We start from the raw sequence: 57671 nt of genomic DNA, 5'->3' as shown, positions 1-57671 counted from the left end.
CTCCAGCATGTCGCCGTAGCGATCGGACGCCGCATCGTAGCCGTGCGATCCCTGCCCGGAGAGGACCTGGTGGACGACTGCCTGTGCGTCTGCGCCTGCGTTGGCTGCGATCTGCAGCATCGGCGCGGCCAGGGCGGTATGCACGATACGGGCGCCTGCATGCTGCTCGGTGTTGGGTGCGCTCCATGCGTCGATTGCGGAGCGCGCACGGAGCAATGCAACGCCACCGCCGGGAACGATGCCTTCCTCAACGGCTGCACGGGTGGCGTGAAGGGCATCCTGAAAGCGGTTCTTGCGTTCGTGCAACGCGACTTCGGTTGCCGCGCCTACCTTGATGACAGCCACACCACCACTCAGGCGCGCGATCCGGTGCTGAAGTTGCTCGCGGTCGTAGTCTGTCTTTGCGTCATTGAGTTGAGCCCGCACCTGGCCCACGCGGCGTTCCACCTCGGCCTTTGCCGTATCGCCGGCGATGAGTGTGGTCGAATCCTTGGTGGTTTCCGTTCGGTGTACGCGGCCGAGCTGGTCAAGCGTCGCGTGCTCGAGCGAAACGCCGGTCTGCGATGAGATGACGCTCGCACCGGTCAGCGCAGCAAGATCGGACAGTTGTTCCGTGCGGGACTCGCCAAAGCCGGGCGAGCGTATCGCGCAACTCTTGAGCGTGCCGCGCAGGTTGTTGACCACGAGCGTGGCCAACGCTTCGCCTTCCACTTCGTTGGCAATGACCAGCAGCGGCTTGCCGGTGCCGGACACGGCTTCGAGAACCGGCAGCAATTGGGCAATCGAACTGATCGTGGCATCGCACAATAAGACCCATGGCTCTTCGAGCACGACGGCCCGGCTTTCGGTGGTGGCAAAGAATGGCGATAGAAAGCCCCGGTCAACACGCGCGCCTTTTGCGATCTCCAACTGATCTTCCAGCTTCGAGCCATCTTCCACACTGATGGCGCCGTCCTTGCCGACCTGCTCAACCGCGCGCGCCACCAGCGTGCCCACGGTTTGGTCTCCGCTGGCGGAAATCGTGGCGATCTGCCGCATTTCGTCAACGGTGGTGCAGGGCCGAGCCATGGCGTGGAGCTGCTGCGCAACAACGGCGCCGGCGGCCTCGATACCGCGCCTGAGCTGCATCGGGTCGTGTCCGGCTTCTACGTACTTCACGCCCTCCGCCACGATGGCGTGTGCCAAGGTGGTGGCCGTGGTGGTGCCGTCACCCGCGACCTCGCTGGTGCGCGCCGCTGCCTCGCACAGCAATCGGGCACCCATATCGGCAAAGGGCTCGCGCAATGAAATGGAACGCGCAACAACCACGCCGGAGTTGGCGACCATAGGCGTCATGCCCGGCCGCTCGATGATCACGTTGCGGCCGCCAGGCCCGAGCGTCACCTTGACAGCTCGGGCCAACAGGTCGATTCCGTTGAGCATCATCCTGCGCGCGGTTTGATGGAAGACGAGGGTGCGGGCTGTCATGGTCAACTCACGTTGGATGGAATGTGCCGCGGCGTGCGGTTTCGCTCACAGCAGCAGCGGGTGCCGCCGCCACGAGTGGTATGCGATGGACGTGCTGCTGCTTTTCAGGTTAGCCATGACGTCATATGCCAGTTTGGGCTGGATCAAAGGTTGCGCCATATCAACGCGCTTCGGCACGCATGGACCATTGTGGCTCTAGGGAAGCGAATGAACTCTCAAGGAGTCGGTCATGGTTCGGGTACACAGCCTCTTGTGCGCTGCGCTGGTTGCAGCGTCTCTCTTGTCGACAAACACGGCATTGGCGCAGGCGCCCGCCCCCGAGCAAGTACGCCAGCCGAGCGCCGATTTTTGCGCGCAACTGCGCAATGCTCGGACACCGGCAGAGCGCCGCGCATTGATGCAGCGCATGCGGGATATTCAAGGCGTGAATGAGCCTGATCGGCTGACGGGCCGGGCACGAGGTGGCAGGCATAGTGGGATGACGAACAGGCGCTCGTGGCGTGCCATGTACGAGATGGGCTGCCTGAATGAAGGTGCTTACGCCGCCCGTGCTATTCAACGTGTGCAAGGAGGCGTGGCCTATGTGTCAGGTGGGGTGGGACAAGACGAGGTGGACGCAATGCGTAGCGTTGCGGCGGACTACAACCTGCGCTTGACGTTCGTTGAGCAAGGGGGCGCGTACGTTTCAGATGTCGACACGCGTATTCGTTCTGCCAGCGGCGCGGTGTCCCTGGCTGTCGTATCGGAAGGCCCGCTGCTCTACGTCCGTCTGCCGAGCGGTAAGTATCAAGTCAGCGCGTCTTATAACGGCGTGGTACGGCAGGGCACGCTTGTCGTGCCCGCGCATGGTGCCGCCATGCGCACCATGACCTGGCCCCGCTGAATCACTTGCCGGCGACACGCGGCAGTTAAAGCAACCTTGAGTGGGCGAGGCACGCCGGCCGTCGGCGGACCTTGCCCTGCCGCTTCATTGATACATGCGTGGCGGAGCCGATTCCACTCGCGCCGTAAAGCGCGCGGCAAGTTCGCGGCCGAGCAGAATGCCGGCACTGAATGCGAGATCCCGGGACACATAGCCCTCAGCGTTGGCCGCTGAAACCCAGGACGAGCATTTTCCATTGGATGAAACGAACCTGCATTCGCAATCCCAGCGCTTGTCGCTTCGCCGTTTTGTACGAACGTCCACCCAACCCCGCCCTGCATGAACGGTCAAGCTCATATGCCCCCCTTTGCTTCGATGATTGCAGTCGATTGTTCGTGGACCATTTCGCTTCGCAATACGAACTCGACGTCTTTGAACGCATCGTGAAGTGCGACAAGAGCGTCGTCGCCGGAGGCATGGCCAGAGAGGTGGCGATGGTGGCGCGTCATCACGTCAATGTGAACCCTGACGGACGGGATAGGTAGCTGCTGGCGCGGCAGTTGAATCAACTTGACGCGGCAACGGGCGATCTCCACCTGAACGCTGCCAAGGCGGTTCGCCTGTTTGATGACAGCATCCTCAATCGCTTTGGAGTACGGAAAGTCCCGAAATGAAATGTCCAATGCCAAAGTCACGCTCGAACTCCTTGACCCAATATCGGGCGCCGCCACGTCATCATGGGCAGCCGAGAATTTCAAGGTCAGTTCCTGTCAACCGGACGACGCGGCCGCAGCGTAGCGGCTCGGGACGCCAGTAAAACCAAGGTGGGCGGAGGCGCGAGTCGTGCAACGAGTCGCTATTCGTCCTCCGCTGTTATTGCGGTGCGTCGTCCGTTACATCAGCCCCCGTTGACGGGGATCGTCTTGGGCGTGGCTTGCGCCGCGTCTGTCTTGGGGAGCGTCACCGTCAATACGCCATTCTTGAAGCTGGCCTGGATCTTCTCTGTGTCGACGCCGTCCGGCATACGGAATGACCGCTCGAACGCGCCGAAGTGGCGTTCATGCAGGTAGTAGTCCTTTTGCTTCTCTTCCTTCTCTTCCTGCTTCTCGCCTTTGATCGTCAGGCCGCCGTTGGCCAGCTTGACCTCGACGTCCTTTTCTTCCATGCCGGGCAGATCGGCCTTGATCTCGTAAGCCGTGTCGGTTTCGACAACGTCCACGGCAGGCGCGGACGTCAAAGCCCATTCACGCCGCCAGAACGGCTCGATATCGAGCGCGGCCCGATGAAATGGGAAGAGATGAAATCCGCGGTCGAAATCATCGAACACACGCGCAACCTCTTGCCGAAGGTTGTCAAAAGCGCGCCAGGGTTGCATGGCGCCAGGCTGCTTGTTCGAAGCTTCCGCGCCGGTCTTCACGGCAAGTTTGGTATCGGATTCAGCCATGATGCTTTCTCCTGTGGGGGGTCTGGGAGAAACCATTCTGGACGCCGATGCGGACAGCATCTTGATGGGCGTCAACCGATCGATGCCCGCGATGCGTCGCCACATGGTCTTTGGGCACATCGTGTTCGGCTGGGGATCACGCAAACGCTCCCGTCGTTGCCCGAGCAGGGTTGGCGAGCGTTTTGGTTCTCGCCGTGTTCGTCACAAACAGCGCCGTCACGTTCCTGACCTTGATCATAGAAGCCGGTGCCAAGCGTTGTATGGGAATCCCCCTGCCACCTACCATGAACTAGTAGGTGCGCAGATCCAAGGGATACACAATGATCAAGGTGCTGATAGCGGACGACCATGCCGTCTTTCGTGAGGGATTGGGCCGGATCCTGAGCGATGCCAGCGATATCGAGGTTGTTGGTGAGGCAGTCGATGGTGCATCCACCATCGATCTGGTGCGCCGTACACCTGCCGACGTCATCGTGCTGGATTTGTCGATGCCCGGACGCAGCGGCATTGACCTGATCGCCCAGGTTCATCGGGACGTTCCGCAGCTCAAGATTTTGGTCCTGACCATGCACGCCGAGGACCAGTACGCGCTACGCGCATTCCGAGCCGGTGCCGTCGGCTATCTGACGAAAGAGGGTGCGGTCAAGGAGCTCGAGAAGGCCATCCGCAAGGCCGCATCGGGCGGTACGTACATGACACAGGCCGTGGCAGAGCTGCTGATACACAATCTGGGCGACCCTGCAGACAGACTGCTTCATCAGCGGCTCAGTGACCGCGAGTTCGATATCTTTGTGCGTCTGTCGAAAGGCGATTCACTGGCGACGATTGCGCACGATCTATGCATCAGCAAGAAAACGGTCAGCACGTACAAGGCGCGCATTCTTGAACGAATGAACTTGCCGAATGATGTCGCGTTGGTGCGGTACGCACTCACCCACGGGTTGGTATGAGACTGGCCGCAGCGATGCCGAACTAGATTGCCCTTGGTTGGGCGTCGGGCGCTGGAAGCGGTGCTTCCATAGCTGCAGTCATCGTTTGTGGAATGGTCAGTTCGATCAACGTTCCGGCCTCTGGCGACGATTCGATGCTTAAGCTCCCACGCACGAGGTAGGCACGCTCACGCAAGCCAACAAGCCCGAAAGACAAATCTTTTCTCGGATGCGCAGGGTCGAAGCCGATGCCATCGTCCTGCACCGAGAGCTGAACGGTGGGCACGTCATGGACCAGCCTCACCTGTACGGTTGAGGCACCAGCATGGCGCGCCACGTTGGCCAAACATTCCTGCAGCACGCGATAGACGGTGGATGCAAAGGGCTCGGGAAGCTCAAAGTGCTCGGGCATGATCGTTAGCTCGCACCGAATGCGATGGCGCCGCTGAAACGACTCAACAAGCCATCTGCACGCAGGTACAAGACCGAGATCGTCGAGCATGGAGGGGCGCAAATCAGAGGCGAGCCGCCGTGTCGCACCGATCATGTCATCCACGGCTTGTTCCATTGAACTCAGGCGGTCGGCAACCGGCTTGTTCGTGGCATGAAGCTTCTGCTCCAGCATCTGCATGTCGACCTTAAGCGCCGCCAGCGATTGGGCGAGTTCATCGTGAAGCTCGCGCGAAAGGCGCCGTCGCTCTTCTTCGCGCGCCCGTGAGCTGATCGTTGCCAATTCACGCAACTCCTCTCTCGATCGCTCCAGCGCCTGTTCGGCGCGCTTGCGTTCGGCGATCTCCTGTCGAAGTTCGACGTTCGTGACGCTGAGCTGGGCGGTGCGGTCCTTGACACGCTGTTCGAGGTGCTCGTTCGCCTCGTTCAGTTGCTGCGTTTTGTCCAAGGCGCGTGCGCGCGCTGCGCTTTCGTTATCCAGGGCTTTCACCAGCATGGCGTAAAGCCTGGCATGTTCAATGATCAGCGCGACAAGAACAAAGCCGGAAGCGACGAGGCCGTAGGCGCGGCCTGCGTAAAAGCCGAGATCGAACCGCCCATGATTGAACATGGCAGACAGTGCGACCTCAAATACCGAGGTGACGGCGACAACCGCACACCATAGATTCAGCAGGGAGTGGCCACGGTGCCGCCATAAGATTGCTGCGGCCACCACGTTCAGCATCCACACAATGCCCACTGTCGTAGACATTGCACCGGTATATCCATGCCCGCGCATGATGGCCGGCAAGAGAGAGGGGTGGGTGGCCAGCGCAGTCAGCCCGTAAGTCAGAAGCAGCACAACGCAGGCTGCCCATAGAACGGGAGAGACGGCACGCCGCAACCTGATATGCCGTGTTCGCGTGTTTTCCTGCAAAAGGGCATAGGCGATCAGAGAGATGGGAAACCCGCCGTGCCAGAACATGTAAAGCCACGCTGTCGTTTGCGGGCCCGCATTCAGAAGCCCCGATGCTGAGAACAGCCCCGGAAAGCTGAGCATGTGCACCGCCGCCACCGTGGCGGTAAAGAAGTAGCCGGATGACAGGGCCAGCAATCCTGGAGAGCGGAGCAAGGTGAACTGCCCGACCAGCATCGCGGCGGTGACCAAATCGTTGATGACGACCGCGGATTCATAGACAGGAATGAACCCCCAGACCTGCGCCAGTTGCCACTGAGCGAACGGCAATACGGCCACAAAGACGACGACGGATGCCAGCATCACGGCCATGACCAGCCGCTGCTGATTCGGTCGAGGCTGGACGGTCGACAGGAAGATGCGGGGATTGCCCCCTTGGTCGCTCAAGATCACTCTCCAATCTGGAACCTGTTCGGGCGATACGTGGCCGCTGCTATGTGGGGCTGGACGTCATCTCCGACATGGCACCGAACCTTGTCAGGTTTTCCTGACAAGCGGAGCGCTATCGGGCTGATGTGCATTTCATCCCAGGCTGCTTACTCACGTTGACTCGCCTATGTAGTGTTCAACCTTAGCTTGCAAGCGAGCGTATCAATCTGAGGCAGCGCAGATATTCGGTTGGTGAGCCTCATGCAAGCAGTGAAATCGAGCGCGCGATCGTTGCCTGATCAATCGGGAGATCCACCAGAGCCCCCGGCGATGAGCGCGCTCCTGTGCACGCACCTGCTCGCATATCCCGGCAGCCTATGCAAACACGTCAATGTGTACAGCCACTGGGCGTGATTAGCGTAAGCAGGTATTGCGGTGTTGAGGTAGGTCAAAGCGCGCTACGTAGCGCCCAATAGGCTAATAGATCAGTTCGCTTTGGTGCTGCTTCGCTGTTGAACTTGGTTTTCATTCCGTTTAGATCATGGACACTCGGCGAGTCGAGATTCAATTCCGTCATCTGCCTCCCTCGGATGCCATCAAGGAAGCCGTGAGGCGTTTCTCCACCAGACTCAGTGGTCTTCCATGCAGGGTCGAACGCTGCAGCGTGAGGTTGGCTTCGGAGAGAGCCGAGCCGCTTTGCGGCGGACCCTATTTCGTCCACGTCGAAGTGCAGATGCAGGGGCGGGAGCTTGCAATAGACCAGGCATCGGATGTGGACGTACATGTCGCGCTTCTCAATGCCCTCCGAGACATGCTTGTAATGATCAAGGCGGCAGGATCCAAACGCGGATGTGCAGCATGACTACCGGCTGCCCGCCATAGCCCCTGAGGTGTGCAATGCCGGAAATCGTCACGCTCACGGTCAATCCCGCCATCGATATCGCCACGTCGGTCGAGTGCCTGACGGATACACACAAGATGCGCTGCACCCCGGCCCGCCTTGACCCTGGAGGCGGCGGAGTCAACGTCGCCCGTGTTGTCGATCGCCTGGGCGGTGATTGCGTGGCCATCTACCTTGCCGGCGGCCCGGTGGCTGAACGATTGGGACGTCTTTTGTCGGTAGAGGGCTTACCGTTCGTCGCGCTCGGGATCGAAGGGGAGACGCGTGAGAACTTTTCCGTGACGGAACTCTGCAGCCACCGGGAATTCCGGTTCGTGATGCCGGGGCCGGTCGTTTCGGAATCGGAGTCGCAGCACTGCCTGGATTACCTCGATGCGCTGCAGCCAGCGCCGCGCTACCTCGTCCTAAGCGGAAGCCTGCCGCTCGGGGTGGCCGACGACTTCTACGCGCGGGTCATTGATCAGGCCAAGCTTCATGGCAGCCGTGTCGTGCTGGATGCCTCGGGGCCGGCATTGCGCGCGGCGTTGCCGCATGGGCCATACCTGATCAAGCCAAGCCTGAACGAGCTTCGACAGCTGACCGGGCGCGGGTTGGAAACAGAAGCGGATTGCATGGAGACTGCGCAAGAGATTGTCCGCAATGGGCACGCGCATGCGGTCGCGCTCACACTGGGCGCAGGCGGGGCCATGCTCGTCACGCAGGAAGAAATCGTCCGGGCAGGTGCCGTCGCAACGTCATTCCTCAGCACCATTGGAGCCGGCGACAGCTTCGTGGGGGGGATGGTGTGGGCGCTTAACCGGAATGCAGGCATGCGAGAGGCATTTCGATACGGCATGGCAGCGGCCGCAGCAGCGTTGAGCCATGCCGGTACCGAACTTGGCAGCGCCGCCGAGATCGAGCAGCGCTACGCAGAGGTGTCGTTGTCTTGAAGCGTATCGGCTAACCAACCTGTCGGACAGGCATCTGGGGGCGTTACGGAACGCCCCGGGGTACTACCGGCTCCATTTCACGTGCAGTTCGGTCTCTGCGTTGCCATAGTCAAACGTCAGGTGTCCGTGGAATGCATGGTGGATTGCATGGCCGATATCGCGCGCCAGATGAAAGCCGGTCGTCAGGATGTCAGTGCCGCTGCTCGTGCTTTCGACAGCCATGATGCGCTCCATTGGATGATCGGCGCGCAGATCAGCTTCGCGGTGGCGGGCGAGTGTCAGGATCTCTTCTCGATGGGCCGCCTCAAAGTCTCCAGACAGGTGGATTCGTGCTGCGGGCATTTGGTCGGCGGCACGCTGGCATGCCGAGCAGACCAGGGAAGTGGCCCCAGGTGGCGGGCTGCGCCACAACCAGCGGCCCTTGAGATAGACAGCACCGCAAACTGGGCAGCAGCTTGCAGCCGGTGCCTTGTCGGGTTCCCGATATCGGTTGTGGATCGGCTCGACGGCAAACGGGCTCCAGCGTGCCGGCCGCACTCGTTCGGATTGAGAGCGTTGTTTCATGTTGACTCCTGTGAGGGCGAGTTCCTCCGGCCTGTTGCAGACCAGAACCTGCAACGCAGTCGCGGTGGACACTTCTCAGAGTACCTTCCGCAGCGCGACGCAATTTGGGCTGAATCAAGTCTGCGTGCCGCGGTACTCATCAAATCAGACTTGAGTGGAAATGCGCTCCGATGGCGCGCATGACGGCCAACTTGGCAGGCAGCGTTTCCTGCTGCTTCAGAGTCAGGCGCGCGTTCCATGATGTCGTTATCTTCAGAATTGCCGGGGGTTAGAGCACGGCATCACGGCAATGCGGGGCTCCAGCGCTCGTCGGGGTCATACGCGCGCATGCGCCGCGTGATCTGGGCGGTATGCGGGCCGAGGTTCCTTTGGTATACGACGCCATCCTGGTTGACGATAAACGTCATGACACCCGATGCCCCGAAGGTTGCGGGAAATGCGACCAGTGCGAATCCGCCTGTCATCTGTCCGTCGTCGACATAGCTCCGCGCGCCGCCCGGCGCGTGCTCTCCCTGCCGAGTCAGGATCCGGAAGACGTAGCCATGAAAGGGGATGACCTTGCCCGCGCCTGACGTGTCCTGGCGTCGTGCATCGGCGAGCGCGATGAGCGGTCCCAGCGGGCTCTCTTCATCTCCGGCGGAAGGCACCCAGAACAGGCCATCATGCTTGCCGGGTGAACTGCCTAGGCGCTGTGCAAACACGGCGCGCCCATCTGCGGTGCGGTGCGACGTGCCATAAGCCAGTTGCGCTTCGACATACGCCCGGCAGACGCGGATTGCGTGTGCCTCGTGGTGGCCAATACGTCGATCAATGATCTGCTGTGCGCCGGCTTTCGTGTCAAAGCGCCAGCGCGTGCCCCGCCTTGCCAGCGGGATCGGATAGGGCCATTCGTCTTTGCCCAGGAGGATGACGGCATGGCCCTCAGCGTCTCGTTCGATTCGATGCGCTTCGTCGTATGCGGAGGCCAGCTTGCTTCGGGCGATCTGTTCGCCGATGGGGTCACCCGATTTCACCAGCGTTGCCCCTGCCGGCCCGAACAGGAGGAGCAGGGCATCCGCGTTGCCCGAGCGCCATGCGGATGCCAATGCCTCGGCAGCGTTCTCGGGGGAAGAGAACGCCTGCTGCGCGGGCTTGTCGGCCCAGGATGAAACGGCGGACGCATAGAGAACCAGCATCGCCAGTTGCACGGCAAGGCGGCGCAGGCGCAGCGCTCTAGAGATCTTGTGCATCATCGTCTCCCGTGCCCGCCGCCCGCTGCGCCGTGGGGTGCAAAGCCACCAGAGCGTGGTCCAGTAGGCTGGGGCGGGGCGGGCGACATGCGGCTGGCTTGCCCGCGTTGGGCTTGTCCGCGCACATCGGATCCGCGCCCGAACGACTCGAACGTGGGCGGGTAGCCAGGTGACTGGCGCGGGGAGGAGCGTGCACCGGGAGCGGGCGCCGGCCTGGCCGGCGGCGGCCGGATTGTCGGATGCACAGGCGAAACCGGGGAGGGGCGTATTACGGAGCCCGCTGGCGGGGCCGGGGGCGTTGGGTAACCACGAAACCCGCGCCGCGCGTCCGGCGAGATCGCAGAGCCCGGGCCGAACCGCCCCCGCGATGCTCCCGGATATGGCACGCCATGGCGATGCCCCGGGTCATGGGCCCAGACGCCACTGGGTGGCGGACGATGGCGGTCGATGTTGCCGAAGCGGCCCCGGTCAATATCGATGTGATGGCCGTGCCAGTTCCAATGGCTCCAGCCCCACAACGGAACGACGACCGAAAAACCCACCCACCCGAACCCGAGCCCGCCGACGATCACTCCGCCCCAGATGTCGGGAAAGATGTACGGCGGGTAAGCGGGATAGGGCCACGGCCCATAGACGACGTAAGGGTCATAGACCGGAACGTAGACCACGTTCGGGTTGGTGGGCTCGATGATGATGGCGCCATCCTGCGTTGACACCACAGCTTGTGTGGTCGACCCCAGGGTGCCGTTGGCTTGAGCCCGGCTGCGCAAGCGCTGGATCGAGTCCATGACCGCGCCCTCGTCGGCCAAGAATGCGTTGCCTACGCGTTCCGTCCAACCCAGGTTGTTGTTCATCATGTGCAGGAGCCCGGGAAACGGCACCAGAGATTTCACGCTCGGATCCCACGGCAACGGCGCGAGGGCTTCAGCCAACTGGTCGCCCCCAAGGGCGGCGTGAGCGGGGTCACGCACCCAGCGATCAGCCTGCACCACTTCAAGCGGATATGTGGCTGCCATGAGGATCTGCGCGACCAATGCGTCCGGATACAGCGCGATGGGTGCCAGCATTTGATCGAGCTGCACTGCGGTGGCGGGTTGTAGATCGTTTTCCGATGCATCCGGCTGCGGTATTGCCGGGCTGCCAAACAAGAGCAGGAGAGCCAGGGCAATGGCCAACTGCCTTACCCATTGCGCTTTCATTGGCTGCCTCCGCAAGAATGGCGGCCGCACGCGCGAACCGGGCGGGGCCCCGATTCATATTGGACGATTGGTTTGGATGGCGATTGATGAGCGTCAACGCACGGGCAACATCCGCGCCAGCGTGCGCGAACGGCGGTACGCCCATCGAGGGGCCCGTCGTTTGCGATAGCGCAATCAGCGTGCAGCCGCGCTGTCTAGACTGCAAATACCGCAGCGACATCCCGTGGAGTCGATCGCCCATGTCCACACCGCTCACACCTTTCCTTGGTGTACGTGAAGTGGCCAGCCGCCTCACTGGCAGCGCTGGCGATTACGACCGCCTTGTGGAGATGGCCCGTGCAAAGCGCTACGTTCTCCTGGGCGAGGCGACGCACGGAACACGCGAGTTCTATCAGACACGCGCAGACATGACGCGGCAGTTGATCATGCAAGGCGGCTTTGATGCCGTCGCCATCGAGGGAGATTGGCCGGATGTGTGGCGCATCAATCGCTATGTTCAGGGCGAGGGCACGGACACCGCCGCCCAGGCGCTGGGAGATTTCCAGCGGTTTCCCGAGTGGATGTGGCGCAATCCGGAGATGCTCGACTTCATCAGTTGGCTCCATGAGCACAACGCGGCTCTTGCCGCGCCGGAACGTGTTGGTGTCTATGGGTTGGATCTGTACAGCCTGTACAGGTCAGCCGAGGCTGTCATCGAATACCTGCAGAAGACCGACCCGGAACAGGCGGCGGTGGCGCGGATGCACTACGCAGCGCTGGACCACGTGCGTGAACCCATGACGTACGGCTACGAAGCGGCCGCAGGTTTGAGGTTGCCTGCGCAACGTGAGGTGATCGAGCAACTGCGCCGGCTTCGGGCGGGCGAGGCCAGGCTGATCGAGCAGGACGGCATTGCTGCCATCGACTCGCATTTCTTTGCCGAGCAAAACGCCATCGTCGTCGTCAACGCAGAGGCGTACTACCGTGAATCATTCGGGCACCGCGTCAACACGTGGAACCTGCGCGACGCCCACATGGCACAGACGCTGTTTGGTTTGGCTGCGTATCGGCAGCGCCGTGGCGGTGACGGGCGGATCGTGGTGTGGGCGCACAACTCGCATGTGGGCGACGCACGGGCAACGGAATCCGCCAGCCGGCATGAGTGGAACCTTGGGCAGCTCGTGCGCGAGCAGGTTGGCGGTGCCGCTTTGCTCGTCGGCTTTACGACCTATACCGGCCACGTGTGCGCCGCATCCGAGTGGGGTGGCGAGGCGGAGCGGAAATGGGTGCGGCCAGCGCGGCCAGACAGTTGGGAACACCTGTTCCATAGCACGGGGCTCGATCGCTTCTTCCTCCCGCTTGGCGATACGGCGGCAGATGTGTTCCGCGAACCACTGCTGGAACGGGCAATCGGCGTGCTGTACCTCCCCAAGACCGAGTACGCGTCGCACTACTTCGATGCCGCCATTGGCGCCCAGTTTGACGCGCTGATCCATCTGGACGAAACCTCCGCCATCGAACCATTGACTTCGGCGCTGTTACCTTGAATGCGGCTGTTGCGCGGGCTGTGGTGCCGTGGCGCTGGCGGGAGAACCCGCTTCTGCCTTCGGAGGCGGCATCGGGGTCACGTTGCCAGACAGGATCATGTCCAGGTCGTGGCGGTCAACCACCTCTTTGTCCAGCAACATGCGCGACAGTGCTTCCAGTTTGGCGCGCTGGCCTTCCAGCGTGGCGGTTACGCGCGCGCTGGCATCGGACAGCACCTTGCGCACTTCCGCATCGATCAACTGAGCGGTGTCTTCGCTATATTCCTTGCGCTCGCGCTGCATCAGGCCGGTACCGGCAAGGAGCGGGTTGGGCGTTTGCTCGTAGGTGGCCAGACCAAGCTGCTCGCTCATGCCGAACTGGGTGATCATCTGGCGCGCCATGTCGGTTGCGCGTTGCAAGTCGTTCTGCGCACCAGTCGATACGTCGTGGTACACGATCTGCTCGGCAACGTAACCGCCCAGCAGCACGTCGAGCCTGTCCAGCAATTCGCTGCGCTTGAGCAGATAGCGGTCTTCCGTCGGGGTCTGTTGCGTGTAGCCCAGGGCGGCGATACCTCTTGGAATAATGGAAACCTTCGAAACACGATCAGCCAGCGGGCGGTGCTCGGCCACGATGGCATGGCCTGCTTCGTGGTAGGCGATCGTCTCCTTTTCTTTGGCGTTCATCACGCGGTTCTTCTTCTCAAGGCCACCTACGATGCGATCAAGCGCCTCGTCGAAGTCGACGGTCTGAACGGCGGATTTACCTTCGCGCGCCGCAAGAAGCGCCGCCTCATTGACCAGGTTGGCCAGGTCGGCTCCGGCAAAACCCGGGGTTCGCGCGGCGATCTTTCCCAAGTCAACATCGGCCCCCAGCGTGACGTTCCTGGCGTGGACCTTGAGTATCTGCTCTCGACCCTTGAGGTCGGGCCGGTCCAGGGCAACGTGGCGGTCAAACCGTCCGGGACGAAGCAGGGCAGGGTCGAGTATCTCGGGCCGGTTGGTCGCGGCCATGATGATGACGCCCTTGTTGCTGTCAAAGCCGTCCATCTCGACCAGAAGCTGGTTCAGCGTCTGCTCGCGCTCTTCATTGCCGCCGACGAGGTTGAACGCACGCGTCTTGCCCAAGGCATCGAGTTCATCAATGAAGATGATGCACGGCGCCATGGATTCGGCCTGACTGAACAGATCCCGCACGCGCGCCGCACCGACGCCAACGAACATCTCGACAAACTCCGACCCGCTCATGCTGAAAAATGGCACGGCTGCCTCACCGGCAACTGCCTTGGCAAGCAGCGTCTTTCCCGTGCCTGGCGCACCCACGAGCAACACACCCTTGGGGATCCTGCCGCCCAGGAGCTGATACCGCAACGGCTCTTTCAGAAAGCTGACGATTTCCGACAGTTCCTCCTTGGCTTCGTCGATGCCGGCAACGTCGGCAAAGGTCACGCCGGTTTCTTTTTGCATGTAAACCTTTGCCTTGCTCTTGCCGATCTCCATCAATCCACCGGCCGCAGCGCCGCCCATGCGCCGGATCAGGAAGTTCCAGACAGCGAAGAACAGGAGCGCCGGCACGACCCAAGACAGGAGCGTGCTCAACCATTTGTTGTCCGGCCGACCGACAAAGCGCACCTTGGCGGCCTCCAACTCCTGAACCAGGGCCGGGTCATTCACGCGGAGGGTCTGGAAAGGATGGTCGCCCTTGCCCGTGCGGCGAATGGCATCGATCTGCTGCTGCGTCAACAGCCCCTCGACGCCTTCGGTCGAAAAAGTGCCTGTGATGTCCTGGTCACCAATGGCGACGTCCTTGATCTTGCCCGCATGCAGGAGGACCTTGAAGTCGCTATAGGGGAGGGTGTCGACCTGCTCGGACATGAACAGCGTTTGGAGCGCCAGCATGGTCAACGCGACGATGACGGCGTACCAGAGCGAGAACCTTTGTTGCCGTGGCTGCATACTCTCTTTCACTTCGTCACCCTCGCATGGTCGTGCGCCAACCAAGGTCCGATCGAACCTTGATGTTCGTGCTTGAGCCGGTAGGGCGGTTGATGCGGATCAACCACCGGCCAAGTCCCACCGCCGTGCAGCAGGAAGATTTGCGTTGCGGCTATTGGCGGCGTACGCGCGATGGCGGAAACAGTCTCCAGCAACCGGCCTGGTGACGGAAGAAGACGATGGCAAGTGGGCGGGCGGATGTCGTCAATTCCGCACGCACGCAGCCACAATCAACGCCGGGGCAATGCAGCCGCGTGATTCGCAGATGCGGTGTGTCGCTCTGGCCAAACCACTTGGCAATCAGTTCGTGCAAGGAGGTGTCGGATTGGGGCATGGTGCGCTCCGGCTTCATGCGGCCTGAGCCGGCGGCTGCGCAGTGCGCCATTCGGCGGAAAGTGCCAGCAGCATCAGCTTGAACAGCGTGCGCGCAGCCCGCAGAGGGCTCTTCAGGCACGCCTCCACCTGTGCGCTGCGGCATTCTCCAAACAGACACCACGAACAGAAATGCTCGCAGTTGTTGGTCAGCAGCCGATAGTTGCGCTCGCCCAGGCGTGAACCGGCACGGCGAGCGACTTCTTCGCCGTCGTAGCAGGGGCTGGCGTCGCACTGGATGGTTACCGCAAAACCACATGCAAAGCAGCCAATCGAGATGCGCTCGACCGGCCCGCAGCGCTGGCGGCGGGAGAAGCCGGCGTAGTGAATCACCTGGCCATTGCCGACATAGATGCCGTGGTGTTGGTATCCATCACGGCCCGCTACGAGGTGTGCGCCAACGGGGAGCACAGTATCGAAAGCGGCGAGGTCTTGCGAGTCATTGCATTGGGCGGTGCAATCGATGTTCTGGATCATGGCGCGCTCCGTTGTACTGGCTGGCGTTGTCGGGTTCCGGGGGCGGTTCGGCAAGACGCTGCGTTGCTCGTTGGCGTGTCATCAGTATTGGCAGCGTGCTCGCCGGCGTCATGCAGGCTGTGCTGAGAATGCTGTCGGAGCTGCTGGTGTCCATGTCAGGAAAGCCTGACAAGGCAGCCGGCACCTCTGAAGCGATGTGCGGGGTACGAATCCCACCGCGCCCGTGCGGCGGCCACAGTGCGTCGCCGTTGATCTGCCGCAAGGCGCTCCGGCACCGCCGTGCCACGATGAATTTGTTGGCCCTAATTCCCCCCCGGGCCGAATCATCAGGAGGCAGCCATGAGTCAACTCAAGCGTTATGACCCGTTCGCCATCGAGCCGGTGGGCGATATCTTCCAGGGGCTGTTGCGCTCGTTTCGCGGCAGCATGGATGGCGCGCTGCCATTCAAGGTAGACGTAACCGAGTCGGACAAGGCATACAGCGTTGTCGCTGAAATTCCGGGTGCGAAGAAGGAAGACATCGACGTGACGGTCGATCGCGGCACGGTCATGATCTCGGCCAAGGTAGAGCGCAGTTCCGAGGAGAAGGAAGGCGAACGCATCATCCGCAGTGAACGCTACAGCGGATCGATGCAGCGCATGTTCACGCTCGATGCGGCAGTCGATGAAAGCAAGGTCGATGCGACGTACGAGAACGGACTGCTGCGCGTGACGCTGCCCAAGAAGGAAGCGTCACCGCAGCAGCGCGTGACGATTCGCTGAGCAGCAGGGGCGATCGCATGCGGCTGCAATTTCTCGGCGCCACCGACACGGTGACGGGCTCCAAGTACGTGCTTGAGACCGGCGGGCGCCGCGTCATGGTCGACTGCGGGCTGTTTCAGGGCTACAAGTCATTGCGCCTGCGGAACTGGGACAAGCTCGCCGTCAACCCGCACCACATCGATGCCGTCGTGCTCACGCATGCGCACATCGACCACAGCGGCTACCTGCCGCTGTTGGTCCGCAATGGGTTTCATGGCCCCGTCTATTGCACGAAAGGTACGGCCGAACTGTGCAATATCCTGCTGCCTGACAGCGCTCGGCTTGCGCAGGAGGACGCCCAGTACGCCAACGCCGAGGGGTTCTCGCGCCATCATCCCGCCTTGCCGCTCTACGATGAAAAGGATGCTGCCAGGGCATTGCGCCGTCTGCATCCCGTTGCTTATGGCGAGCGCTTTCCCGTTGCCGAGGGCGTGGAAGCGGAGTTCCACCGTGCAGGACACATCATTGGCGCGGCCACGGCGACATTGTTGGCCGAGGGCCGTCGCATCGTCTTTTCCGGCGATCTGGGGCGGCAGGTCGATCCTGTCATGCGGCCACCCGAGCCCATTGCGGAAGCCGATACCTTGCTGGTGGAATCCACCTATGGGGATCGCGTGCATCCGGCGGGGGATCCGCTCGATGCGTTGCAGCAGGTTGTGCAGCGGACAATCGGGCAGGGCGGCACGCTGCTGATCCCTGCCTTTGCGGTGGGGCGTACGCAAGAGCTGTTGTACTGCCTCTACACGCTGATCCGCGAACATCGGATCCCGCATGTGCCGATCTATCTTGACAGCCCGATGGCCGAACTGGCGACCGGGGTGTTTGCACATCATGTTGACGATCTGCATATCGGGGCTGCCGACTGCCAGGCCGCCTGTGCGTTGGCCATTCCGGTGCAGAGCCCTGAACAGTCGAGGCATTTGGGGAGCGATCGCGCACCTAAGATCATCCTTGCGGCAAGCGGCATGGCAACGGGCGGCCGTGTGCTGCATCACCTCAAGAGCTTTGGCGGCGGCAAGCGCAACGCCATCCTGATGTCAGGGTTCCAGGCGGCCGGCACACGTGGCGCGGCGCTGCTGGCCGGTCAACGGGCATTGCGGGTGCACGGACGTGAGGTCGCCATCCGCGCCTCGGTTGAACAGATTCAGAATCTGTCCGCCCACGCGGATGTCGATGAACTGATGACTTGGCTAAGGGGCTTCACGCGGCCGCCACGGCAGACCTTCATCGTGCATGGAGAGCCCGCCGCCAGCGACGCCTTGCGCCAGCGCATCGAGCACGAACTGCAGTGGTCAGTCCGCATGCCGGAGTATCGCCAGTCCTACGATCTGGAGGGTGCATGACCGCGCCGGTCGTTGGTCTGGACCCGCAGCGCGTGCTGATTGCCATGCCGGGCTGCGAAGCTGCCACCATGCGCCTTGCCACGCCGCTGAGCGCCGAGTTGGGCCATGCGGCCGTGAGCCACTTTCCGGACGGCGAGTCCTACGTTCGGCTTTACACACCCGTGCACGGCGCAGAGGTGGCCATCGTCTGCACGCTCGATCATCCGGACGAGAAGCTGTTACCGCTGCTCTGGCTGGCGATTGCCGCACGCCAGGGCGGGGCGCACCGTGTTGGATTGATCGCGCCGTACTTGGCGTACATGCGGCAGGACGTCATCTTCAAAGCCGGCGAGATTCGCGCAGCAGAGCACTTTGCCGCCTTGCTGAATCCGGTGTTCGACTGGCTTGTCACGGTGGATCCGCATTTGCACCGCATCTCACATTTATCGAATGTCTATCGCATGCCGACCGTGGCCGTGGAAGCCGCGCCTGCCATTGCCGCATGGATCCAGACTCACGTAAAGGCACCGTTCCTGATCGGGCCCGACGACGAAAGCAGGCAGTGGGTCGAGCATGTAGCTGGCCTTTGCCAGGCTCCATGGGCGGCATTGACCAAAACGCGACACAGCGCATGGCACGTGGAAATTGCGGATTTGCCAAACATTCCACCGGGTTGTGCGCCCGTGCTGGTCGACGACATCATCTCAACGGGGCGCACGATGCTCGCCGCAGCAAGCTTGCTGCAGCGTGCGGGCAAACCGCAGCCGGTTTGCGTCGGCGTGCACGCTGTGTTTGCCGCCGACGCGTATAGCCAGCTCTGCGCGGTGAGCGCAGAGATCGTGACGTGCGACACCATCCCGCACCCCTCGAACGAGATTGCCCTCACGGGGCCGCTGGTTGACGCCGTTTCAAGCATGTTCGATTTACCCCTGCCTTCGGGCAAGCAGGTGCTTGTTTGACCAGGGCACGTTCGTATCTGGAGGCCATCATGAAAGAGATCAGGTTCCTGCCTGACGAGCCGACATACTGCGCCGCAGGGCCGCGTCTGCAATGCCGCGCGTCGGTCGATGGCAGTTCCGCAAGCTATGCAATCACGGCGGAGGCTCTTGAAGACCACTTTGGCGCGCTGTCCTGCCGGTCGGACGATCTGCTCAGCGCATTCAAAGCGCACCGCGGCGATATCGAAGACGTCGCGCGCATGCTGTTCGAGCAGACAGGTTCCAAAGAGATCACGCTACACAGCGGGCACTTCCGCTTCGCCAGCTGACGCGCATGTCATGAGCACCCTCTCCGTGCCCACGGCTGACGCACCCGTCGTGCCGCCGGGATGCCTCAGGTTCAAGGCGCTTGGCATCGATACGTGGCAAGAGCACGTTATCTACATGCACCCGGACAGCGCGATCTGCCGGTCGGAAGGCTTTGCCGCACAGGCGCGTGTGGAGGTCGAGATCGGGCAGCGATCGACCATCGCCACGCTCAACCTGGTCGGATCTGGGCTGCTAGAGAGGCATGAAGTGAGTCTCTCAGCCGCTGCGGTCGATGCGTTGATGGCGCGCCCAGGGGATGAGGTCTGCGTCAGGCATGCGCCGTCGCTCGAGTCGCTGCGGGCGCTGCGGGCGAAGATCTACGGGGGGCATCTCGACGCAAAGCAGTTGCAGGAGATCATTGCCGACATCTCGAACGAACGCTATGCGGATGTCCATATCGCAGCTTTCCTGAGCGCTTGTGCAGCGGGCCGCATGACCATCAAGGAGACCATCGACCTCACGCAAGCGATGGTCGACTCCGGCGAGCGGCTGCAGTGGGATCGCGCGGTCGTGGCGGACAAGCACTGCGTAGGCGGTCTTCCCGGCAATCGCACCAGCCCCATTGTCGTGGCCATTTGTGCAGCGGCTGGGCTGCTGTTGCCCAAAACCTCATCACGCGCCATCACGTCGCCGGCAGGCACCGCCGACATGATGGAAACGCTCACCCGCGTGAATCTGACCGCTGCGGAGCTGCGATGCGTTGTGGGGGAGGTTGGGGCATCGCTGGCATGGGGCGGGGCGTTGAGCCTGAGCCCGGCGGACGATGTGCTGATTCGCGTGGAAAGGGCGCTCGATGTCGACAGCGATGCGCAGTTGGTGGCATCCATTCTTTCGAAGAAGATCGCGGCCGGGTCCACCCATGTGTTGATCGACGTGCCTGTGGGGCCGACGGCCAAAGTCCGCTGTGTCGAAGACCTCGAACGCCTTGAAATGCTGCTCAAGCGCGTGGCCCATGCGTTTGGTGTGCAGGTGTTGATGGTGCGCACGGATGGCGCACAGCCCGTTGGACGTGGAATCGGCCCCGCGCTGGAGGCAAGAGACGTTCTGGCCGTGCTGCAGCGTTCCCCTACGGCGCCGTTCGACTTGCGGGAACGGTCGTTGTTGCTCGCCGGCGCATTGCTGGAGTTTTGCGGCGCCGCTGCGGCCGGAACGGGGCTGGACATGGCAACCGGCCTGCTGGATAGCGGAGCCGCATGGCGGAAGTTCGAAGCGATTTGCGAGGCGCAGGGAGGCTTGCGCATCCCCGGGGAAGCCGTCTTCCGCCGCGACGTCGTTGCCGAGCAACATGGCGTCGTCACGAACATCGACAACCGCCACCTTGCCCGCATCGCCAAACTTGCGGGCGCACCGATGCGTCAAGTTGCGGGCGTGCAGATGCATGTGCGACTGCGCGATCAGGTCAATGTCGGACAACCGTTGTTTACGATTCACGCGCAAGCCTCGGGCGAGCTGGAGTATTCGTCGGCATATGCGTTGGCGCATGCTGTGGTGGGCCTGTCACCGGTGGGCGCGGGCTGACATCAGGCTAGCCAGACTTTCGCCGGGAAGCTGCGCCAAACGAAGGGCACATTGCGTTACAATTCGGCCATGCCACGTGCGACCGCAAGCATCTCGCTTCGGGCAATGCTGTTGTTGACCATCGTGTTGATGCAGCTGCTAAGCCCGCTTCTGCACGGCCATCTCGGAACACCGAAACAATTTGGCCTGCACGTGCATACCGCGGTTCCTGCCGCAGTTGATTCTCATTTCCAACCCGCAGCGTTTGCCCACCGTCCTCTCATTGAGGAATCGGCCGGGGCCGGTCATCATGACTGGGCATTGACAAGCCAGGAACCCTTTGAGGTAGACGTCGAGCCTGCCATTGGCCCTGCGGATCTGGGTGCATTTCTTTGGGCAGCGGCGGCGCCGGGGGTATCCGCGCTGACGTTCCTCCTGCTTGCGGCGCTTGCTCTCGCCGCAGTATTGCGTCCTGCCTATCGGCCAACGCCCGTTCGAGCGCGCTGGCGCGATCGCATCAATCGGCCACCTCCTGCACAGGCGCCTCCGCTGCAGTTCTGATCCGTACCCGGTTGACGGCCGGCGAGCGCGTTGCTCCGCAACTTGTTGACTTGCAACAAGCCCCTCGTGTCTGCATTGGCGATGATGAATGCGTCAGAAGTGTTGTCTTCTGACGCATGGCGCACGCCTGACGCTACGCGGTGGTAGCAACTCCACTCCCCATTGGCCATCCATCGTAAGAGTTTGTCGTTCGCGCCGCATGGAAATGCTGGGCGACGGTTGGTCTTTAGGTCGCCCGCGTATGCGCGGCAATCAGAGGCAGCGCGCGTGGCGTTGCCTCCGAGGATTGGAGTCAGGCATGTCTTTCAAACGAATCGTCGCGGCCAGTGCGTGTGTAGCGCTGATCGCGTTTCCTCTTGAGCAGGCCGCTGCCCAAGCAGGCGCCCAGGTGGTGCCGCTATCGGCGGAGCAGGCGCGCTCCCTCGGCGTGCGTTTCAGCCCGGTCGCCGCTTCTTCAGGGTTGGAGGTTGGCACGCATGCACGTGTCGTCTTCAAGCCGGATGCGCAGTATGTGGTGGCGGCACCGTACGCGGGCATGGTGCCCCGGGTGTTGGTGTCGATCGGGCAAACCGTCCGGGCGGGCCAGCCGTTGGCGGGTTTTCTGAGCTCGCAGCTCTTCGAAACCAGCCGCGCACTGATGGAAGCCAACTCGCAGGCGCGGCTCGCGCAGCAGTCGCTCGCGCGCGACAAGGCGCTGTACGACGACGGCATCATCGCAGCAAGCCGCTGGCAGGCAACGCAGGCGCGGGCCGCTGAAGCCGGCGCCATGGTGAAGGCGCGCCGGGCAGAGCTGGCGTCCTCCGGCATCGCATTCAGCGGCCCCGCCGGTGAGGCGCAACTGGTGGCCAGCCGTGGCGGTGTGGTATCCGAAGTCAATGCCGTTCCGGGGGCACGAGTAGAAGCTGCGGCACCGCTGTTCAGGATTGTTGACCCAGCGGCTCTGGAGCTGGACCTGCTCGTTGGCCGCGACATACCAGTTCCGACCACAGGCGACCACGTCGAAATCGCACAACGCGGCGCGGGCGGCACCGTCATTGGTGTCGCGCCTTCCGGTGATGGCACAGCGGGTGTGCGTGTGCGCGCGTCGCTGGAGCGACGTGGGGACCTGCGTGCCGGAGAGAGCGTCAACGTCACGCTCAAGCTGCGCAGTGCGGCCAATGCAAACGCTCCGGGCTTGCTGCGGGTGCCTGTGGCCGCATTGGTCTACGTGCGAGGCGTGCCCGGCGTATTCGTCGCAACCGATAAGGGTTTCCGCTTCCAGGATGTCACCGTTGGCAGTACAGACGACGCCATCGCCGTCGTGCGGGCAAACCTGCCAGCGGGTACACGCGTGGCGGTAACAGGTGTCGGTGCGCTCAAGGGCTTGCTGGCGGGAGAACAGTAATGCTGCCCCGCCTCATTGAGTTCTCTTTGCGCCAGCGCGTGCTGGTGCTGATCGCCGCTGGCGTGCTCGCGGTGGCCGGCGTGTGGGCGTATCTGAACCTGCCGATCGATGCGTTTCCCGATATCTCGCCGACGCAGGTCAAGGTCGTGCTGAAGGTGCCGGGCATGACCCCGGAGGAGGTCGAACAGCGGGTCTCCACGCCCATCGAGCAGGAGCTGCTCGGCCTGCCGCACAAGACGATCGTGCGCTCGGTGTCCAAATACGGCATCAGCGATGTGACTGTCGATTTTGAAGAGGGGGTGGACGTCTACTGGGCGCGCCAGCAGGTGTCGGAACGCCTGGCCGGCTTGGCGCGCGATCTGCCATCGACCGCCGTAGGCGGTCTGGCGCCCATCACCACACCGTTGGGCGAGATGTTCATGTTCACGGTGGAGGGCGATGGCTATTCCTTGGCCGAGCGGCGCCGCGTGCTGGACTGGGTGATCCGGCCAGCGCTGCGCACCGTCGCGGGCGTGGCCGATGTCAACGCGCTCGGCGGCGAGGTGCGCAGCTATGAGGTCACACCGGACCCGGCCCGCTTGCGCGCCCGCGCCGTCACCCTTGAGCAACTGCGTCAGGCGCTGGATGCCAACAATCGCAACGACGGGGCAGGGCGGCTGGACCGCGGAGACGAGTACTGGGTCGTGCGCGTGGAGGGTGGCATACGCGGGCTGGATGATTTGCGTGCGATTGTCGTAGTGCCGGCGCAAAGCGCGAGTTCCGCCCCTGCGGTCACGGTCGGCGATGTCGCGACCGTGCGGCTGGGCGAGGCCACCCGCAACGGCGCAGTCAGCAAAGACGGCAACGGTGAAGCGGTTGAAGGGCTGGTGCTGGGCCTGCGCGGCAGCGATGCCCGCAAGCTGGTCGAGGCGGTGCAAGCGCGGCTGGATGCGATAGGCCCCCAGTTGCCGAAGGGCATGTCGACCCACGTCTTCTACAACCGCGGCGAGCTGGTCACCCGTGCGGCCAATACCGTGGTGCGCGCGTTGATTGAAGCCAGCGTGCTGGTGGTCATCACGTTGTACCTGTTCCTGGGCGGGGTGCGGGCGGCCCTGGTCGTGGCGGCCACACTGCCGCTGTCGATGCTCGCGACGTTTCTGCTGATGCGCTATGTGGGCCTGACGGCCAACTTGATGAGCCTCGGCGGCCTGGCTATTGCACTGGGCATGCTCGTGGACGCCGCCGTCGTCGTGGTCGAGAACATCGAGACGGCCATGGCGCGTGCGCAAGACCACAAGACCGATCCTGCGCTGCGCGGTGCCGTCATCCGCCATGCAGTGGCAACGGTAGCAGTACCCATGCTGTCGGGCGTGTCGATCATTGCCATCGTGTTCCTGCCGCTGCTGTCACTGCAAGGCCTGGAGGGCAAGCTCTTCGGGCCGGTGGCGCTCACCATCGTGCTGGCGCTGGCCTCGTCCGTGGTGATTGCCTTTACGGTGGTCCCGGCGCTCGCGTCGTTGCTCCTGCTGGCGCATGCAGATGAGCCGCCCTGGCTGATGCGCAAGGTCGCGGCCGGCTTTGCGCGAATCCAGGCATGGACGACAACCCATCGCCGCACGGTGTTCGGCCTGGCGGGGGCGGCGTTGGCGCTGGCCGTGGTGTTGTACATGTCGGTCGGCAAGACGTTCATGCCGACGATGGACGAGGGCGATCTGATCGTGCAGTTGCAGAAAGCACCGTCCGTTTCGCTTGCGGCGTCGCTCGACATGGACCAGCGCGTGCAGCAGGCGCTGCTCAAGGAGGTGCCGGAAATACGCTCGATCGTTGCGCGCTCAGGCTCCGATGATCTCGGCCTGGACCCGATGGGGCTGAACGAAACCGATACCTTCCTGGTGCTCAAACCCAAGGATCAGTGGCGCGGCACCAAGGAAGACATCGCGATTGCGATCCGGCGCGTGATGGAGCGCTTCCCGGGCGTGATCTACGGCTTCACGCAGCCCATTGAGATGCGTGTCTCCGAGATGCTGACCGGCACACGCGGCGACGTTGCCATCAAGCTGTTTGGCAGCGACCTTGCCGCCATCGATGCAGCCGCGCAGGCCATTGCTGCCAAGGTCCGCACCATCCCGGGGGCGGCGGAGGTCATTGCGCCCAGCAACAGCGGCGTGCAGTACCTGAAAGTGTCGCTGGACCGCGCTGCGGTGGGTCAGGCCGGCTTCTCCGGCGACGCCCTCCAGGCGCAACTGCGCGCCCTGATTGAGGGCGACCGGGTTGGCGTGGTGCCCGAAGGCATTGTCCGCACGCCGCTCATCTTGCGTGGCGGAGCAGGCTTGCGGCAGGCACCCGAAAACCTGACCAACCTTCTGGTAACGGCACCCGACGGCAAAGTCTGGCCGCTCACCTCTCTGGCGCGCATCGAACGCGTGGATGGGCCCGTGCGCATCAACCACGAAGACGGCGCCCGGTTTGCCGTGATCCAGGCCAATGTCGATGGTCGGGACCTGGCAGGTTTCGTGCAGGAAGCCCAGGCAGCCGTCGGCGGCATTGGCACCTTGCCAAAAGGATTGCGGGTGGTGTGGGGCGGCCAGTTCGAGAACCAGCAACGCGCCGCGGCGCGCCTTGCGTTGGTTGTCCCGTTGGCCCTTGGCGCAATCTTTCTCTTGCTGATGTTGACGTTCCGCTCGGTGCGGCAGGCGGTGCTGGTGGTTGCCAACATTCCGTTTGCGCTCGTGGGCGGCATTGCGGCGTTGCGGATCTCGGGCGAGTACCTGTCGGTGCCGGCCTCCGTTGGCTTTATCGCTTTGCTCGGGATCGCGGTGCTCAACGGTGTGGTGCTGGTGTCGCACTTCAACACGCTGCTTGAGTCCGGCATGGGCATGGCGCAAGCCGTGCGCGATGGCGTGCGCGACCGCCTGCGGCCCGTCCTGATGACGGCCTGCATTACCGCACTGGGGATGATTCCGCTACTGCTGGCCAGCGGGCCGGGGTCAGAGATTCAGCGGCCGCTGGCGATCGTGGTATCGGGCGGGCTGATTTCTTCGACCGCGCTGACGCTGCTTCTTCTGCCCCTGCTGTTTGAACGTTTTGGGTTGCCTCGGCCGCGTGCGGCCGCCGGGCAGGGAGATTCGCAATGAGGTTGGATCTGTTTCGCATCGTATTGGCGGGAGCGAGCACGATGCTGCTTTGCAGCCCCGCTGCGCAAGCGCAAATCTCACCGGCCTATCTGCCGGCTGAGAGCGCAGTGCGCGAGGCCGTCGCACAGTCGCCCGACGTGCTGACGGCAGAGGCCCGCCGCGACGCCGTACTGGCTCGGGCTGATGGCATTCGCGCCGGCACGGCGGAAACCGTGGTCCGTGCAATTGGCCAAGGGCGCCAGGTGCGCGATCCCTCCGAACGCCATGCCGAAGGGCAGATTGCGATGGAGCGTCCATTGCGGCTTTGGGGCAAAGCGCAAGCCGATGGGCAGCTTGCCGATGCCGCCGCCGAGGCTGGGCAGTTGGCTGTCAAGGATGCGCGCCACGAAGCATCGCGCCAGATTCTGGCCCTCTGGTTTGGCGCCGTGCGTGCGGGGCAGGCACGCCAGGCAGCGCAGGAGAATGCCAAGGCGGCCGCCGACCTGGCCGCGCTCACTGCCCGAAGGGTGCAACTGGGCGATGCCTCTCGTCTGGATGCGGAGCTGGCCGCCGCCGATCGGGCGCGCACGGAAGCCGCGCTGGCGACTGCCGTGGCGGCGGAACAGACGGCGCAGGCAGAGCTGCGGGCACGGTTTCCGGGGTTAGGCGACCCCTCGTTTAGCGCCGATACTGTGCTGCCCGCATTGCCGCAAGAACCACCCGATCGATTGCGTACCCAGTACATTCAAGACAGCCACGAATACCGTCTCGCCATGGCAGAAGAGGTTCAGGCGCAGCAAATGGCCAAGCGCGCAGATCTGGAACGTCGGCCTGACCCCACCGTCGGGATGTTCGTGACGGTGGAACGCGGGGGTGCCGAACGCATCATGGGCGTGAGCGTTGCCATGCCGATCGGTTCGGTGCATCGTCGCTCTGCGGCGCTGGCGGCTGCTGCCGAAGCGGAAGCGGCTGCCCGGCGCAGATTGGGTTCTGAGCGTCGGCTGGGTGCCGAATTCGATGTGCTCTATGGCAACTTGCAAGGCAAACGGGCGAGCGCGCAAGCCCAGATGGAAGCGGTTACGCTGCAAAAAAGCGCATCCGGCAGGGCAACGCGTTCATATCGCGCAGGTGAGTCGGGCTTGACTGAACTACTGGCAACGCGCCGTAGTCTAGCGGAGGCCCTGCTGGCCGAGCGGCTCGCCCGTGTCGACCTGCTCGAGGCAGACAGCCGCCTCAAGCTCGATCTGCACCGGATGTGGGACTTTGACGATTGACCTGCTCCAGCCTTACCCCTCACTCAACACATTCTGGATAACGCTATGCAATCCGAACCGAAATACTCCCTCACCATGCGCTCGCTCCATTGGCTCGTGGTTCTGGCGGTGTCGATCGCCGTCGTCGCCATCGAAATCATGGATTTCTTCCCGAAAGGCAGCACCGAGCGTGCCGCTCTGTTCATGGTCCATCAGACAGCGGGGCTCTCCGTGTTCGCCCTGATGGTGTTGCGTCTGCTGGCCCGGGTGGGCACGCAGGCACCGCCTCCCGTCCCGGGCACACCGCTGGTGCAGCTTGTAGCGCGACTCACGCACGGCGCGCTCTATGTCCTGATGGTCGGCATGCCCGTTCTGGGCTTGCTGGCATTGGCTTTGGCAGGCAAGCCGATTCAACCATTCGGACTGGATCTGACGCTGGCGTTGGCGCAGGACAAGTCGTTGGCCCACTTGGCCAAGGAAATTCATGAGTCGGGCGCGACGGTCGTCTATATCGTGGTCGGGCTGCATGCCGCCGCGGCGCTCTGGCACGAGTTCATCCTGAAGGATCGGCTGCTGCGCCGCATGATCTAGCGCACATGAAAACTGCGCCGACAAGAGGCTAGACGATGCACTCTCCGCGCTTGCTCGCCAACGTTGCATTGCTTGCCTTGTCGGTGCTGACCATGGCGGCGGGGTTATGGGCGCGGTACCTCGGTGCCGATGCGCTGGCGCGGCAACTCTGGCTGATTGGCATCGTCCCGAACTGGCTGGCGCTGGTCGTCACGATTATTCGGTCACTGGTGCGACGGCAGGCCGGCGTGGATATTCTGGCGGTCTTGGCGATCACCTTTTCACTCTGGTCGGGCGAGGTGCTGGTCGCGGCGGTCATTGCGTTGATGCTCGCGACGGGCCGCACGTTGGAAGACTTTGCCCAGGCGCGTGCGCAACGCGAGATGACTGCGTTGCTGGGCCATGCACCCAAGCGGGCCAATCGCTTCGACGGCGGGCAATGGCACCAGGTCGGTCTGGAACAGGTTCAAGCGGGTGACCGCCTGCTGGTGCGGCACGGCGAAGTCGTACCGGTGGATGGCACTTTGTCCGGGCCTGCCGATCTGGATGAATCCACATTGACAGGAGAATCGGTCACCCGCCATCGCCTGGCGACGGATGCCATTTGCAGCGGCGTGCTGAATGTAGGCGCCGCGTTCGAAATGATCGCCAGTGCGTCTGCCGAAAGGAGCACGTTTGCGGGTGTTGTCCGGCTGGTCAGTGCGGCGCAGGCGGAACGCAGCCCCTCCGTGAGGCTGGCTGACCGGTACGCCTTTGCCTTTGGGGGCGTCGCCGTTTTCCTGGCGGGGGCCAGCTGGATCCTCACCGGTGATTCGGCGCGTTGTCTTGCCGTGCTCGTCGTGGCCACGCCGTGCCCGCTAATCCTGGCGGTGCCTGTCGCCATCGTGTCGGGCCTGTCGCGTTGCGCCAAGCGGGGCGTGCTGGTCAAGGGCGGTGGCGCGCTGGAGAGGCTGGCGTTGGCCGACACGCTGTTCTTCGACAAAACCGGCACGCTGACCAGCGGATATGCACGATTGGTCAACGTTGAGTGCGCACCGGAGTACGCTGCCGACGTTGTGCTGAGCCTGGCCGGTTCACTCGCACAGGCATCGAATCACGTCACGGCAGAAGCCGTTGCCAAGGCGGCGCGCGAACAGGGCGCAACGCTGCGACTGCCGAGTGCGGTGGTCGAGAGTCCAGGAGCCGGCGTGTGCGGCCGCGTTGAAGGCCATGTCGTGTCGATCGGCGCGTTGCCTTATGTCTTGGGTTCGGCTGATGTACCGGGCTGGGTAGAAGCGTTCGTCAAGCGCGTGAGCTATTCCGGTGCGTCGGCCGTCTTTGTTGGCGTGGACGGTCAATTGGTGGGTGCATTGCAGTTGATTGACCGGGTCCGTCTTGAGGCGCCTCGCGCGCTGCGACTCCTGCGCCGGGAGGGCATCACACGACAGGCAATGTTGACCGGGGATCGCCCAGATGTTGCCGAATCCGTGGCGTCCATGCTGGGGGTGACGGAGGTCTATGCCGCCCTGTCGCCGGCGGCCAAGCTCGCGGTGATTCGGAATGCCCGAGCGGAAGGCAAGGTGATCATGGTCGGCGATGGCGTGAACGACGCGCCTGCGCTCGCCGCTGCAGACATTGGCGTCGCAATGGGTGCGCGCGGCGCGGCAGCCTCCTCGGAAGCTGCAGACATTGTCTTGTTGGTGGACCGCCTGGATCGGCTCGTTGACGCGGTCCGCATAGCGCACCGCACACGCCGCGTCGCGCTCCAGAGCGTGATGATCGGCATGTCGCTGTCGCTGGCCGCCATGGTTGTCGCAGCGCTGGGGCAACTGCCACCCTTGGCGGGCGCAATGCTGCAAGAGGTCATCGATGTCTTGGCGATCGCCAGTGCGTTGCGCGCCCTGCGACCGACACAAGACGAGACAACCCATCCACTCGTCTCTGCAGACGTCGCGCGCCTCAAAGCCGAACACGCGGAGTTGGAACCCATCCTGAGCCGGATCCGAGTGGTCGCCGACACGCTGCCCCAAATGGCCGGCAGCGCGGCAAAAGCCGCATTGCTATCGCTCAATCAGTCCTTGGCGGACGTTCTGGTGCCGCATGAGCGCCGAGACGATACCCAGCTTTATCCGGACGTTGCCCGCCTGCTCGGTGGGGATGACCCGATGGCGGCAATGAGCGCCATGCATCGCGAGATATTCCGCGTGACGAACCTGTTGGGCCGGATCGTGGCGGATGTTTCTCCCGACGGCCCCGATGCCGCTGTAACGCAGGAGCTGCAACGCTTGCTGTATGGGCTCGATGCCATCCTGCGGCTGCATTGCGCACAAGAAGACGAACTGTTCCATGTACTCGGTGAGGAGGTTTGATCGCCATGACAAACCTGCTCGCATTGTTCGTGACCATCCTGTTGCTGAATGTGATGCCGGCGTTCGCACCGCCGACGTGGATGGTGATGTCATGGATCGGCTTTTCGCGGCCCGATGCCAACCCGGTGCTTCTGGCGGGCATTGCCGCTTGCGCAGCAACACTCGGCCGCCTGGTTCTAGCGCGGCTATCCTGCACGCTCGTGCGCAATCGCTGGATGCGCGAGGCCGATCGCCAGAACGTCGATGTGGTGCGCTCATGGCTTGAAGAGCGCAAAGGTATGACGGTTGGACTGATGCTCGCGTACGCGTTCAGCCCGTTCCCGTCGAACTACATCTTCATAGCCTACGGCTTGACTGGGATGCGGCTTTGGTTGATCGGACTTCCGTTCTTTGCGGGCCGCTGGATAAGCTACCTGACCTGGACGCGTATTGCCCAGATTGGTGCCCGTTATCTGGATGTGGAGACGGAGATCGACGGCGCGTATATGGGCGTGTACTTCGTCGTGTCGCAGGTCGTGTTTCTGGCACTCGTTTATGGGTTTGCCAAACTGGACTGGCAGTACCTTCTGCAAACGAAGCGTCTGCGCTGGCGGCGACCGGAACCGATCGCATCGTCGGCCAAAGACACGCGGACAAGGGCAGGGCGATGAGCAGGTCAAACTGCTTTGAGTGCCCCAGCGGCGCTGGCTTCCGCACTGATTGAGGTAGGTCAACGCGTCGCGGGCAAATGCAAGTAGCCTGAAGGAATCAGTGCGCTGGTCCTCTCTTCCTCGCCCGGTACAGCTCGTCCAGAAATGAGGGGCAGCGCCTTAATAGGGCTGGCATGTAGGACAGCTCCATCTGCTCTGCAGGAGATCGATATGTCGGCCTGGGCAATTGAACAGTACCGGGGCTGCTCTATTCACATCTTGGCGGTCGTTGGACGGTGCGATGGATTCAAGTACGCCTACACCGGCTTTGTCTGCTCACCCAAATCCGCCGCGCTGGAGTATCCAAAACTCGAGCGCTTCCACCACGTCTGTGCAGACTTTGATTCTGTGGATGGCGCGATTGAAGCCGGCATGCAGGTGGGGCGAGCAATTGCAGAACGCTGGACGTCGCCGTCAGGGCAGCGCCGAACATCTGAGCGGCGCACTCGCCCGCCTCCCTAGCCGACCGGTGTGTTGTGGAAACGGTGTTCAACATTCAGGCCGTCAGCAAGGTCTATCCCATGGGAAGCGTGAGCGTGCGCGCCCTGGAACACGTCGACCTGCAACTCGGGTCGGGTGAGATCGTTGTGCTGCTCGGAGCCTCGGGCAGCGGCAAATCCACGCTACTCAACCTGATGGGCGGGCTGGATACGCCAACGACCGGTTCCATCGTGTATCGAGACCACGATCTTTCCCACGCCGGAGACAGAGGCCTGACGCGATTCCGACGGGAGCATGTCGGATTCGTTTTTCAGTTCTACAACCTGATTCCAAGTCTCACCGCTCGCGAGAACGTCGCCCTGGTGACGGACATCGCGGAGCATCCGCTAGACCCCACCGAGGCCTTGAACCGGGTGGGGATCGGTGCGTTGGCGGACAACTTTCCCTCGCAGATGTCGGGGGGAGAGCAGCAACGCGTTGCCATCGCCCGCGCGGTCGCGAAGCGACCAGATGTCCTCCTGTGCGATGAGCCGACAGGCGCATTGGATTTTCGGACGGGTCAGTTGGTGCTAGAGGTGCTCGAGCAGGTGAACCGCGAGTTCGGCACCCTCATTGTCATCGTCACGCACAACGCCGTCATCGCCGACATGGCGGATCGTGTTGTCCGGATGAGCAGCGGAACCATTGTCGAGCAACGCCGCAACGCCCAGCGTGCCCGAGTGGGAGATCTGTCATGGTGACCATGCTCGTCCGGTTGCTCTGGCGAGACCTCTGGCAAATGCGGGCGCAGGTCTTGGCGGCAGTCCTCGTTGTCGGATGTGGTGTTGCCACGTTTGTTGCAATGCGCAGCACCTATCTGGCTTTGTTGAACGCCCAGCAGGACTACTACGCGTCATATCGCTTTGCCGATCTCTTCGTGCACCTGAAGCGCGCACCACTTGAGACGGCTTCGCGCATTGCTGCATTGCCTGGCGTGGCACATGTGGACGCGCGCGTGGTGTCAGATGTCACGGTCGATATTCCCGGCCTTTCCGAGCCGGCCACAGCGCGCCTTGTTTCGATCCCGGAACTCGGGTGGCCCGCGCTGAATCTGCTGCATCTTCAAAGCGGCCGATACATTTCGCCCGGCCGAGAGGACGAAGTGCTGGTCAGCGCGGCTTTCGCAGATGCCAACAGCCTGAGGGCAGGCGAATACTTCAGCGCCATACTGAATGGCCGCTGGAAGCGACTGCACATTGTTGGTCTTGCAATCTCGCCGGAGTATGTCTACGAGGCCGGCGCGGGCTCCATCTTTCCGGATAACCGTCACTACGGCGTGGTGTGGATGGGAACGAATGCGGTTTCGGCAGCGTTCCGTATGGATGGTGCCTTCAATGATCTCGTGTTGTCTCTCGATGGCAGCGTGCCGGCTCCGCACGTCATCGCTCAGATCGACAGAACGTTGCTGCCGTATGGCGGACTTGGAACCATCAGCCGGGAAAACCAGATATCGAATCGGTTCATTACTGACGAGATCGCGCAGAACCGCGTAACTGCCACCTATGTGCCGGCCATCTTTTTTCTCGTCGCGATGTTTCTTTTGCAGAACGTCCTGACCCGGCTGATCGATACACAACGCTCACAGATCGGCTTGATGAAGGCGTTTGGATACGGTGACCTTTCAGTCGGTTTGCATTACCTGCAACTTGGGTGCGTCGTTGCTGCCGCGGGGACCCTTGTCGGTATTGCAGGTGGGTTGGCGTTGGGGACCTATCTGACAGACCTCTACGCCAGGTACTACAGGCTTGCCCACCTAGAATTTCGCGCCGATCTTTCGACGATAACCTGGGCGTTCTTCATCAGCTTCGGAACGGCAATCGGAGGTGCCATCGCGAGCACTGCGAAGGCCATGAGGTTGATGCCTGTCGAGGCCCTTCGCGCAGTCGTTCCGCCCGCGTTTTCAGTGGGCTGGGTGGAGCGGGCGGGCATCTATCGGCAACTGAGCGTGGTGTGGCGAATGATTGCGCGCAATATCGCGCGCCAGCCCGTCAAGTCGCTCCTGGGTTCCTTGGCCATTGCATGCGCGAGTGCGATTCTCGTCGTTGGCGGGTTTTTCTTCGACTCCATCGATTTCCTTTTCGATACTCAGTTTCAGCAAATCGAGCGACAGGATGTGACGGTGGCCTTTTCTCAGCCGTTATCTCACCGCGCCGTCTACGCGATCGAACGTCTGCCTGGTGTGCTGAAGGTCGAGGGGTTTCGCGATGTGCCGGTCAGGCTATCCGCTGGGTATCGGTCTCGGCGGGTCTCGCTGAGCGGGATCGCTCCGAAGGCAGCTCTGCACAGGCTGGTTGATGATGGGGGCAGACCGCTGCACATGCCCCCGGATGGCTTGGTGATTTCTGCCAGACTTGCCGCCGTGCTCGGCATAAAACCCGGTGATCCGGTCACCGTTGAAGTGCTTGAAGGCGAGCGCCAAACCAGACAAGTCACGTTGATGCAGCTGTCGGGCGATCTGGTGGGCGTCGCGGCCTACATGGACCAGACGGCACTGGCGAAACTCCTGGGGGAGAGCGGAAACTGGTCAGGGGCGAGGCTGTCTGTCGATCAGCATGCGTCTGCACATCTGTATGCGACGCTCAAGCGGCTGCCGTCGGTCAATGCAGTGGCGGTTCGCCAGGCCGTCATCGCCAGCTTTCGTAAGATCATGGACGAAAGCGTTCGTCTATCCACGTCCATCAACTTCGCCTTTGCCTGTGTGATTGCGTTTGGTGTCGCGTTCAATGGCATGCGCATCGCTTACTCGGAACGTGTTCAGCAGTTGGCTTCGCTGCGCGTGCTCGGGTTCACGCAGACCGAAGTCGCTTGGATTCTCCTTGGCGAGCAGTTTGTGCTCACCGCCATAGCGCTGCCAGCCGGGCTCCTTCTTGGCTACGGCGTATGCGGGCTGCTCTCGACTCGGCTGGCAACTGACTTGTACCGGCTTCCGCTTGTGGTTCATGCGGCGACCTTCGCTTACGCATTCCTTGTAGCCGGTGGGGCGGTGGTGTGTTCAGGCCTGTTGGTGGCGGCCAAGATCAGACGGCTTGATATCGTCGCCGTCCTCAAGGCAAGAGAATCATGAAGCGCGGCGCTGTGCGAAAGTCCCTGGCTCTTGCGGGTGCCGCGCTTGCGCTGGCAATGACGCTCACGTACGCGCTCTGGCCGGCGCCTGCGGCAGTGGACACGGGGCGCGTCACTCGTGGTCCGCTGCAAGTCACCATTGACGAAGACGGGGAGATCCGCGCGCATGATCGTTACGTCATCACGGCGCCGATCACAGGCCGGCTGCTTCGGGTTGAGCTGCATGAGGGCGATCAGATCAAAGATGGGCAGGTGATCGCCGCCCTGGTACCGGTGCCGATGACGCCCGGGGAGCGGGCTTCGCAACGCGCACGGGTTGATGCGGCAGAGGCAATTTTCCGAGAGGCGCAGGCGCGCGCCGCTCATGCCAGGGCGGACTACGAACAAGCCCGCCGGGACCTGGCCCGGGGCGAAACGCTTCTGAGCAGCGGCGCCATGTCGAGGCAGGAAGTGGAGCAGATGCGGACCATGTCCGCCTCGAGCGCCAGCGATCTGTCGGCCGCACGCGCAAGGGAGACGTCGGCCGCGGCCGATGTGCGCGTCGCGATGGCGAATCTGAAGGCGTTGGAAGCAGGGCAACCTGTCGAGGTGCGTGCACCGGCCAACTCGGTGCTGCTACGAATCGAACAGCAAAGCGAACGCGTCGTGCTTGCAGGTACGGCCCTCATGGTCTTAGCTGACCCTTCGCGCTATGAACTGGTCGTCGACGTGCTGTCGTCCGATGCTGTCAAGATCAGTCCAGGCATGCGTGTATCGGTAGTGGAGTGGGGCGGTCCGCTGGCGGTCAACGCGGTAGTCAGGACAGTCGGTCCGGGGGCGTTTACCAAGGTGTCGGCGCTGGGGGTCGAAGAGCAGCGCGTCCATATTGTCGCGGACCTTGTGGACCCACCAGGAAGATTGAACGATGGGTACCGCGTGCAAGGCCGCATTGTCATCTCGGACCAGCCTGATGTACTCAAGCTACCGATCGGCGCGTTATTCCGCTGTGCCGACCACTGGTGCACGTTCATCGTCAACAATGGAAAGGCTGTCCAGCGAACCATTCAGATCGGACAGCGCAACGCGGAAGAAGCCCAGATACTCGACGGGCTTCAAGACCACGACACTGTGGTCATGTATCCACCAACCACGCTCAGCGACGGCATGAGCGTGCGCGCCCTGAAATAGGCTATCTGACGCCCGCTTTGCCACCCAGAAGCCTGCATCGATCATGGCAGCCTCCAGTCTTGACCAGTCGGGAAACCGCCAGCATGCCTGGGTTGATTAGGTGTGCGACATTTCTATTTGGTTCAGATACGACATCTCTATTTGGATCCAACACCATTTCAACGCGTAATTTGTGTTATGTTAAATCACTGAGGGGCGGGCAAAAAGCTGGACCGCTCGATCAGCCCGGCAGGCTCCACCGCCCGCTCCCAGCTGTAAATCACCACTCCCCGCCGCGCCCCCTTGCCCATCACCCGCGGTGTAATTGATATCCACCGCTTCCCGACCACGGCAGCAGCGAACTGTCTGCTAACCAGAAGCAGGACGCCCCTTCACGTGAAGCAGCATCGGCTCTTTAAACGACCCGGCAATAGACTCACGCACTTTTTCATAGCGCGTTGCTGAAAACAGTATTAAGTGGCGAGCAAACTGGCCGATAAGAGGATATCCAGACAAATGTCTTGTCGAATACCGCCTCGGTGTTCTTGCCTCACCCAGATCTCATGCTCAGCTCTCTCGTTCTGGTAGGTATTGTGATCATGTCTTGCCTGATGAGCGTCGCCATTCTGGGTTCGCTGCTTCAGACAGGGGTGCCCGGCATCGCTCGCTGGTGCGTGGCTCATGCACTGCTGGCCATTGCCTTGGCGTGGATGTTGGCCGCAGGTGCTCAGCCAGGAAAGTTCACGACCACCGGAGCGGCGTTCTTTGCCCTGACAGCCGTGCTGTTGCTCGTGCAGGGTATGCGTCAGTTCTTCGGCAAGGGTGCCGCGCGGCGCAGCGAAACGGCGGCATTCGTCATCGCCTTCGCTGCGGTGGTCTACTTTACTTGCGGGACGCCGAACGTCGGTGCAAAGATCGCGCTCGTATCCGCTTTGCTTGCCTACGCACGGATCGCTGCCGGTACGCTGGCTCTGCGTCACGCGCCGCGTGGCGGCGCGCGCTACCCCTATCGATTCGTTGCGGCGGCAGCTTATCTGGGCGCTTTGTTCCATATCGCGCGCGCCGTCGGCGGAGCGTTCGGTATGCCCGAGGTGGCTATCCTCGATCCTTCGCCCTGGAACGTTCTGTTTCTCGGGCTTGCGATTGTCACATTGCCGTGCCTGTCAACCGGGATGGTGATGCTCGCGCATGATCAACTCGCACGAAAGATGGAACACCTCGCCAGTATTGACGAGCTGACTGGTGCACTGATGCGACGCGCATTCATGGCGAAGGCGACCGCTTTGCTTTCCGACGCGGTCGAAATGGGCAAGCCGGTGTCGATCGCAATTCTGGATATCGACGAGTTTAAAGCGGTCAACGATGCTTTCGGCCATGCGGTCGGCGATCGAATCCTCACGCACGTTGCGTCGATCGTATCCGCGCGCCTGCGATCGACAGACCTCTTTGGGCGTCTTGGCGGCGAGGAGTTTGCGATCATTTTGGTGGATACCAGAAAGGCTGACGCAGCGGCCGTGACGGATGCGCTTCGACTTGCCGTCGAACGGTCGCCAAGAGAGGGCGTGCATTGCACATTCAGCGCGGGGGTGGAATGTGTCTTGCCCGGAGATACGCTGGCAATTGCCTTGGCGCGGGCGGACGCGACGCTGTATCGCGCCAAGGCCGCAGGGCGCAACCGAGTCTTGATGGCGCCAGAGGGCGACAGGCGCAAAGTCGAAGCGCACTCAACCGCGGCCGCTTAAAGGGCAATTGATGAATCGATGACGGCGGAACGTGATTTAACGAAGAACAATCGCCAAATTTCCCGATTCAAGTCCAGTTCAGCTAGGTAGTTCCCAACGGAGAGCGCACTCCTCCCCTCTAGTGGGTGGTTAAGTTTCTTTTCAATCCAATGATAATGAAGGCACGCAGAATACTTAAAAGGCCGTACCGTTGCGTGTTCTGCGCTTTCCGACGCTCTTCCGAGGGAGAAGGCGTCAGCGCACGATTCGTGTGCAGGGGCGCTTTTTTTCTGTCAGCAGCAAACCTTTGAGGTAAATGACTGAATCGAGTCCCACCCTCATCAGTGAGCGACGTTAAAAAGCCGGTTAGAACGAGCCTGCTATTGCCGATGTGGTTGGTGACTAAGCCCCCAGACTACGGGCTGCTGTCGACCCTTGGCAGCGGCGCTCACTTGCCCCTCCGCAACGGCCGTTTTCGAAGCCCGAACAGCCGCCCTCTAATCTAAGACAGCCCCTTGCGATCCCAAGGCGGTTCATCGCCGAACGTCTCGGCGAGGTAATCGACAAACTGACGCACTTTGACCGGTATGCGCTGCGTGCTTGGGTAGACTGCCTGAATCGTCAGCTCAGCGGGGCGATAGGCCGGCAGTAGCTCCACAAGTTCACCGCGCCGGATGTGCGCGCCGAACACGAAGGTCGGGCCGTACACAATACCCGCTCCCGCAACAGCGGCAGCGAGCAGCATCTGTGTGTTGTTGGCCGTCATCCGGCAAGGTCCGTCGATGAAGTGCACGCGGTTTTCGTGGTCGCGCAATGTCCAATCTCCGGCTGACACGGCCTCGCTGAAGGCCAGTCGTTGCGCGCTGAGCAAATCTTCCGGCCTGTGCGGCGTTCCGTGGCGCTCGAGGTAGGCAGGAGAAGCACACACGACCATTCGGCACGGCGCAAGCCTGCGTGTCACAAGTCCCGGGGCCTCCAGCCGTCCGATCCGGATTGCAACGTCAACGCCCGCATCGATGAGATCGACGTAGCGGTCTCCAAGCTGCACTTCCACAGTGACGTTCGGGTGATCCTCCATGTAGCGCGCCACGACCTCGCCCAGGTGCATCGCGCCGAACGTGACAGGCGCCGCGATGCGCAACACACCGCGGGCCGTGCCTTGAGAATCGCTCGCTTCCCGCCTTGCTTCATCGAAGGCTTCGAGAATCCGCTTGCTGCGTTCGTAGTAAGTCTGGCCGGTATCGGTGAGACTCAAGCGCCGGGTGGTGCGGTGGAGTAGCCGTGCATTCAGTTCGGCCTCGATGGCACTCACGTGCTTGCCAGCCATCGCTGCCGACAGCCCAAAGCGGCGAGCTGCCGCAGCCAGGCTGCCCTCCTCCACGGCGGCGACGAATACGCCGAGGCTTGTAAGCCGGTCCATGTTGCCCTCCAATTCGATAACAGCATTATCGGCTGAATAGTCGAATCCGAAAATTATCAAACTGGAGAATCGAATTTACGATGCGCCGATCAGCTAACGGACAGGAGCACAAACATGGTAATCGCGTCGAACGGCACGCAAATTCACGTCAAACAGCGGGGCAACGGCGAGCTGGCGCTCGTGTTCCTGCACTACTACGGTGGCTCGGCGCGAACATGGGACGCGGTCGCAGACGAACTGGCTGACAGGTACAGGATCGTTGCCACCGATCACCGCGGCTGGGGCGACTCCGAGGCGCCCGCCGACCACTACGGCATCGCTGATCTCGCCGCCGACGCCGAAGGCGTTATCGAAGCACTAGGACTACGCCGCTACGTTCTGATCGGTCATTCGATGGGCGGGAAGGTCGCGCAACTGATCGCATCGCGCCGGCCGAACGGCCTGGAAGGTCTTGTGCTGGTCGCGCCGTCGCCGCCGTCGCCGATGCTCCTTTCCGACGCCCAGCGGGCGACACTGGCCGGCGCCTATCAAACGCGCGAGTCCGTGGAATTCGTCATCGATCACGTGTTGACCGCGAAACCGCTCAACGCCGCGTACCGCGAGCAAGTCATCGAGGACAGTCTGAGGGGCGCGCCGCAAGCCAAGTCGGCCTGGCCCGAGCTGGCCATGCGCGAAGACATTACTGCGGCAACAACGTTGATCGAAGCACCGACAATCGTCATCTCCGGCGAGCTCGACCAGGTGGATCGCATCGCAACACTCCAGGCAGAACTGTTGCCGCGCATCCCGCATGCGGCGATGCACGTTCTGCCCGGAACGGGACACTTGTCGCCGCTGGAAGCCCCGGCGGAAGTGGCGCGGCTCATTGCGCGATTCGTCGCTGCGATCGAAAGCGAGTCAGTCGTATGCCGTGCGCCCGACCAGGTCCCGGTCGCTTTCGATGCCGCGTTGAACGCCGGCGATCTCGATGCCGTGCTCGGCTTGTTCAGCAACCAGGCCACGATGCGGATGACGAATGGCGAGGTGGTGCAGGAGAGCCCCGCCGGGTTGCGCACCGGCTTGGCTCAGTTGCAGGCATTGCGCCCGCGTATCCGTAACGAAGTGCGCCGCGTACTCACGAGCGGCGACATCGCCCTCGTCCTGCTCGACTGGACCCTGAACGTGACGCTACCGGACGGTCGCGATCACGAAGAGCGCGGCACCGCTACACAAGTGATGGAGAAGAGCCGCGACGGTGGGTGGAGGCTGCGGATATCCAACCCAGCTGGGTTGAACTGAAGGGCGTCGGAGGGGTAACGCCCCTCACCTCGCCCCCCCCTTTTGCCAATTTTCGTCCGCATGGAATCGATCCACCCTGCATCCGATCTCGCATGGCAGACGTATATGACATCAGCGCTGCGCCGGGCTTGAGCCAAGTCGCGCGCCCGATCCATACCCCTGCCAAAGGAGATTGACCCATGAAGCGAGCCCTGCTACTGGTTTTGACGTTGACCACCGCGACGCTGAGCGCATGCGGAGGCGGCGACGATGCGCCCATGTCGATGGCGTCGACGGCGTCGACAGCCCAATTTCCACAAAACGCCGACATGTGGGCCGGACTTGGCGGAGATGCCAGTGCGCCGGCCGCCATTTCGAAGGTGGTCGACGACGCGGTGTCCGGTCTGCTGGCGGACCCCAAAGAAGCACCGTACTTTGCCAACATCGGTCAGCCCGGACACGATACGGTCGGGCGTCTCAAGGCTTGCCTGAACCTCCAGTTCAAGGCGCTGTTCGGCGGCCCCTTCAGCTATCCGGGGCAAGTCACGGCGGACGGCACCACCGTCATGTGTGACGACATGGCCGCCGCGCATTCGGACGTTGGCATCCCGGGCTGCGTGTTCGATCAGTTCATCACCGACGCCGCCGCCATCATGAAGACCGATGGCGTTCCCGATACCTACATCTCGCGTGTGGCGCCTGTCCTTACCGGCCTGAAGTCCACCATCGTGTCGTCGATGCCTCAGTACCTGGGCCCCAACACGGCCCAGAACTGCCAATGAAACCGGCCCGCGCGCTGAAACGCTACGCATTGCCCAGCGTGGCAGCGCTCACGGTCGCGATCGGCCTTGTCGGGGCAATGCACTTGAAAGCGGCCCGCCCGTTGCTTGCCATGCTGGGCGTGCCCTGCCCTGTCGACAGCACCACGGCAGCGCAAGTCAGCGCGCTGCGTGCGAGCGGACTGGCGCAGCTGCGCGCCAGCCGGCCGGCACCGGCCCGTCCGCTCCCGGGCGGGTTCGTGCTGGACGGCACGACCACCACCGAGGCTGTTCGCTGGGCACATGAAAACGGCGTGGCCTGTGACGCTGTCACGCACGGCTACAACTATCTCCGCTGCCGTGGCGTTGACGCCCGCAAGCTCGGGCTTGCCGGCCCGCCCGTGAGCGAGTTGTGGCTCAGCTTCGGTCCGAGCGGCCATCTCGTCGGCGTCGACATCTACCGTCGGGGCATGAACGCGAGTGACACAACCACCGCCTGGAACGGAGCGACGCATGCATTGCGCGACGCGCTCGGCACGCCGACTGCGACAATGGGCGATGCATCGCCGCAGGTACTGAGCCAATCGCCATTGCAGACGGCACGTTTGCAGTATCGATTCTCGGACTACCTGGCGATCGTCACCGCCAGCAACCTGCCTTACGCCGGACTGGCAGTGCGAGAGCAGTACATGTCGTCGCGCATTTGATTGCAGTTGGAAGCGAACGGTCTTTGCGTCATACCTTCGGCCTCTTGGTCGAAGGTATTTTTTTTGCCCGCTGAATAAGCAAAAGCCGGCGAAATCGCCGGCGTTCACTGAAACACTTATCTGGATGATGCCGGTGGAACACTCTCCGCCCGCATCATCCCGACTTTCTACCGTCGTCCCCTTGCGCTGGGTGGGGCAATCGATATCACGTCTCTTGCATCGCGCCCTTGCCGACGACGGGCCCCGTCGGCTGACCCGTTGGAGAACCGCCCTTCGGCTCAACCGAAACGGCAAGCACAGCGCGAACGTTGAGCTTGGCTGCATTTTCCTTCGACAGCGCAATCGACGTAGACCGATCCGACGAGAACACACCCAACGAGATCGGCTTGCTGTTCTCGGGAATCAACCAAAGTTCGGTCGAGGCGCTGTCGGAGACCTGCAACGCAACAGCCGGCACCACGACGATTTCACGCCTTGCCGTGTCGATCGTCATCGTCCAGCGCGGCAAGCCATTGTCGCCGGTGATGGCCGCGGCAATATAGGCCGGCTTGGCGCCAGTCGGCGTTCCGACAGGTGACAACACGGACAGGTTCACCGCAACAACCGCGATCGTCGCAAAGGAAGTTGCGAGCGCCACGGCGCGCCACAGCCGAATGCTGTTCCAGATCCGACGCACCTGCGACTCACCCGCAGGCGCTGCGGCCTCTGTGCGCTCAACGTGGCCAAGGTCGGCCTGAATCCGCTTCCATACCCGCGCGGGCGGCTGCATGCCGGTCACGGCCTCACCCAACGGAGAGAGGCGCGCCTCCCAGGCGCTGACGGAGTGCCTCAGGGCGACGTCTTCGTCCAACGCGCGCTCAAGCGCCCGCCGTTCGTCACTGTCAAGGAGTCCGAGGACATATTCAGCGCATTCCAAATCGCGATCGTGCGTCATGGCTGCAGCTCCATGCACGCCTTGAGCTGCAGCAGGCTGCGCCGCACCCAGCTCTTCATCGTCCCGATCGGCACACTCAGGCGCGTTGCGAGTTCTGCGTAGCTCGCGCCTGTGTAAAACGCTTCCACGATGACACCCCGCTGCCGCGCTTCAAGCTTTTGAATGCAGCCATTGAGACGCCGACGCTCCTGACTCATGTCCGCCGCCTCGTGTGGCGTTGCTTGCTCGTCGACGATGTGCGTCCAGTCGGTTTCATCCCCCGTTGTCTCGCGCGACTGACGCAGGCGATCGATCGACTTGTTCCGCGCGAGTGAAATCAGCCATGTCATGGCCGTTCCCCGCGCAGGATCGAATTGATCGGCGCGTTGCCAAATGGCGACATAGATTTCCTGGAGCACGTCTTCCGCTTCACCTGAGCTGCGAAGAATGCCGTACGCGAGCGAATAGAGTTTGGGCGACGTGAGGGCGTAAAGATCGGCGAAGGCGCTGCGACTGCCTTGCGCAGTCTGCTTGAGCAGTTCAAGCAGCCGTTCCCGCCCCTCCTCCTGCCGCGCTGATAGTGAGTCCTCAGACTCGAGCAAAGATGCTCCGACAACGTGCATATGATTTCGCGTGCCTCGGTTGCCCGCAACGGGATGCGGCAAAGGTATACCAACGGCATCGTTCGCGCAACGAACGTCCGGGGTGTGGCGAAGTCTGGATGGCATGCCGGTCCTCTGATCACCGTTTGAGCACGCGCGAGAGCGCCCGCCCTCGCGCTGAACCCGACTGATTACGGCATCAGCACCTTGTCCACGACGTGGATCACGCCGTTGGACTGATACACGTTGCCGATCGTCACGGTGGCGACGCCGCCTTTGTCGTCCGTAACAGTCAGGTGATCGCCCTTCTGCATGACGGTCAGCGCGTCACCCTCGACGGTCTTGAGGGTGGCTTTGCCGCCGCCGTCCGACACGGCCTTCATGAGGTCCTGTGCGGTGAGCCGGCCGGGCACCACGTGGTAGGTCAACACCTTGACCAGCGTCGGCTTGCTCTCCGGCTTCAACAGGCCATCAACCGTACCGGCCGGAAGCCCAGCGAAGGCTTCGTTGGTCGGTGCGAACACGGTGAACGGGCCGGGTCCGGACAGCGTGTCGACCAGGCCGCCCGCCTTCACAGCGGCGACGAGCGTGGTGTGGTCCTTCGAATTGACGGCGTTCTGGATGATGTTCTTGGACGGATACATCGGAGCGCCGCCCACCATGACGGTTGCTTCGCTGCCGCTCATGGCTGCGGTCGCTACGGAGGCATAACCGCCAGAGATGATTGCGAGGGAAAGCAAAACACCAGACAACCCAGCCAGTTGATACTTTTTCATTGTTGACCTCAATCGTGGCGCTTCGCAAATTGGAAGCAACCCAGATACGAGCGAAACTCGCTGTCGGATGCACGAGCGACTCGTGCAACCACGCAGGAGTGGATTGCGCTGAGTTGAAACGACTTTGCGTCGGAAAAAATACACGACGCATTTCCTACTCACAGTGACCTGTGAGAACAGTGCAAGGTCGATACCTCGCACGTGACCCCCAGGTGTCATGCTCTGCCCGGCATCCTCCTGTTGGCCTTGGACCGGCTGCTTGGCGCGACGGCGCCAGTGTGGCTTGGGGGCACGTCCGGGGCTCGTTGGATCAAGACTGCCGGGATTGCAACGCCTTGCCGACGCACCCACGCCGGTAGCTCCGCACCGCTGCTTGCTTGTGTGGTGATCCTTTCGACCGACCCAGGTGCGCAGTGCGCTTCCGCACGGATTGACTTCTGCATAGCCACCCCGACACAACGGCGACAGAGGTTCCTCTGCAAAAAAAAAGCGTCATCGCATTTCTGCCTGAATGGTTTGGTACCGCCGTTTGCGCAGGAGTATTTGCAAGCGCAATGACATCCGCGCGCGCCAGAAATGCAAGCGTCCAGTCGTGCTGATACGCAGCAATTGATCGACGTTTGATACGGCACAAAGCCGACGCTGTTCGTCATGCCAGTATTTATCTGATCCGCCGAGAAACCCGCTTCGCATGTCATGCCAGGTCGGTGCTTGCACAGCCATGTTCGATGCGATGCAGATGCATCGGCTTGACACCCTTGGAGACACAACCGCCATGAACGCCGCATCCCAAAGCCACAGCCTTCAGGGTCGCCCGACGGCGCGTGAGATCCGCGAAATCATCGGTCCATTCGAGACGGAAGTGCTAACCCGCATCCTCGACATCGAACCCAGTATCGAGGACGTACAGCTTGCCTATAAGTGGCTGCGCTCTGACGAGCACCTCATCCGCGGCATGGACATCGAACTCTCCGGCAAGGCCAAGTTGATCTACGAGCTGCTTGACGCCGAGTTTCCGGATTTCGATGCATCTGGACACGGTTTCTAGGTTCGCTTTGCAATACGCCTCGGCACCCGTGCCGACCTTGGCCAACCGCCACGATGGAGCAACGCATGGTCAACAACACTGCGCACGTTGTCTGGTTCGAGGCATTGCGACGGACCGACGTTCCACGAGTCGGCGGCAAGAATGCGTCGCTCGGCGAAATGGTGGCCACGCTTGCCTGCCAGGGCGTCAATGTCCCACCGGGCTTTGCACTCACAGCCGAGGCCTTCTGGCGCTTCGTCGATGCAAATAGCTTGCAGCCGGTGATTGCTTCAGCGCTTGCTGAGCTTGATGGCGGCAAGCTTTCCCTGGCAGAGGCCGGGCTCACCATCCGACGCGCCATGTTGCGCGGTGCATGGCCAGCAGAGACGGTTGAGGCGATCCGCCTTGCCTACGATGAACTGAACCGCCGAGTGGGGCAGACCGACATAGACGTTGCAGTGCGATCGAGCGCGACGGCCGAGGATCTTCCGGAAGCGAGCTTTGCCGGGCAGCAGGAAACCTATCTCAACATCCGGGGCGAAGGTGCCCTGCTCGACGCTTGCCGGCGCTGCTACGCGTCGCTGTTTACAGACCGCGCAATCAGCTACCGCCAAGCAAAGGGCATCGACCATTCCAAGGTCGCATTGTCGGTGGGCGTGCAGCGCATGGTCAGATCCGATCTGGGGGGCGCCGGTGTCATGTTCACCATCGATACCGAGACGGGATTTGACAAGTCTGTCCTGATCAATGCGGCCTGGGGGCTTGGCGAAAACGTGGTCCAGGGCAAAGTGGAGCCCGACGAATACGAGGTCTACAAGCCGCTGCTGTCTGAGCCATCGTTGTCGCCGATCGTTGGGAAGAAGCTGGGCGGCAAAGGTCTCAAGATGATCTACACGAACGACGGCGACCACCCGACCAAGAATGTCCCGACATCAAAGGCCGAACGTGCGAGTTTCGTCCTGAGCGACCACGAGATCCTCACCTTGTCGCGATGGGCGTGTGTGATCGAGCAGCACTATGGCCAGCCGATGGACATTGAATGGGCAAAAGATGGTGTCACCAGTGAGGTGTTCGTCGTGCAGGCCAGGCCAGAGACGGTCGAGTCGCGTCGCGAAGCCAGTGCGGTAAAGACGTGGCGTATCAAGAAGACCGGTCGCAAGATCCTGTCCGGCGTCAGCATTGGCGAAGCCGTCGCGGCGGGCAAAGTCTGCATCATCGAAAGCCCGCGCGACATGGAGCGCTTTGTCGATGGCGCCATTCTCGTCACCCAGACGACAGACCCAGATTGGGTACCCGTGATGCGGCGGGCCGCCGCCATCATCACCGACCAGGGCGGCCGCACATCGCACGCGGCCATCGTCAGCCGCGAACTGGGGCTTCCAGCCATCGTCGGCGCTGGCAACGCGACGCATCTGCTGCATGACGAGCAGGAAGTCACGGTGTCCTGCGCGGAAGGTCGGGAAGGGTTTGTCTACGAAGGCATTGCCGACTTTGCGGTCGAAGAGATCGATTTCGGCAGTATCCCTGCAACGCGCACCCAGGTCATGCTGAACCTCGCCAATCCGGCGGCAGCGTTTCGGTGGTGGCGAATCCCGGCGGACGGCGTTGGGCTGGCACGCATGGAGTTCGTGGTGAGCAACCACATCAAGATCCACCCGATGGCCCTTGCCCGCTTCGACACGCTCAAAGACGAAGACGCCAAGCAGACCATCGCAGCGATGACTGCAGGTTATGAAGATCGCACCGAATACTTTGTCGACCGCCTTGCGCGGGGATTGGGGCGGATCGCCGCGGCCCAGTATCCGCACCCCGTGGTCGTGCGCATGAGCGACTTCAAGACCAACGAATATGCGCATCTGATCGGAGGGGCGGAATTCGAGCCGAAGGAAGAAAACCCCATGCTCGGATTCCGCGGAGCGTCACGGTACTACTCGCCCCGCTACCGGGAGGGCTTCGCGCTCGAATGCCGCGCCATTTTCCGCCTTCGCAATGAGATGGGCTTCAAGAATGTGGTTGTCATGATTCCCTTCTGCCGGTCGACAAAGGAGGCGGACCGCGTGCTGGAAGTCATGGCGCAAAACGGTATCCGGCGCGGCGAAGCCGGCCTCAAGATCTACGTGATGTGCGAGATTCCATCCAACGTGATTCTGGCGAAGGCCTTCGCGCAACGCTTCGACGGTTTCTCAATTGGCAGCAACGATCTGACGCAACTGACGCTGGGCGTTGACCGCGACTCGGCAGATCTCGCGGAGCTTTTCGATGAACAGGACGATGCGGTCAAGTGGATGATTCAAAGCGTCATCACCAAGGCCCATGAGGCTGGCGCCCACGTCGGTCTGTGTGGCCAGGCACCGAGTGACCACCCCGAGTTTGCCGCCTTCCTTGTCGAGTGCGGCGTTGATTCCATATCGGTGAGCCCGGATAGCTTCATTGCGGTCAAACGCACTGTGGCCGCGGCCGAGAGCGCTGCACCAAACACCCCGTGATACTGCCGCCATTCGGGCGGCCTCCCCTCCCAGACCACACGCTGACATCTCCGATGTTCAGGCGTTGCGCTTTGTCACCCGTACCGCAGTCACCTTGTATTCCGGCGCATGCACCAGCCGGTCGCGCACCGGAGACGTCAATCGGTTGATCAATAGATCCGGACGATGGAAGCTGCAGAACAACTGTCCGCTTTGCATGGCATCGCTGATGCGCAACGGCAGGATCGCGGCACCGTACCGGCTTGACACTTCGACCATGTCGCCTTCCACCAGACCATGGCATGCCGCATCTGCAGGTGCCATGTCCAGCGTGTCCGATGGCTTCAGCACTGCATTGGGGGTGCGGTAGCTCATCGTGCCGGCGTTGAAGTGGTGCAGCACCCGACCGGTGGTCAGCAGGAAGGGATAAGCGTCGCTGGTCTGCTCAGATGTGGGCACGTATGCAACCGGAACCAAGGCGGCAGTCTTGCTGCCGAAGAAGCGTTCCCGATGCAGCACGGCTGTGCCTGGATGCGTTTCGTCCGGGCATGGCCAGTGAAGATCTTCGCGCTCCAGGCGCGCATACGCCAATCCAGCGCCATCTGGCCAGAGCGACCGCACTTCATCCCAGATCTGCTGTGGAGTCTCGAACTCGAAACCCTTCGGCTTGCCCATTCGCGCAGCGAGCGCCTGGATGATCCACCAGTCTGGACGTGCTTGTCCGGGGGGCGTGGTGACAGCGTGGACACGCTGCACCCGCCGGTCCGAGTTCATGAAGGTGCCCTCCTTTTCGAAGGCCGATGCCGCCGGCAGGAAAACCGTACCGAACGCTTGAGCGGTTTGATTCACGAACAGATCCTGCACGATCACCAGATCAAGCGCAGCCAGTGCAGCCGCGGTTGCCGTTGCGTTGGCCAATGAAAGATAAATGTCATAGCCCATTACCCACAGCGCCTTGAGGTGGCCCGCCCTGGCGGCATCCATCATTTCCAGGACGTCCAGGCCCCGGCCGGTTGGCAACTGGTGCCCCCAGATTTGTTCGAAGCGGGAGCCGGCCTGGCTGATCGACTGCGAGCCGGTGAGTGTGGCCGGGTCACACCCCATCTGCGCCGCACCTTGCACGTTGTTCTGACCACGTAAGGGGTTGATGCCGCTGCCGGGCTTGCCAAGGTTGCCTGTGAGCAGGGCCAGGTTAATGAGTGCCATCACGCCTTCACTGCCCTGCAGGTGTTCGGTTACGCCAAGGCCATGGAAACACATGGCGGGCGGGTTGTTGGCATAGATTCTTGCTGCAGCACGGATTGCATCAGCGGGCACGCCGCACACCTCGGCCATGCGCTCTGGAGCGAAGGCTGCAACATGCGCGGCGAAAGTATCGAAGCCGCTGACCCGCTCGGTCAGAAATGCCCGATCAATACGTCCCTCTTCGATCATCGCGGCCGCCAGCGCATTCAATAGCGGTACGTTGCAGCCCATGCGCACGGGCAGATGGACATCGGCCAACGCCGCCAGCTCGGTACGACGTGGGTCGATGACAACAAGCCGCGCCCCTTTGAGCGCCGCCTGCTTGATGCGCGCCCCGACGACCGGATGGTTTTCTGTCGGGTTGGCGCCGCAGATCAGGAAAGCGCGCGCCTGCTCGATGTCGTCGAAGCTGTTGGTGGCCGCGCCAACGCCAAGCATTGATTTGAGGGCCTTGGCGCTGGGTGTGTGGCAAACACGTGCGCAGCAGTCAACGTTGTGTGTCCCCAGCACTACGCGGGCAAACTTCTGCGCCAGATAGTTCTCCTCGTTGGTCGCGCGCGAAGACGCCAGCACGCCAACCGCATCGCTCCCATACCGCGCAATGACAGCCTGCAGTTGTGTGGCCGTGAAATCGAGCGCCTCGCTCCAGCCCACCGCCTGCCACCGTCCGTCACGGCGAAGCATGGGCTGAGTGGCACGGTCCGACGCGTGGTTGTACTCGAACGCGTAGCGCCCCTTCACACACAGGTGGCCACGATTCACTGGCCGATCCGCGGGGCGCACGGCGACCACACGGCCGTTGGCGGTGCCCACATCCATTTGGCAGCCGACCCCGCAATACGCACACGTCGTTCTTGTCCAGGCTGTCGGTTTGGAGACGATTCGCTTATCAAACAGGGCACCGCTGGGGCACGTGTCGACACATGCACCGCAACTCACACAGCCTGCGCTGAGCAGCGTTGGCCCCTTGCTGATGGCAACGCGTGTTGCATCGTCGCGCCCAGCCATCTCCCAGATGAACTGGCCCTGCACCTCCTCGCAAATGCGGACGCAGCGTTCGCAATAGACGCAGCGATCCATGCCGACCCCGAGGTAAGGGTGGCTGTCGTCCCGGAACAGCCCATCCTCAAACTTGCCGCCCGGCGGCACATCATATTTGGCCAGCAACCGGTGAAACGGGTGACGCGGGTCTGCCGCATAGGCGGTTCTCGGGTAGCGCGCAGCGATCAGCTCCAGGTTTGTACGGCACAGAGCGTCGAGCGCAACGCTGCGCGTCTGTACGACCATGCCTTCGGCAACTTCGGTGGAGCAGCTTGCAACGGGGTGGGGCTGCCCCTTCACATGCACGATGCAGAGACGGCATGCGCCGGAAGGTATCAGCCGGTCGTCGTGGCACAGGTGTGGAACCGTCTTACCGGCCGCCGACAGGGCATCAATCAGTAATGCGCCCTCGGCCGCCTCACACGCCGCACCGTCGATGGTCAATCGAACCATGATTGGAACTCCGACGGATAGTGACGCCGCACGGACTGGACAAACTCAGCCAATCCCCGTCCGTGCCCGCAGAGGCTCGTTTCCGCCAGCGCCTCGATCAGGCGTCGGAAGCGGTTGCCGTCGATCGGCATGCCGTTTGCCGCTGCCTGTGCCATGGCTGCCAGAATGGGCGTGCCCAGATGGCAGGGTGTGCATTTCCCGCATGACTCGCGACTACCAAAGCGCAAGACCTGCACGACGATGTTCGCAATTGACGTGTCGTCCGAAAACGCGATCATGCCGCCATGCCCGACAGCGCAATCGATGGCCTGCATTTCCTCGTAGCCAAGCCGTGTGTCGAGCAGCGCGGGTGGCACGATGCCAGCCAGTGGCCCACCAACCATCAACCCCCTCAGCCTGCCGCGGCGCAACCCTTGACCGAGTTGATCGACGACATCCGCCAGACGGATGCCGAAATCCACTTCGTAAAGCCCGGGCCTGCGAAACAAGGAGTTCAGCGACAGCAGTTTGGTGCCCCGGCTCTGCGAGAAACCAAGTGCGGCATAAGCGGCGGCGCCGTGGGTCACGATCCACGGGATTGCGCACAGGGTCTCGACGTTATGCACGAGTGTGGGGGCACCGAATAGACCGCGTGCGCTGATCTGCGGCGGCCGCGGCCGGACTTCCGGGCGGCGCCCTTCCAGCGCATTCAATAGCGATGTCTCTTCTCCGCAGATGTAGGCGCCCTGCCCTACGACCAATTCAAGTTGGAATGTCGGAAGAAGCCAGCCAGCCGACCGGGCCTGTTTCAAGGCCTGCGAGACCACTTGCACCGCTTCCGGATACTCTTTCCGGATATAGAGGTAACCGCGCTGTGCGCCGACAGCATGCGCGGCAATCGCAGCGCCTTCAATGAGCCGAAACGGATCGTCCTCCAGCAGGAAGCGATCCGAGAACGCTCCTGCGTCCCCCTCGTCAGCATTGACCACGACATACTTGATGCGGGCTTCAGCATTGGCAACGGCTTGCCATTTGATGCCTGCGGGGAATGCGGCACCACCCCGCCCCCGCAATCTAGACGCCTGCACCAGGTTGACCAACGCTTGCGGCGCCATCTGCCTGGCCATGGCAAGCGCATCACCGCCGCCACCGCTGCCACCGCTGCGATAGGCCGTCAGATCGCGCACGCCGCCGCGCAGCACGTTGCCCAGCAGCACAGAATGGCTTGCATGCTGACCGACGTGCGGACGGACATCGTGTGCACCATCACTCGGTGCGTCATAGCATTTGCCGAGGCAGTAGAGGGCAGGCGTCTGGGTGGCCGCGACCTGCCAGCGGTCTGGCCGATCAGCGCGAGCAGCGAAACAAGCCAAGCCAGCACAAGCGCACTCGCTGATCCTGCTGTGCTCGAGGTGGTAGAAGCCGTGCGTGGCGGCATGCCGTTGCGCCGGCTCTGGCATGTGAAGTCGAGGAAGCGCGCTGGACTCGCGCTCCGTGGCCGACGTCTGAGCATCCAAGACAGCAGACACAAAGCCGTCGCCGTTAGCGGCTGCCGGGTCTGCTTGTCGCCGATGCCGCAACAACCGTCGGCGAAGCACGTCTCGCAACACTGGCTTCATGTTCGTGGCAGCAATGAAGGAACAGAATCATTGTTCGCCAGCGGTCTGCGTGCGGCTTGATACCGGTCAAGCCACGGCTTGATATCCAACCGTGATAGCGCTGCGGCTACGCTGGTTCAGTCTTCCGCGACCAAAAATGTCCGGGCCGCCGCCGAGGTCTGTGCGGAGCTTCGCAGCGCCTGAAGGGCCTGTCGCTCGGCACGCCGCACTTGTGCGGTGGTCATTCCCGTTTGCCGGGCGACTTCCTCGTGACTGTACTGCCCGCCACCCCCAATACCGAAGCGCAGGCGCAGCACCATGGCTTCGATAGGCGTCATCGAGCCGAGAAGAGACTCAACGAACTCGCGCATGCGCGCATCCACCAGAACCCCAAACGGGTCCGGCGAAGCGCGGTCTTCGATCAACTCCACAAGTTGCGTGTCGCCCTCGGCCACAGGCGAGTCTAGAGAGAGTGGTTCACCCGGCACAGCCAGGAGCATGGGAAGCGTGTCGCCCTGCAAGCCTGCTTCGCCCGCCAAGTCTGCCAAATCTGCCATTACGGCTTGGCGACCTGTGCGCTGACGGATGCGATCCGCCGCGCGGCGCACGCGTCCGAGCTTTTCGCTCACGTGCACCGGCAGTCGAATCGTGCGCGCCCGATCCGCAACCGCACGGGTGACCGCTTGCCGAATCCACCACGTCGCGTACGTCGAGAACTTGAAGCCCCGCTGCCATTCGAACTTTTCGATGGCCCGCATGAGCCCAAGCGTTCCCTCTTGTACCAAGTCTGCAAGGTCCAGCCCACGGTTCTGATGCCGCTTGGCGATGGATAGGACCAACCGCATGTTGGCCTCGACCATCTTGCGCGTCGCACGACGGATGCGCGATTCCGCTTCCGTCAATTCCCTGGTGAGGGCCATCCTGTCGCGGTGCAGGGCTACAGGTTGGCCGATGAAGGTGTGGCGATCCAGTTGCGTCCGCATGAGCCGAATAACGTCTTCGACAAGCCGTGCAGGCCGCTCGCTGGCTTCGAGCAAAGCGAGCACACTCTCTCGGGCACGCCGGTAAGCGGGCGCCTCCGTGCCCTTCACGCTCGCACGGCGCAGCGATCGCAACATGGACGCCTTCGCCAGGCGGATTTGCTCAAGCATGGCTGCGTTGCCGCCGACGGCCTGGATATCGACTTCGCCCACCCATTCTTCGAGCGCATGCGGCCAACCCGCGAATATCCGGAGGATGGCGCGACGCCCCGCCTCGATCTCCTTGGCCAGCACGACCTCTTCGTCCTTGGTCAGCAGTGCGACGGCATGCATGCGCTGGACATACACAGCGAGCGGGTCCGCAGATACGCCCGGATAGATCGCCTCTTCCAGAAACCTGCCGGCCTCCTCAAGCACGTCGTGATCGGGACGCACGAGGTTGGTGTTGGCAAGCGGATCAACGTCCTTCGGCGGCTCCTCAAATATAGGGATGCCTATCTGCGCGAGCGCATCCGTCAAGCCTTCGATCGATGGCGTGTCAGTCGGCAATGCGTCGGCAATATCCGAATGGACCAGATAGCCTTGATCTGCGGCGAGCGCCACCAGACGGCGCATCGTTTCGGTATGGCTCTGCGCGTCGTGGGCGCGGTTTTGCGGGTTCATCTGGAGTGCGGGGCGCTTCCCGCGATGCGGCGTGGAGGGCATCTGCCTCCGGGTTCAGGCCGCCTGATGATCTGCGAACACCTGTCCGCACTGGCTTGCCTCTTGAGAGCACATCTGGGGATGTGGGCCCCTGTTTCAATTGCGGCCAACCCGTTTTTCAAAGCTCGCCAACATCGCGCCTTACGGCCCTTCCCATGCAGAGTCCAACGTGTTTGCAAAGTGCATTCCATCGCACTATTGCACAAGCATGCGCCGGCCCATCCCGCTTTCTGTTGTGTGCTCGGAAGCCTATATTGAGCTGGGGGGCGCAATGGACACATCGCAGATCATCCACAAGACCGCCAGCGACTTGCGGGTCAGACCAAACCTTGCGGACTATGAAGCCGAGTGCCGGCGCTTTTCCTGGGATGCGGTCAGCCATGAGTTGACCGGCCTGCCTTCAGGGATCGTCAACATCGCATGGCACGCGGTGGACAAGCGTGCAAACCGTGAGGAAGGTGAGCGGATCGCCCTCCGCTTCCTTGCGGCCGGCATGCCTAGCCGTGATGTCAGCTACACAGAGCTGTGCGCGCAAACCAATCGTTTTTGCAATGTGCTGCGCGCGCTCGGCATAGGCAAGGGCGAGCGACTCTTCATCCTTGCCGGACGCATTCCGGAACTCTATGTCGGTTTGCTGGGCGCGCTGAAGAACGGCACCGTAGTCTCCCCTCTTTTTTCGGCATTCGGTCCGGAGCCGATCGCTACACGCATCAACCTGGGTGCCGGCACGGTCCTGCTCACAACCGATGCCCTCTACGCTCGCAAGGTCGCCAAATGGCGCGACCGTATGCCCAGCCTGAAACACGTACTGCTGGTGGCCGAAGACGGCGGGCAGACGTCCGAGCCAGGAACACTCGACTTGGTCTCGCTGCTGCGCAGTGCCCCGGATGCGTGCGATCTCACGCCGACCACCGCGGAAGACATGGCGCTGCTGCACTTCACCAGCGGCACGACGGGCACGCCCAAAGGCGCAGTCCACGTGCATGGTGCAGTCGCGACGCATTGGGCAACCGGCAAGTACGCGCTGGACCTGCACGCCAGCGACATCTACTGGTGCACCGCCGATCCTGGCTGGGTGACAGGTACGTCATACGGCACCATTGCTCCGCTGCTGCACGGGGTGACCTCCATCGTCGACCGGGAAGAATTCGACGCCGAACGTTGGTATGGCGTCCTGCGTGACGAGGATGTCAGCGTCTGGTACACGGCGCCAACGGCAATCCGCATGTTGATGAAAGCCGGGCCGGAGATGGCGAGACGATACGCGCTGCCACGGCTTCGCTTTATCGCCAGCGTGGGAGAACCATTGAACCCGGAAGCCGTTTGGTGGGGCAAAGAAGTCCTGGGCTTGCCGATTCACGACAACTGGTGGCAGACAGAGACCGGCGGCATCATGATCGCCAACACCCCTGCCTTTGACATCAAGCCCGGTTCAATGGGGCGCCCCCTGCCAGGCGTCGAAGCGGCAATCGTGCAGCGCGACGAAAATGGAAGCGTGAGCGTCATCAATGCGCCCGACAAGCAAGGGGAACTCGCGCTCAAGCAAGGGTGGCCGTCCATGTTCCGGGGCTACCTCAATAACGAAGAGCGCTATCGCAAGAGCTTCTCCGGCGAGTGGTACCTGACGGGCGACTTGGCCAGGCGCGATGCAGACGGGTACTACTGGTTCGTTGGCCGCGCCGACGACGTCATCAAGTCTGCGGGGCATCTGATCGGCCCGTTCGAAGTCGAGAGTGCGTTGATGGAACACCCGGCGGTGGCAGAAGCTGGCGTGATCGGCAAGCCAGACTCAGTGGTTGGCGAAATGGTGAAAGCCTTTGTCTCGCTCAACCCCGGGTTCGAGCCCAGCGACAACCTGCGCCTGGAACTCCTCGGTCATGCCAGGACACGCCTGGGCGCAGCAGTCGCCCCCAAGGAAATCGCCTTTCTGGAGCTGCTGCCGCGAACGCGCAGCGGCAAGGTCATGCGACGCTTGCTCAAGGCGCGCGAGTTGGGCCTGCCCGAAGGCGATACGTCGACACTGGAGGGCGGAACATGACCGGCATCGACCACCCCGCTCCGCAACCGCCGACCGGCCCCGTCCCCTACGACGCGACATTCGCAAAGGCACTGCTGCGTGACATGCTGCGTATTCGCCGGTTTGAAGAGAAGTGCGCAGAGCTTTACGGTGCGGGCAAGATCCGCGGATTCCTGCACCTGTACATCGGCGAGGAGGCTGCAGGGGTGGGCGCCTTGCATGCGCTATCGGCTGAAGACAACATCGTCGCAACCTATCGCGAACATGGTCATGCGCTGGTGCGCGGCATGGACATGGGCGTGCTCATGGCAGAGATGTATGGCAAGCGCGAGGGTTGCGCACGAGGGCGTGGTGGTTCGATGCATCTGTTCGACCATAACCACCGGCTGTTTGGCGGTAATGCCATTGTCGGCGGCGGCCTTCCGCTCGCCGTGGGCCTGGCGTTGGCAGAGAAGATGCAGCACAGCAATCGCATCACCGCCTGCTTCTTTGGCGATGGTGCGGTGGCGGAAGGTGCTTTCCATGAATCGATGAATCTGGCTGCGCTGTGGAAGTTGCCACTGCTGTTCTGCTGCGAAAACAACCTCTATGCCATGGGCACCGCTCTGGAGCGCCATCAAGCCCAGACCGATCTGTGCGCCAAGGCTGCCTCCTATGCCATGGCAGCGCAATCGGCCGATGGCATGGATATCGTTGCCGTGCATGAAGCTGCAAAGGATGCCGTCGCCCGCATCAGAAGCGGCGATGGCCCGGGGTTCCTGGAGTTGAGGACCTACCGCTTTCGCGCCCATTCGATGTACGACCCCGATCTCTACCGGCAAGCCGCAGAGTTGCAGGCCTGGAAGGCGATCGGGCCAATCCATACGTTTACGGCACGCCTCAAGGCCGAGGGCAAATTGACGGAGGAGGCGTTCCTCGCTCTTGACGCTGCAGTGAATGCGGAAGTGGCCAAGGCAGAGGCTTTCGCAGACGCCGGCACCTGGGAACCCGTGGACGACCTGCTGAAAGACGTCTATGCGCCCGCCGGAGCCGCGCCATGAGCCGCCGCCTCACCTACCGTGACGCGTTGCGCGAAGCCCTGCGTGAAGCACTCCTGAGCGATCCGCGTGTATTCCTCATGGGCGAGGATGTCGGCCGCTATGGCGGGTCTTATGCGGTTTCAAAAGGGCTGTTGGCCGAGTTCGGCCCGGAGCGCATACGCGATACACCACTCTCGGAACTGGGGTTCACCGGCGCTGGCATTGGCGCGGCGTTGGGCGGCATGCGTCCCATCGTCGAAGTGATGACTGTCAATTTCAGCCTGCTGGCACTCGATCAGATCGTGAACACGGCAGCCCTGTACCGGCACATGTCGGGCGGGCAGTTTTCTGTGCCACTGGTGATTCGTATGGCAACCGGTGCCGGCCGGCAGGTTGCCGCGCAGCATTCGCACAGTTTCGAGGGCTGGTACGCCGGCATTCCCGGCGTCAAGGTGGTGGCCCCCGCCACCATTGAAGATGCACGCGGCATGCTCGCGCCCGCGTTGGCCGACCCCGATCCGGTTTTGATCTTCGAGCATGCCGGGCTCTACAACATGGAGGGCGAGTTGCCGGACGCCGCCGATGCCGACACCGGCATCGCCGACATCCACTCTGCGCGCGTCCGGATCGAAGGCAAGGATGTATCGATCATCACCTACGGCGGGTCGCTGCCCAAAGCACTGCAGGCAGCAGAGATGCTCCTTGCAGACGGAATTGCAGCCGAAGTCGTGGACTTGCGCTCGCTTCGACCGCTCGACGATGCCGCCATCATGGCATCGGTTGCAAAGTGCCGCCGGGCAGTGATCGTTGATGAAGGATGGCGCAGCGTCGGCTTGGCCGCCGAGATCATGGCGCGCATTGTCGAGCAGGTGTTCTATGAACTAGACGCTCCCGTTGCCCGGGTCTGCACTGCCGAGGTGCCGATTCCGTACGCAAAGCATATGGAAGATGCCGCACTGCCGCAGGCCAGCCGCATCGTCGATGCGGTCAAGCAGATGGTTTCATGAACGCACGCCCTTGCGCAGCAACCCGTGCGGAGGCTACATGATCGAGTTCACGCTGCCCACCCTGGGCGCTGACATGGACGAAGGGACGTTACTGGAATGGCTGGTCAAGCCCGGTGACGTCGTCAAGAAGGGCCAGATTATCGCCGTGGTGGATACCAGCAAGGCCGCGATCGACGTCGAGAGTTGGCACGACGGCACCGTCGCGGAGCTTCTGGTCGAGCCCGGCACGAAGATTCCGGTTGGAACGCTGATGGCGACATTCCTGGAGCCGGGGGAAGCGCCAGGGGCCGTCACGCATTTGCATGGGATCACGCACGCTGCGGCCTCCGTGCCTTGGCCAGAGCACCGCCACATGATCTCGCCCGCAGCACGTCGAGCGGCGCGAGAGCGCGGAATCGACAGCAGCGCCATCGTCGGTACGGGTCACGGCGGGGCCGTCACATTGGCCGACATTGAGCACGCTGCTCAGGCAAACGCCGCAGTGCCGGGCGGAAAATCAGCCGACATCCGCAAGACCATCGCCAGCGCCATGACGCGCTCCAAGCAGGAGATACCGCATTACTACGTGGCAGAAACGATCCCAATGGCAACCATGCTGAATTGGCTTGCAGTGGAGAATGCCAAGCGTCCATTGGCTGAACGCTTGTTGCCTGCAGTTGCACTCATCAAGGCCGTCGCGCTTTCGCTCAAGCAATTTCCGGAGCTCAATGGATTCTTTCGCGGCGGCAACTTTGAAGCGTCGACGGCCGCACACATCGGTGTAGCGATCTCATTGAGGCAAGGTGGTCTGATCGCCCCGGCGTTATTGGACGCCCATGCCAAAC

The 57671-nt window shown here is 62.4% G+C and carries 46 protein-coding genes (2 of these 46 cut by a window edge); 30 read left to right on the top strand and 16 right to left on the bottom strand.

The annotated features are described in order from the left end of the window. A protein-coding gene (gene groL / locus ACU8YE_RS04935; protein ID WP_446928217.1) for a chaperonin GroEL crosses the window boundary here: on the bottom strand, positions 1-1467 show its 5' portion. The gene continues 171 nt to the left of window position 1, outside the view; only the first 1467 of its 1638 coding nucleotides appear in the window; its start codon is at positions 1465-1467; the stop codon falls past the left edge of the window. 478 nt (positions 1468-1945) lie between these two features. Between groL and ACU8YE_RS04930 the strand changes: the two genes are divergently transcribed. Next, positions 1946-2350, top strand: coding sequence for a carboxypeptidase regulatory-like domain-containing protein (locus ACU8YE_RS04930; RefSeq protein ID WP_446928216.1), 405 nt, complete (start codon positions 1946-1948; stop codon positions 2348-2350). Between the two features lie 332 nt (positions 2351-2682). Here the strand turns inward: ACU8YE_RS04930 and ACU8YE_RS04925 are convergent, their stop codons facing one another. Both ACU8YE_RS04925 and ACU8YE_RS04920 read right to left on the bottom strand, forming a co-directional pair. Continuing rightward, on the bottom strand, positions 2683-3087 hold the full coding sequence (locus ACU8YE_RS04925; RefSeq protein WP_440077204.1) for an HPF/RaiA family ribosome-associated protein: 405 nt from the start codon (positions 3085-3087) through the stop codon (positions 2683-2685). A 140-nt stretch (positions 3088-3227) separates the two neighbouring features. After that, positions 3228-3773, bottom strand: a complete 546-nt coding sequence (locus ACU8YE_RS04920; protein ID WP_280928261.1) for an Hsp20/alpha crystallin family protein — start codon at positions 3771-3773, stop codon at positions 3228-3230. Between the two features lie 320 nt (positions 3774-4093). Between ACU8YE_RS04920 and ACU8YE_RS04915 the strand changes: the two genes are divergently transcribed. After that, positions 4094-4723, top strand: coding sequence for a response regulator (locus ACU8YE_RS04915; protein ID WP_232039461.1), 630 nt, complete (start codon positions 4094-4096; stop codon positions 4721-4723). Positions 4724-4745: 22 nt separating this feature from the next. On the opposite strand, the gene ACU8YE_RS04910 is transcribed toward ACU8YE_RS04915, so the two are convergent. Beyond that, on the bottom strand, positions 4746-6494 hold the full coding sequence (locus ACU8YE_RS04910) for a sensor histidine kinase (protein WP_322018359.1): 1749 nt from the start codon (positions 6492-6494) through the stop codon (positions 4746-4748). Positions 6495-7373: 879 nt separating this feature from the next. Between ACU8YE_RS04910 and ACU8YE_RS04905 the strand changes: the two genes are divergently transcribed. After that, positions 7374-8306, top strand: coding sequence for a 1-phosphofructokinase family hexose kinase (locus ACU8YE_RS04905; protein WP_446928215.1), 933 nt, complete (start codon positions 7374-7376; stop codon positions 8304-8306). Between the two features lie 63 nt (positions 8307-8369). On the opposite strand, the gene ACU8YE_RS04900 is transcribed toward ACU8YE_RS04905, so the two are convergent. From ACU8YE_RS04900 to ACU8YE_RS04890, 3 genes are all read right to left on the bottom strand, one after another. Beyond that, positions 8370-8870: a BCAM0308 family protein gene (locus tag ACU8YE_RS04900; RefSeq protein ID WP_232039464.1), complete on the bottom strand. Its 501-nt coding sequence runs from the start codon at positions 8868-8870 to the stop codon at positions 8370-8372. Positions 8871-9151: 281 nt separating this feature from the next. After that, entirely contained in the window at positions 9152-10102 is a 951-nt protein-coding gene (locus tag ACU8YE_RS04895; RefSeq protein ID WP_446928214.1) for a DUF2950 domain-containing protein, read from the bottom strand. Beyond that, on the bottom strand, positions 10099-11298 hold the full coding sequence (locus tag ACU8YE_RS04890; RefSeq protein ID WP_446928213.1) for a DUF3300 domain-containing protein: 1200 nt from the start codon (positions 11296-11298) through the stop codon (positions 10099-10101). The genes ACU8YE_RS04895 and ACU8YE_RS04890 overlap by 4 nt, the downstream gene beginning before the upstream one ends. Positions 11299-11537: 239 nt before the next feature. Between ACU8YE_RS04890 and ACU8YE_RS04885 the strand changes: the two genes are divergently transcribed. Next, a complete protein-coding gene (locus ACU8YE_RS04885) occupies positions 11538-12824 on the top strand; it encodes an erythromycin esterase family protein (protein ID WP_446928212.1) in 1287 nt (428 codons plus the stop codon). Here ACU8YE_RS04885 and ftsH read toward each other — a convergent pair. Both ftsH and ACU8YE_RS04875 read right to left on the bottom strand, forming a co-directional pair. Then, complete coding sequence (ftsH, locus tag ACU8YE_RS04880) at positions 12816-14759, bottom strand: ATP-dependent zinc metalloprotease FtsH (RefSeq protein ID WP_260801794.1); 1944 nt, start codon at positions 14757-14759, stop codon at positions 12816-12818. The genes ACU8YE_RS04885 and ftsH overlap by 9 nt on opposite strands. 387 nt (positions 14760-15146) lie before the next feature. Then, on the bottom strand, positions 15147-15647 hold the full coding sequence (locus ACU8YE_RS04875) for a lecithin retinol acyltransferase family protein (RefSeq protein ID WP_232039470.1): 501 nt from the start codon (positions 15645-15647) through the stop codon (positions 15147-15149). Positions 15648-15986: 339 nt separating this feature from the next. Here ACU8YE_RS04875 and ACU8YE_RS04870 point away from each other — a divergent pair, with 339 nt between their 5' ends. From ACU8YE_RS04870 to ACU8YE_RS04790, 17 genes are all read left to right on the top strand, one after another. Beyond that, positions 15987-16409: an Hsp20/alpha crystallin family protein gene (locus tag ACU8YE_RS04870; RefSeq protein WP_232039471.1), complete on the top strand. Its 423-nt coding sequence runs from the start codon at positions 15987-15989 to the stop codon at positions 16407-16409. 17 nt (positions 16410-16426) lie between these two features. Further along, positions 16427-17791 (top strand): MBL fold metallo-hydrolase RNA specificity domain-containing protein, encoded by a 1365-nt coding sequence (locus ACU8YE_RS04865; RefSeq protein ID WP_232039472.1) that lies wholly within the window; start codon positions 16427-16429, stop codon positions 17789-17791. Next, positions 17788-18729, top strand: coding sequence for a ribose-phosphate pyrophosphokinase (locus tag ACU8YE_RS04860; RefSeq protein WP_446928211.1), 942 nt, complete (start codon positions 17788-17790; stop codon positions 18727-18729). Before ACU8YE_RS04865 ends, ACU8YE_RS04860 begins: the two co-directional genes overlap by 4 nt. A 29-nt stretch (positions 18730-18758) precedes the next feature. Continuing rightward, positions 18759-19037 carry a DUF1488 family protein gene (locus ACU8YE_RS04855; RefSeq protein ID WP_232039474.1) on the top strand — a complete coding sequence of 93 codons (279 nt, stop codon included), beginning with the start codon at positions 18759-18761 and terminating at the stop codon, positions 19035-19037. A 10-nt stretch (positions 19038-19047) separates the two neighbouring features. Further along, positions 19048-20595, top strand: coding sequence for a thymidine phosphorylase family protein (locus ACU8YE_RS04850; RefSeq protein WP_316871007.1), 1548 nt, complete (start codon positions 19048-19050; stop codon positions 20593-20595). A 105-nt stretch (positions 20596-20700) separates the two neighbouring features. After that, positions 20701-21135 carry a hypothetical protein gene (locus ACU8YE_RS04845; protein ID WP_446928210.1) on the top strand — a complete coding sequence of 145 codons (435 nt, stop codon included), beginning with the start codon at positions 20701-20703 and terminating at the stop codon, positions 21133-21135. Between the two features lie 298 nt (positions 21136-21433). Then, positions 21434-22519, top strand: a complete 1086-nt coding sequence (locus ACU8YE_RS04840; protein ID WP_446928209.1) for an efflux RND transporter periplasmic adaptor subunit — start codon at positions 21434-21436, stop codon at positions 22517-22519. Further along, positions 22519-25632, top strand: a complete 3114-nt coding sequence (locus ACU8YE_RS04835) for an efflux RND transporter permease subunit (protein ID WP_446928208.1) — start codon at positions 22519-22521, stop codon at positions 25630-25632. Before ACU8YE_RS04840 ends, ACU8YE_RS04835 begins: the two co-directional genes overlap by 1 nt. Continuing rightward, on the top strand, positions 25629-26885 hold the full coding sequence (locus ACU8YE_RS04830; RefSeq protein WP_446928207.1) for a TolC family protein: 1257 nt from the start codon (positions 25629-25631) through the stop codon (positions 26883-26885). Before ACU8YE_RS04835 ends, ACU8YE_RS04830 begins: the two co-directional genes overlap by 4 nt. 45 nt (positions 26886-26930) lie before the next feature. Continuing rightward, on the top strand, positions 26931-27455 hold the full coding sequence (locus ACU8YE_RS04825; protein ID WP_343619010.1) for a cytochrome b: 525 nt from the start codon (positions 26931-26933) through the stop codon (positions 27453-27455). 35 nt (positions 27456-27490) lie between these two features. Further along, positions 27491-29782: a heavy metal translocating P-type ATPase gene (locus ACU8YE_RS04820; protein ID WP_446928206.1), complete on the top strand. Its 2292-nt coding sequence runs from the start codon at positions 27491-27493 to the stop codon at positions 29780-29782. Between the two features lie 5 nt (positions 29783-29787). Then, positions 29788-30432, top strand: coding sequence for a hypothetical protein (locus tag ACU8YE_RS04815; protein ID WP_322018375.1), 645 nt, complete (start codon positions 29788-29790; stop codon positions 30430-30432). 210 nt (positions 30433-30642) lie between these two features. Then, complete coding sequence (locus ACU8YE_RS04810; protein ID WP_232039483.1) at positions 30643-30933, top strand: hypothetical protein; 291 nt, start codon at positions 30643-30645, stop codon at positions 30931-30933. A gap of 14 nt (positions 30934-30947) precedes the next feature. Next, positions 30948-31652 (top strand): ATP-binding cassette domain-containing protein, encoded by a 705-nt coding sequence (locus ACU8YE_RS04805; protein WP_433867992.1) that lies wholly within the window; start codon positions 30948-30950, stop codon positions 31650-31652. After that, a complete protein-coding gene (locus ACU8YE_RS04800; RefSeq protein ID WP_446928205.1) occupies positions 31646-34015 on the top strand; it encodes an ABC transporter permease in 2370 nt (789 codons plus the stop codon). Before ACU8YE_RS04805 ends, ACU8YE_RS04800 begins: the two co-directional genes overlap by 7 nt. Continuing rightward, positions 34012-35181 (top strand): HlyD family efflux transporter periplasmic adaptor subunit, encoded by a 1170-nt coding sequence (locus ACU8YE_RS04795; RefSeq protein WP_440817910.1) that lies wholly within the window; start codon positions 34012-34014, stop codon positions 35179-35181. The genes ACU8YE_RS04800 and ACU8YE_RS04795 overlap by 4 nt, the downstream gene beginning before the upstream one ends. Positions 35182-35723: 542 nt before the next feature. After that, positions 35724-36902, top strand: a complete 1179-nt coding sequence (locus ACU8YE_RS04790) for a GGDEF domain-containing protein (RefSeq protein ID WP_446928287.1) — start codon at positions 35724-35726, stop codon at positions 36900-36902. A gap of 481 nt (positions 36903-37383) precedes the next feature. On the opposite strand, the gene ACU8YE_RS04785 is transcribed toward ACU8YE_RS04790, so the two are convergent. After that, complete coding sequence (locus ACU8YE_RS04785; protein WP_446928204.1) at positions 37384-38301, bottom strand: LysR family transcriptional regulator; 918 nt, start codon at positions 38299-38301, stop codon at positions 37384-37386. A 114-nt stretch (positions 38302-38415) separates the two neighbouring features. Here ACU8YE_RS04785 and ACU8YE_RS04780 point away from each other — a divergent pair, with 114 nt between their 5' ends. From ACU8YE_RS04780 to ACU8YE_RS04770, 3 genes are all read left to right on the top strand, one after another. Continuing rightward, a complete protein-coding gene (locus ACU8YE_RS04780; RefSeq protein ID WP_446928203.1) occupies positions 38416-39579 on the top strand; it encodes an alpha/beta fold hydrolase in 1164 nt (387 codons plus the stop codon). Positions 39580-39758: 179 nt separating this feature from the next. Further along, a complete protein-coding gene (locus tag ACU8YE_RS04775; protein ID WP_446928202.1) occupies positions 39759-40340 on the top strand; it encodes a hypothetical protein in 582 nt (193 codons plus the stop codon). Beyond that, complete coding sequence (locus tag ACU8YE_RS04770) at positions 40337-41023, top strand: hypothetical protein (protein WP_446928201.1); 687 nt, start codon at positions 40337-40339, stop codon at positions 41021-41023. Before ACU8YE_RS04775 ends, ACU8YE_RS04770 begins: the two co-directional genes overlap by 4 nt. A gap of 205 nt (positions 41024-41228) precedes the next feature. On the opposite strand, the gene ACU8YE_RS04765 is transcribed toward ACU8YE_RS04770, so the two are convergent. The 3 genes from ACU8YE_RS04765 to ACU8YE_RS04755 form a co-directional block, all read right to left on the bottom strand. Beyond that, positions 41229-41957 carry an anti-sigma factor gene (locus tag ACU8YE_RS04765; RefSeq protein ID WP_260801661.1) on the bottom strand — a complete coding sequence of 243 codons (729 nt, stop codon included), beginning with the start codon at positions 41955-41957 and terminating at the stop codon, positions 41229-41231. Then, positions 41954-42664 carry a sigma-70 family RNA polymerase sigma factor gene (locus ACU8YE_RS04760; protein ID WP_313903666.1) on the bottom strand — a complete coding sequence of 237 codons (711 nt, stop codon included), beginning with the start codon at positions 42662-42664 and terminating at the stop codon, positions 41954-41956. The genes ACU8YE_RS04765 and ACU8YE_RS04760 overlap by 4 nt, the downstream gene beginning before the upstream one ends. A gap of 65 nt (positions 42665-42729) precedes the next feature. Further along, entirely contained in the window at positions 42730-43314 is a 585-nt protein-coding gene (locus ACU8YE_RS04755; protein ID WP_260801660.1) for a fasciclin domain-containing protein, read from the bottom strand. Positions 43315-44089: 775 nt separating this feature from the next. Between ACU8YE_RS04755 and ACU8YE_RS04750 the strand changes: the two genes are divergently transcribed. Both ACU8YE_RS04750 and ppsA read left to right on the top strand, forming a co-directional pair. After that, on the top strand, positions 44090-44362 hold the full coding sequence (locus ACU8YE_RS04750) for a hypothetical protein (RefSeq protein WP_316870928.1): 273 nt from the start codon (positions 44090-44092) through the stop codon (positions 44360-44362). A gap of 65 nt (positions 44363-44427) precedes the next feature. Then, positions 44428-46827 (top strand): phosphoenolpyruvate synthase, encoded by a 2400-nt coding sequence (ppsA, locus tag ACU8YE_RS04745; RefSeq protein WP_446928200.1) that lies wholly within the window; start codon positions 44428-44430, stop codon positions 46825-46827. Positions 46828-46884: 57 nt separating this feature from the next. On the opposite strand, the gene fdhF is transcribed toward ppsA, so the two are convergent. From fdhF to ACU8YE_RS04730, 3 genes are all read right to left on the bottom strand, one after another. Continuing rightward, positions 46885-49545 (bottom strand): formate dehydrogenase subunit alpha, encoded by a 2661-nt coding sequence (gene fdhF, locus ACU8YE_RS04740; protein ID WP_446928199.1) that lies wholly within the window; start codon positions 49543-49545, stop codon positions 46885-46887. Continuing rightward, positions 49533-50984 carry an NADH-ubiquinone oxidoreductase-F iron-sulfur binding region domain-containing protein gene (locus tag ACU8YE_RS04735; protein WP_446928198.1) on the bottom strand — a complete coding sequence of 484 codons (1452 nt, stop codon included), beginning with the start codon at positions 50982-50984 and terminating at the stop codon, positions 49533-49535. Before ACU8YE_RS04735 ends, fdhF begins: the two co-directional genes overlap by 13 nt. Positions 50985-51259: 275 nt before the next feature. Then, complete coding sequence (locus tag ACU8YE_RS04730; protein WP_446928197.1) at positions 51260-52765, bottom strand: sigma-70 family RNA polymerase sigma factor; 1506 nt, start codon at positions 52763-52765, stop codon at positions 51260-51262. 310 nt (positions 52766-53075) lie between these two features. Between ACU8YE_RS04730 and acsA the strand changes: the two genes are divergently transcribed. The 4 genes in view from acsA to ACU8YE_RS04710 are tightly spaced (at most 37 nt apart) and all read left to right on the top strand, a layout consistent with a single transcriptional unit that may run on beyond the window. After that, complete coding sequence (acsA, locus tag ACU8YE_RS04725) at positions 53076-54842, top strand: acetate--CoA ligase (RefSeq protein ID WP_446928196.1); 1767 nt, start codon at positions 53076-53078, stop codon at positions 54840-54842. Next, positions 54839-55861, top strand: a complete 1023-nt coding sequence (pdhA, locus tag ACU8YE_RS04720; protein ID WP_260801654.1) for a pyruvate dehydrogenase (acetyl-transferring) E1 component subunit alpha — start codon at positions 54839-54841, stop codon at positions 55859-55861. The genes acsA and pdhA overlap by 4 nt, the downstream gene beginning before the upstream one ends. After that, on the top strand, positions 55858-56847 hold the full coding sequence (locus ACU8YE_RS04715) for a pyruvate dehydrogenase complex E1 component subunit beta (protein ID WP_440077256.1): 990 nt from the start codon (positions 55858-55860) through the stop codon (positions 56845-56847). Before pdhA ends, ACU8YE_RS04715 begins: the two co-directional genes overlap by 4 nt. A gap of 37 nt (positions 56848-56884) precedes the next feature. After that, positions 56885-57671, top strand: the 5' portion of a protein-coding gene (locus ACU8YE_RS04710) for a dihydrolipoamide acetyltransferase family protein (protein WP_446928195.1). It continues 341 nt past the right edge of the window; only the first 787 of its 1128 coding nucleotides appear in the window; its start codon is at positions 56885-56887; the stop codon falls past the right edge of the window.

It is taken from the genome of Ralstonia sp. VS2407 (assembly GCF_052950655.1).
Note: the sequence above shows the minus strand (reverse complement) of the source record. Positions and strands in the feature narration are given on the sequence as shown.

Bases quoted from the DNA above. Each gene is read 5' to 3' on its own strand.
- ACU8YE_RS04830 (WP_446928207.1), top strand. From the start codon at position 25,629: ATGAGGTTGGATCTGTTTCGCATCGTATTGGCGGGAGCGAGCACGATG.
- ACU8YE_RS04840 (WP_446928209.1), top strand. From the start codon at position 21,434: ATGTCTTTCAAACGAATCGTCGCGGCCAGTGCGTGTGTAGCGCTGATC.
- ACU8YE_RS04850 (WP_316871007.1), top strand. From the start codon at position 19,048: ATGAGCACCCTCTCCGTGCCCACGGCTGACGCACCCGTCGTGCCGCCG.
- ACU8YE_RS04855 (WP_232039474.1), top strand. From the start codon at position 18,759: ATGAAAGAGATCAGGTTCCTGCCTGACGAGCCGACATACTGCGCCGCA.
- ACU8YE_RS04905 (WP_446928215.1), top strand. From the start codon at position 7,374: ATGCCGGAAATCGTCACGCTCACGGTCAATCCCGCCATCGATATCGCC.
- ACU8YE_RS04815 (WP_322018375.1), top strand. From the start codon at position 29,788: ATGACAAACCTGCTCGCATTGTTCGTGACCATCCTGTTGCTGAATGTG.
- ACU8YE_RS04875 (WP_232039470.1), bottom strand. From the start codon at position 15,647: ATGATCCAGAACATCGATTGCACCGCCCAATGCAATGACTCGCAAGAC.
- ACU8YE_RS04885 (WP_446928212.1), top strand. From the start codon at position 11,538: ATGTCCACACCGCTCACACCTTTCCTTGGTGTACGTGAAGTGGCCAGC.
- pdhA (WP_260801654.1), top strand. From the start codon at position 54,839: ATGACCGGCATCGACCACCCCGCTCCGCAACCGCCGACCGGCCCCGTC.
- ACU8YE_RS04895 (WP_446928214.1), bottom strand. From the start codon at position 10,102: ATGATGCACAAGATCTCTAGAGCGCTGCGCCTGCGCCGCCTTGCCGTG.
- ppsA (WP_446928200.1), top strand. From the start codon at position 44,428: ATGGTCAACAACACTGCGCACGTTGTCTGGTTCGAGGCATTGCGACGG.
- ACU8YE_RS04795 (WP_440817910.1), top strand. From the start codon at position 34,012: ATGAAGCGCGGCGCTGTGCGAAAGTCCCTGGCTCTTGCGGGTGCCGCG.
- fdhF (WP_446928199.1), bottom strand. From the start codon at position 49,545: ATGGTTCGATTGACCATCGACGGTGCGGCGTGTGAGGCGGCCGAGGGC.
- ACU8YE_RS04845 (WP_446928210.1), top strand. From the start codon at position 20,701: ATGCTGTTGTTGACCATCGTGTTGATGCAGCTGCTAAGCCCGCTTCTG.
- ACU8YE_RS04860 (WP_446928211.1), top strand. From the start codon at position 17,788: ATGACCGCGCCGGTCGTTGGTCTGGACCCGCAGCGCGTGCTGATTGCC.
- ACU8YE_RS04715 (WP_440077256.1), top strand. From the start codon at position 55,858: ATGAGCCGCCGCCTCACCTACCGTGACGCGTTGCGCGAAGCCCTGCGT.
- ACU8YE_RS04770 (WP_446928201.1), top strand. From the start codon at position 40,337: ATGAAACCGGCCCGCGCGCTGAAACGCTACGCATTGCCCAGCGTGGCA.
- ACU8YE_RS04800 (WP_446928205.1), top strand. From the start codon at position 31,646: ATGGTGACCATGCTCGTCCGGTTGCTCTGGCGAGACCTCTGGCAAATG.
- ACU8YE_RS04775 (WP_446928202.1), top strand. From the start codon at position 39,759: ATGAAGCGAGCCCTGCTACTGGTTTTGACGTTGACCACCGCGACGCTG.
- ACU8YE_RS04900 (WP_232039464.1), bottom strand. From the start codon at position 8,870: ATGAAACAACGCTCTCAATCCGAACGAGTGCGGCCGGCACGCTGGAGC.
- ACU8YE_RS04810 (WP_232039483.1), top strand. From the start codon at position 30,643: ATGTCGGCCTGGGCAATTGAACAGTACCGGGGCTGCTCTATTCACATC.
- ACU8YE_RS04870 (WP_232039471.1), top strand. From the start codon at position 15,987: ATGAGTCAACTCAAGCGTTATGACCCGTTCGCCATCGAGCCGGTGGGC.
- ACU8YE_RS04760 (WP_313903666.1), bottom strand. From the start codon at position 42,664: ATGCCATCCAGACTTCGCCACACCCCGGACGTTCGTTGCGCGAACGAT.
- ACU8YE_RS04865 (WP_232039472.1), top strand. From the start codon at position 16,427: ATGCGGCTGCAATTTCTCGGCGCCACCGACACGGTGACGGGCTCCAAG.
- ACU8YE_RS04835 (WP_446928208.1), top strand. From the start codon at position 22,519: ATGCTGCCCCGCCTCATTGAGTTCTCTTTGCGCCAGCGCGTGCTGGTG.
- ACU8YE_RS04785 (WP_446928204.1), bottom strand. From the start codon at position 38,301: ATGGACCGGCTTACAAGCCTCGGCGTATTCGTCGCCGCCGTGGAGGAG.
- ACU8YE_RS04890 (WP_446928213.1), bottom strand. From the start codon at position 11,298: ATGAAAGCGCAATGGGTAAGGCAGTTGGCCATTGCCCTGGCTCTCCTG.
- ACU8YE_RS04915 (WP_232039461.1), top strand. From the start codon at position 4,094: ATGATCAAGGTGCTGATAGCGGACGACCATGCCGTCTTTCGTGAGGGA.
- ACU8YE_RS04780 (WP_446928203.1), top strand. From the start codon at position 38,416: ATGGTAATCGCGTCGAACGGCACGCAAATTCACGTCAAACAGCGGGGC.
- ACU8YE_RS04750 (WP_316870928.1), top strand. From the start codon at position 44,090: ATGAACGCCGCATCCCAAAGCCACAGCCTTCAGGGTCGCCCGACGGCG.
- acsA (WP_446928196.1), top strand. From the start codon at position 53,076: ATGGACACATCGCAGATCATCCACAAGACCGCCAGCGACTTGCGGGTC.
- ACU8YE_RS04790 (WP_446928287.1), top strand. From the start codon at position 35,724: ATGCTCAGCTCTCTCGTTCTGGTAGGTATTGTGATCATGTCTTGCCTG.
- ACU8YE_RS04920 (WP_280928261.1), bottom strand. From the start codon at position 3,773: ATGGCTGAATCCGATACCAAACTTGCCGTGAAGACCGGCGCGGAAGCT.
- ACU8YE_RS04825 (WP_343619010.1), top strand. From the start codon at position 26,931: ATGCAATCCGAACCGAAATACTCCCTCACCATGCGCTCGCTCCATTGG.
- ACU8YE_RS04755 (WP_260801660.1), bottom strand. From the start codon at position 43,314: ATGAAAAAGTATCAACTGGCTGGGTTGTCTGGTGTTTTGCTTTCCCTC.
- ftsH (WP_260801794.1), bottom strand. From the start codon at position 14,759: ATGCAGCCACGGCAACAAAGGTTCTCGCTCTGGTACGCCGTCATCGTC.
- ACU8YE_RS04930 (WP_446928216.1), top strand. From the start codon at position 1,946: ATGACGAACAGGCGCTCGTGGCGTGCCATGTACGAGATGGGCTGCCTG.
- ACU8YE_RS04765 (WP_260801661.1), bottom strand. From the start codon at position 41,957: ATGACGCACGATCGCGATTTGGAATGCGCTGAATATGTCCTCGGACTC.
- ACU8YE_RS04730 (WP_446928197.1), bottom strand. From the start codon at position 52,765: ATGAACCCGCAAAACCGCGCCCACGACGCGCAGAGCCATACCGAAACG.
- ACU8YE_RS04735 (WP_446928198.1), bottom strand. From the start codon at position 50,984: ATGCCAGAGCCGGCGCAACGGCATGCCGCCACGCACGGCTTCTACCAC.
- ACU8YE_RS04820 (WP_446928206.1), top strand. From the start codon at position 27,491: ATGCACTCTCCGCGCTTGCTCGCCAACGTTGCATTGCTTGCCTTGTCG.